This is a genomic window from Brotaphodocola sp. (genome assembly GCF_050873065.1).
In the GTDB taxonomy this organism is placed as follows: Bacteria; Bacillota; Clostridia; order Lachnospirales; family Lachnospiraceae; genus Brotaphodocola.
The window spans coordinates 1-57671 of sequence record NZ_JBNMIC010000007.1 but is presented as its reverse complement, the minus strand read 5'-3'; the positions used below and the strand labels follow the sequence as shown (position 1 = coordinate 57671).

The 57671-nt window shown below is 48.9% G+C and carries 42 protein-coding genes, 2 tRNA genes, 1 pseudogene and 1 riboswitch (1 of these 46 running past the window's edge); of the genes and pseudogenes, 14 read left to right on the top strand and 31 right to left on the bottom strand.

The genetic code is table 11. The features are described from left to right. Positions 1-1047: the 5' portion of a dihydroxy-acid dehydratase gene (gene ilvD / locus ACR0QE_RS03660; protein ID WP_432627008.1), read on the bottom strand. Its footprint begins 741 nt before the window's first position; only the first 1047 of its 1788 coding nucleotides appear in the window; the start codon lies at positions 1045-1047; its stop codon lies off the left edge, out of view. A 203-nt stretch (positions 1048-1250) separates the two neighbouring features. Next, positions 1251-1967: a FadR/GntR family transcriptional regulator gene (locus tag ACR0QE_RS03655; RefSeq protein WP_432627007.1), complete on the bottom strand. Its 717-nt coding sequence runs from the start codon at positions 1965-1967 to the stop codon at positions 1251-1253. 260 nt (positions 1968-2227) lie between these two features. Between ACR0QE_RS03655 and ACR0QE_RS03650 the strand changes: the two genes are divergently transcribed. Beyond that, positions 2228-3370: a DUF362 domain-containing protein gene (locus tag ACR0QE_RS03650; RefSeq protein ID WP_432627006.1), complete on the top strand. Its 1143-nt coding sequence runs from the start codon at positions 2228-2230 to the stop codon at positions 3368-3370. Positions 3371-3582: 212 nt separating this feature from the next. Here the strand turns inward: ACR0QE_RS03650 and ACR0QE_RS03645 are convergent, their stop codons facing one another. The 19 genes from ACR0QE_RS03645 to ACR0QE_RS03555 form a co-directional block, all read right to left on the bottom strand. Continuing rightward, on the bottom strand, positions 3583-4839 hold the full coding sequence (locus tag ACR0QE_RS03645; RefSeq protein ID WP_432627005.1) for an HlyC/CorC family transporter: 1257 nt from the start codon (positions 4837-4839) through the stop codon (positions 3583-3585). A 266-nt stretch (positions 4840-5105) separates the two neighbouring features. Further along, positions 5106-6011, bottom strand: coding sequence for a class B sortase (locus ACR0QE_RS03640; protein WP_432627004.1), 906 nt, complete (start codon positions 6009-6011; stop codon positions 5106-5108). A 19-nt stretch (positions 6012-6030) separates the two neighbouring features. Next, positions 6031-6936 carry a Spy0128 family protein gene (locus tag ACR0QE_RS03635; RefSeq protein WP_432627003.1) on the bottom strand — a complete coding sequence of 302 codons (906 nt, stop codon included), beginning with the start codon at positions 6934-6936 and terminating at the stop codon, positions 6031-6033. Between the two features lie 23 nt (positions 6937-6959). Then, positions 6960-7691, bottom strand: coding sequence for a class B sortase (gene srtB, locus ACR0QE_RS03630; protein ID WP_432627002.1), 732 nt, complete (start codon positions 7689-7691; stop codon positions 6960-6962). 262 nt (positions 7692-7953) lie between these two features. Continuing rightward, complete coding sequence (locus ACR0QE_RS03625) at positions 7954-8997, bottom strand: DUF7601 domain-containing protein (protein WP_432627001.1); 1044 nt, start codon at positions 8995-8997, stop codon at positions 7954-7956. A 172-nt stretch (positions 8998-9169) separates the two neighbouring features. Next, a complete protein-coding gene (lepB, locus tag ACR0QE_RS03620; RefSeq protein WP_432627000.1) occupies positions 9170-9676 on the bottom strand; it encodes a signal peptidase I in 507 nt (168 codons plus the stop codon). 67 nt (positions 9677-9743) lie between these two features. Beyond that, positions 9744-12851, bottom strand: a complete 3108-nt coding sequence (locus ACR0QE_RS03615) for a hypothetical protein (protein ID WP_432626999.1) — start codon at positions 12849-12851, stop codon at positions 9744-9746. A 187-nt stretch (positions 12852-13038) separates the two neighbouring features. Beyond that, the gene (locus ACR0QE_RS03610) at positions 13039-13875 is read right to left on the bottom strand and encodes a GTP pyrophosphokinase (protein ID WP_432626998.1); all 837 of its coding nucleotides are present in this window, start codon (positions 13873-13875) and stop codon (positions 13039-13041) included. Positions 13876-13899: 24 nt separating this feature from the next. Next, complete coding sequence (gene tyrS / locus ACR0QE_RS03605; protein ID WP_432626997.1) at positions 13900-15123, bottom strand: tyrosine--tRNA ligase; 1224 nt, start codon at positions 15121-15123, stop codon at positions 13900-13902. 504 nt (positions 15124-15627) lie between these two features. Further along, positions 15628-15795: a hypothetical protein gene (locus tag ACR0QE_RS03600; RefSeq protein WP_432626996.1), complete on the bottom strand. Its 168-nt coding sequence runs from the start codon at positions 15793-15795 to the stop codon at positions 15628-15630. Then, positions 15795-17303 (bottom strand): transglutaminase-like domain-containing protein, encoded by a 1509-nt coding sequence (locus tag ACR0QE_RS03595; protein ID WP_432626995.1) that lies wholly within the window; start codon positions 17301-17303, stop codon positions 15795-15797. The genes ACR0QE_RS03600 and ACR0QE_RS03595 overlap by 1 nt, the downstream gene beginning before the upstream one ends. Positions 17304-17351: 48 nt before the next feature. Beyond that, positions 17352-18314, bottom strand: coding sequence for an ROK family protein (locus tag ACR0QE_RS03590; protein ID WP_432626994.1), 963 nt, complete (start codon positions 18312-18314; stop codon positions 17352-17354). 201 nt (positions 18315-18515) lie between these two features. Then, positions 18516-19952: a 6-phospho-beta-glucosidase gene (locus tag ACR0QE_RS03585; protein WP_432626993.1), complete on the bottom strand. Its 1437-nt coding sequence runs from the start codon at positions 19950-19952 to the stop codon at positions 18516-18518. A 38-nt stretch (positions 19953-19990) separates the two neighbouring features. Next, positions 19991-21922 carry a beta-glucoside-specific PTS transporter subunit IIABC gene (locus ACR0QE_RS03580; protein WP_432626992.1) on the bottom strand — a complete coding sequence of 644 codons (1932 nt, stop codon included), beginning with the start codon at positions 21920-21922 and terminating at the stop codon, positions 19991-19993. Positions 21923-22102: 180 nt separating this feature from the next. Then, on the bottom strand, positions 22103-22990 hold the full coding sequence (locus ACR0QE_RS03575; RefSeq protein WP_432626991.1) for a MurR/RpiR family transcriptional regulator: 888 nt from the start codon (positions 22988-22990) through the stop codon (positions 22103-22105). Positions 22991-23209: 219 nt separating this feature from the next. Next, the gene (gene thiC / locus ACR0QE_RS03570; protein WP_432626990.1) at positions 23210-24568 is read right to left on the bottom strand and encodes a phosphomethylpyrimidine synthase ThiC; all 1359 of its coding nucleotides are present in this window, start codon (positions 24566-24568) and stop codon (positions 23210-23212) included. A gap of 159 nt (positions 24569-24727) precedes the next feature. Continuing rightward, positions 24728-24838: riboswitch (TPP riboswitch) on the bottom strand. A 133-nt stretch (positions 24839-24971) separates the two neighbouring features. After that, positions 24972-25493: a GNAT family N-acetyltransferase gene (locus ACR0QE_RS03565; protein ID WP_432626989.1), complete on the bottom strand. Its 522-nt coding sequence runs from the start codon at positions 25491-25493 to the stop codon at positions 24972-24974. Positions 25494-25603: 110 nt separating this feature from the next. Beyond that, positions 25604-26002, bottom strand: coding sequence for a TetR-like C-terminal domain-containing protein (locus ACR0QE_RS03560; protein WP_432626988.1), 399 nt, complete (start codon positions 26000-26002; stop codon positions 25604-25606). Between the two features lie 759 nt (positions 26003-26761). Beyond that, positions 26762-27139, bottom strand: coding sequence for a winged helix-turn-helix transcriptional regulator (locus ACR0QE_RS03555; RefSeq protein ID WP_432626987.1), 378 nt, complete (start codon positions 27137-27139; stop codon positions 26762-26764). 325 nt (positions 27140-27464) lie between these two features. Between ACR0QE_RS03555 and ACR0QE_RS03550 the strand changes: the two genes are divergently transcribed. Further along, on the top strand, positions 27465-27860 hold the full coding sequence (locus ACR0QE_RS03550) for a pyridoxamine 5'-phosphate oxidase family protein (protein WP_432626986.1): 396 nt from the start codon (positions 27465-27467) through the stop codon (positions 27858-27860). A gap of 436 nt (positions 27861-28296) precedes the next feature. Here ACR0QE_RS03550 and ACR0QE_RS03545 read toward each other — a convergent pair whose 3' ends face one another. Further along, positions 28297-35169 carry an FMN-binding protein gene (locus ACR0QE_RS03545; protein WP_432626985.1) on the bottom strand — a complete coding sequence of 2291 codons (6873 nt, stop codon included), beginning with the start codon at positions 35167-35169 and terminating at the stop codon, positions 28297-28299. Between the two features lie 361 nt (positions 35170-35530). On the opposite strand from ACR0QE_RS03545, the gene ACR0QE_RS03540 reads away from it, so the two are divergent. The 3 genes from ACR0QE_RS03540 to ACR0QE_RS03530 are packed head-to-tail and all read left to right on the top strand — an operon-like array spanning position 35531 to position 37574. Next, positions 35531-36637, top strand: a complete 1107-nt coding sequence (locus tag ACR0QE_RS03540) for an FAD:protein FMN transferase (RefSeq protein WP_432626984.1) — start codon at positions 35531-35533, stop codon at positions 36635-36637. Then, the gene (locus ACR0QE_RS03535; RefSeq protein WP_432626983.1) at positions 36634-37053 is read left to right on the top strand and encodes a NusG domain II-containing protein; all 420 of its coding nucleotides are present in this window, start codon (positions 36634-36636) and stop codon (positions 37051-37053) included. Before ACR0QE_RS03540 ends, ACR0QE_RS03535 begins: the two co-directional genes overlap by 4 nt. Then, a complete protein-coding gene (locus ACR0QE_RS03530) occupies positions 37050-37574 on the top strand; it encodes a Gx transporter family protein (RefSeq protein WP_432626982.1) in 525 nt (174 codons plus the stop codon). Before ACR0QE_RS03535 ends, ACR0QE_RS03530 begins: the two co-directional genes overlap by 4 nt. A 138-nt stretch (positions 37575-37712) precedes the next feature. Here ACR0QE_RS03530 and ACR0QE_RS03525 read toward each other — a convergent pair whose 3' ends face one another. Continuing rightward, complete coding sequence (locus ACR0QE_RS03525) at positions 37713-38132, bottom strand: C-GCAxxG-C-C family protein (protein ID WP_432626981.1); 420 nt, start codon at positions 38130-38132, stop codon at positions 37713-37715. A 218-nt stretch (positions 38133-38350) separates the two neighbouring features. On the opposite strand from ACR0QE_RS03525, the gene ACR0QE_RS03520 reads away from it, so the two are divergent. Both ACR0QE_RS03520 and ACR0QE_RS03515 read left to right on the top strand, forming a co-directional pair. After that, entirely contained in the window at positions 38351-39769 is a 1419-nt protein-coding gene (locus tag ACR0QE_RS03520) for an MATE family efflux transporter (protein WP_432626980.1), read from the top strand. Between the two features lie 179 nt (positions 39770-39948). Next, positions 39949-40977 carry a 3-deoxy-7-phosphoheptulonate synthase gene (locus tag ACR0QE_RS03515; RefSeq protein WP_432626979.1) on the top strand — a complete coding sequence of 343 codons (1029 nt, stop codon included), beginning with the start codon at positions 39949-39951 and terminating at the stop codon, positions 40975-40977. Positions 40978-41098: 121 nt separating this feature from the next. On the opposite strand, the gene aspA is transcribed toward ACR0QE_RS03515, so the two are convergent. Next, on the bottom strand, positions 41099-42520 hold the full coding sequence (aspA, locus tag ACR0QE_RS03510) for an aspartate ammonia-lyase (RefSeq protein ID WP_432627025.1): 1422 nt from the start codon (positions 42518-42520) through the stop codon (positions 41099-41101). Between the two features lie 330 nt (positions 42521-42850). Between aspA and ACR0QE_RS03505 the strand changes: the two genes are divergently transcribed. Beyond that, entirely contained in the window at positions 42851-43813 is a 963-nt protein-coding gene (locus ACR0QE_RS03505; protein ID WP_432626978.1) for a LysR family transcriptional regulator, read from the top strand. A 944-nt stretch (positions 43814-44757) separates the two neighbouring features. On the opposite strand, the gene ACR0QE_RS03500 is transcribed toward ACR0QE_RS03505, so the two are convergent. The 3 genes from ACR0QE_RS03500 to uxuA form a co-directional block, all read right to left on the bottom strand. Continuing rightward, the gene (locus tag ACR0QE_RS03500) at positions 44758-46368 is read right to left on the bottom strand and encodes a mannitol dehydrogenase family protein (protein WP_432626977.1); all 1611 of its coding nucleotides are present in this window, start codon (positions 46366-46368) and stop codon (positions 44758-44760) included. A 117-nt stretch (positions 46369-46485) separates the two neighbouring features. Then, on the bottom strand, positions 46486-47160 hold the full coding sequence (locus ACR0QE_RS03495; RefSeq protein ID WP_432626976.1) for a GntR family transcriptional regulator: 675 nt from the start codon (positions 47158-47160) through the stop codon (positions 46486-46488). 143 nt (positions 47161-47303) lie between these two features. Continuing rightward, the gene (gene uxuA, locus ACR0QE_RS03490) at positions 47304-48389 is read right to left on the bottom strand and encodes a mannonate dehydratase (protein ID WP_432626975.1); all 1086 of its coding nucleotides are present in this window, start codon (positions 48387-48389) and stop codon (positions 47304-47306) included. Positions 48390-48650: 261 nt separating this feature from the next. On the opposite strand from uxuA, the gene ACR0QE_RS03485 reads away from it, so the two are divergent. The 4 genes and pseudogenes from ACR0QE_RS03485 (at position 48651) to ACR0QE_RS03470 (ending at position 51959) form a co-directional block, all read left to right on the top strand. After that, entirely contained in the window at positions 48651-49232 is a 582-nt protein-coding gene (locus tag ACR0QE_RS03485; protein WP_432626974.1) for a YcxB family protein, read from the top strand. Positions 49233-49344: 112 nt separating this feature from the next. Next, positions 49345-50451 carry an ABC transporter substrate-binding protein gene (locus tag ACR0QE_RS03480; protein WP_432626973.1) on the top strand — a complete coding sequence of 369 codons (1107 nt, stop codon included), beginning with the start codon at positions 49345-49347 and terminating at the stop codon, positions 50449-50451. A gap of 86 nt (positions 50452-50537) precedes the next feature. Then, positions 50538-51257, top strand: a pseudogene (locus tag ACR0QE_RS03475) (ABC transporter permease); the annotation flags it as partial. A 15-nt stretch (positions 51258-51272) separates the two neighbouring features. Then, positions 51273-51959, top strand: a complete 687-nt coding sequence (locus ACR0QE_RS03470; RefSeq protein ID WP_432627024.1) for an ATP-binding cassette domain-containing protein — start codon at positions 51273-51275, stop codon at positions 51957-51959. Between the two features lie 7 nt (positions 51960-51966). Here ACR0QE_RS03470 and ACR0QE_RS03465 read toward each other — a convergent pair whose 3' ends face one another. The 3 genes from ACR0QE_RS03465 to ACR0QE_RS03455 all read right to left on the bottom strand — a co-directional run bounded on the left by ACR0QE_RS03465 (position 51967) and on the right by ACR0QE_RS03455 (position 56162). After that, complete coding sequence (locus ACR0QE_RS03465) at positions 51967-52923, bottom strand: LysR family transcriptional regulator (RefSeq protein WP_432626972.1); 957 nt, start codon at positions 52921-52923, stop codon at positions 51967-51969. 253 nt (positions 52924-53176) lie between these two features. Continuing rightward, the gene (locus ACR0QE_RS03460; RefSeq protein WP_432626971.1) at positions 53177-55459 is read right to left on the bottom strand and encodes a hydratase; all 2283 of its coding nucleotides are present in this window, start codon (positions 55457-55459) and stop codon (positions 53177-53179) included. A 73-nt stretch (positions 55460-55532) separates the two neighbouring features. Next, the gene (locus ACR0QE_RS03455) at positions 55533-56162 is read right to left on the bottom strand and encodes an RraA family protein (protein WP_432626970.1); all 630 of its coding nucleotides are present in this window, start codon (positions 56160-56162) and stop codon (positions 55533-55535) included. Positions 56163-56626: 464 nt separating this feature from the next. Between ACR0QE_RS03455 and ACR0QE_RS03450 the strand changes: the two genes are divergently transcribed. Both ACR0QE_RS03450 and ACR0QE_RS03445 read left to right on the top strand, forming a co-directional pair. Continuing rightward, positions 56627-56700 (top strand) — tRNA-Pro (locus ACR0QE_RS03450). A gap of 4 nt (positions 56701-56704) precedes the next feature. Further along, positions 56705-56776: transfer RNA gene (locus ACR0QE_RS03445), tRNA-Glu, on the top strand. Positions 56777-56897: 121 nt separating this feature from the next. Here the strand turns inward: ACR0QE_RS03445 and ACR0QE_RS03440 are convergent. Beyond that, entirely contained in the window at positions 56898-57584 is a 687-nt protein-coding gene (locus tag ACR0QE_RS03440) for an aminotransferase class I/II-fold pyridoxal phosphate-dependent enzyme (protein ID WP_432626969.1), read from the bottom strand. Between the last annotated feature and the right edge of the window lie 87 nt (positions 57585-57671).

Here is a 57671-nt window from a genome sequence, read left to right as displayed (position 1 = left end):
CATCACATCGAGATGAAGCATCCCGCGAATTTCCTCCATCACACGCGGAACTCCTCCCGCATAGTAAAAGTACTGCGCCGGCCAGTCGCCCGATGGACGGATATTCAAGAGATAATGCGCTCCCCGGTGCATACGGTCAAATGTGTCCGCATCGATCTCAATTCCAAATTCGTGTGCGATTGCCGGGATGTGCATCGTCGCATTTGTGGAACCCGAGATCGCCGCATGAACCATGATCGCATTCTCAAAGCTCTCTCTCGTCACAATGTCTTTCGCACGGATTCCCTTATCCACGAGATTCATCAGCTGCTTTCCCGCATCATACGCCGCCTGACGCAGTTCCGGGGCCGTCGCCGGCATCAGAGCTGTTCCGGGAAGCATCAATCCGAGCGCTTCCGCCATGACCTGCATCGTCGACGCCGTTCCCATAAAGGAGCAGGCTCCGCAGCTCGGGCAGGCATTTTCCTTGTAGTAATCGAGCTGTTCCTCTGGAATCTCCCCTCGCTTCTCCTGCGCATCAAACTTTCCGATCTGCTCAAGCGTCAGCAGTTCATTGATTGCACATCCCGGATCGTTCTCGACATACTTAGGCGTGATCTTGTGTGCCTCCATCACGCCTCCGGTCACAACAATCGCACTCATCTCCTTGAGCTTTCCGATTCCCATCAGCATCGCCGGCATGGACTTATCACAGCTTGCGATGAAGACACCACCGTCAAATCCGATCGAATTGCCGTGAATCTCGACCATATTTGCAATCATATCGCGGCTTGCCAGAGAATAATTGATTCCATCATGTCCCTGTGAGATACCGTCACAGATATCCGTTGAGAAATAGCGCGCTGCCTTTCCGCCCGCATCCTTGACGCCATTTACCGCCTGCTCCACAAACTGATTCAGATGTGCACTTCCCGGATGACTGTCTCCAAATGTGCTCTCAACGAGAATCTGCGGTTTGGAGAGATCCTCCTTCGTCCATCCCATTCCAATTTTCAGCGGATCATTTTCCGGTGCCAGCTTCCGAATTTTCTGACTGTAAAGTTCCATACGATTGTCCTCCATGCCTTTTATCGATCACTTTTAGCAATTCATCAGATGTTTTATGTTTTAATCGTAGCATATTGGACTTTATTTTTCAATACATCAGATGTATTTTTCTGCTATTTTGGCATTTTTCCTAAGCAAAATTTTTGCATCTTCACTCTGATTTATCTTACTTTGATTTATCTCACTCTGATTTATCAATCATCCTATGACTGTTTTTCCCGCATTCTCTGCTGGATCATTCTCCGGTTAAATGTCATGTGCATCACCATCGCGCTCCTTGCTCCGACCGGATCGTGCATCGCAATTGCCTCCGCAACTGCCTGATGCGTCAGAATCGTCTCCTCTTTCAGCTGCTGGTGCGTCACATCCACAAACATCAGCACCGCCGAATCGATGATCGGAACGAGCTGGCGAATCACACGGTTTCCGGAACACTCCGCAACACAGCGGTGAAATGCAATATCCTCCTCAATGTAATTCTCCCCGGCACGAATCTTCCTCTCCACGCTCTCGCAGATTTTTTGAAGCGCCTCAATCTGCTCCTTTGTCGCGTGAAGAGCTGCCTGTTCCGCAATCCCAGGTTCCAGGATCAGGCGGGCCTCCGCCAGATCAAGCGCCAGCGCCATCTTGTCTTTCTCCCCGCCAAGCCCCAATGGATCCTGATCTGCCGGAGTCGTGCTTGCCACATAGGTTCCCGATCCCTGGCGCACCGAGAGAATCCCCCGCGAGATCAGCAGTTTGACCGCCTCTCGCACCGTGCTTCTCCCGACCCCGAATTTTTTTGCAAGTTCAAATTCATTCGGTATCTTCTCTCCGATCGCAAACGGTTTCTCCAAAATATACTCATAAATCTGGTGCTGAACCTGCTCCGCCAGATGACTGTTCTTTGTCTTTGCTGTTTTTGATTTTATCGCGTCCATTTCTGTATTTCCTTCCACAAAATTCCTGCACGGTTTTAAAAATAATTTCTCCCTGTATCCAACAACAACTATATCATTATTTATCCGAAAAATCCACGAAAGCGCTTGACCTAAAGTATACTTTAAGTGTTATACTTTTATTGATAAAATTGGTAGAATAGGTTTATCATTACAAAAATTGCAGTTTTGGACACAGGAGTACACATTACTGCAAAAAAACAGAGTCAAAAGAGTTAAAAAAGGAAAGAGGGAATATTCACATGGCAAAATCAAAAGTTTATTTTACAGACTTTCATACGATTGCATTTGGAGACAGTCTTCCGACCAAATTAAAGAAACTGATCAAGAAGGCCGGTATCGGTGACATCGATATGAACGGCAAATTCGTTGCAATCAAGATGCATTTCGGTGAGCTCGGAAATATCAGCTACCTGCGCCCGAACTATGCAAAAGCTGTCGCTGACGTTGTAAAAGAGCTCGGCGGAAAACCATTCCTGACCGACTGCAATACCATGTACCCGGGCAGCCGAAAGAACGCTCTCGAGCATCTCGAGTGCGCATGGGAGAACGGCTTTACCCCGCTCACAGTCGGATGTCCGGTCATCATCGGTGACGGCTTAAAGGGAACCGATGACATTGAGGTTCCGGTTGTCGGCGGTGAGTACGTAAAATCCGCAAAGATCGGACGTGCCGTCATGGATGCCGATGTCTTCATCAGCCTGACCCATTTCAAGGGACATGAGATGACCGGTTTCGGCGGTGCAATCAAAAATATCGGTATGGGCTGCGGTTCCCGCGCCGGAAAGACCGAGCAGCATTGCAGCGGAAAACCGCACATCGACGAGTCCCTCTGCCGCGGATGTACCCGCTGCCAGAGAGAGTGCGCAAACGGCGGACTCGTATTCGACAAAGAGGCACGCAAGATGCATGTCAATCAGGAGAACTGTGTCGGCTGCGGCCGTTGTCTCGGCGCCTGCAACTTCGATGCCATCAGCTTTGACAACAACAATGCAAATGAACTCTTAAACTGCCGTATGGCAGAGTACACCAAGGCAGTTGTCGACGGCCGCCCGAACTTCCACATCTCCCTGATCGTGGATGTATCCCCGAACTGTGACTGCCATGGCGAGAACGATGTTCCGATCCTGCCGAACATCGGTATGTTTGCTTCTTTCGATCCGCTCGCGCTCGATCAGGCCTGTGTCGATGCCTGCATGAAAGCATCTCCAATGCCGGGAAGCCAGCTTGACCGCCATATGTCCGAGCCGCACTTCCACGATCACCACGATCCGTTCCGCAACTCCACTCCGGAATCTGAGTGGCGTTCCTGCCTTGAGCATGCAGAGAAGATCGGTCTTGGAAGCCGTGAGTATGAGCTGATCGACTGCCGTCAGGGTCATTAATCATTAACCAACACGGAAACCACGGAATCTCTCCGTAATCCGATTCGTATGATTCGTAAAAGAAAAGAAACGAAACATCTGCTACATACAGATATCACATACGAATTCTACAAACAAAAACAGCTGTGATTCAGCAGGGGAACATTTTCCCCACTGTCTCACAGCTGTTTTTCTATACCATATTTTGTCCGATTCGTACCACAGATAAAAATTTAGTCTTCCTCATCCGGCTTTTTCGGAAGGATCTCGATCTTCACCCGCTCCACACGTCTGCGATCCATCTCAAGCACGGTAACTTTTAAGTCTTCTTTCGTGATCACATCGCCCTTTTCCGGAATCTCACCGGACAGATCCATCACCCATCCGCTGACGGTCTGGGCCTCACTCTCCGTCTCCCGTCCGATCAGGTCCATGAACTTGTCAAGGTTGACGTCTCCGCGGACGATATACTCCCGGTCAGAAATCTTCTCGATCTCCTGAATCACCTCATCATGTTCATCCCAGATCTCTCCGACAAGCTCCTCAAGGATATCCTCAAGCGTCACAATTCCCGCTGTCCCGCCAAACTCATCCACAATCACCGCGATGTGCATCTTCTGCTGCTGAAGCTCTTTGAGCAGGGAACCGATTTTCTTACTCTCCGACACAAAGAGGGCCGGGCGGATGATGTCCGCAAGTTTTCCTCCCTTGTGGTAAACCCTTGAATAGAAATCCTTCTGGTAAATGATTCCGACAATGCAGTCAATATTTTCGCGGTAGACAGGGAGACGGGAGAACATCGTCTCCGCAAATACCTGATCAATCTCTGTCAGTTCCGCATCCTCCGGCACACCAATCACATCGACTCTCGGTGTTCCGATGTCCATGACATCGCGCTCCGTAAACTCAACCGCATTCCGGATCAGGCGTCCCTCCTGCTCATCAATTCCGCCGTCTTCTTTTGCCTCCTCCACGAAAGTCAGCAGCTCTTCCTCTGTGATTCCGTGGTCACTTTCCATCTGGAACAGCTTTGCCAGCAATTTTTTCCACTGTGCAAACAGGAAATTTAACGGCGTCAGAACCTTCGTCAGAATGTTCATAAACGGCGCTGAAAACATTGCAAACTGCTCCGGCATCTCCTTTGCAACGCTCTTCGGGGTTACTTCTCCGAACACCAGCACCACAACCGTCATAATCACGGTGGACACGCTCGCGCCGTTCTCCTCGCCGAGAATCCGCACACACATCAGGGTTGCCAGCGAGGTTCCCAGAATATTTACAATGTTGTTTCCGATCAGCATCGAGGACAGCATATTGTCAAAGTTGTCCTCTAACTCCATCACCAGTGCCGCTCTCTTGTTTCCCTTATCCGCCATATTTTTCACTCGAATTCGATTCAGCGAAGAAAACGCCGTCTCCGTCGCCGAAAAGTAGGCAGACATCACCAGGCAGATTATAATCACTGCCAACTGTACACCATTACTGCTCATCACTCTCTCCTTTAGTCCAGTCTCTGTTTCCATGCCGTCTGACACGCACAAAAGGCACAGCCTGATCTCCCCTTAGAGAACAGACTATGCCTCTTCTATCTCACAACACATCATAAACATATGGTTTTCATCACTGTCACTCTGGTTGTCGCTATCGTCCATCTGATACAGAATCCTTTCTGACTGTGCACGAATATTTTCTAATCGCGCATAAATCTACATGAAACAGATTTCATTATAAAAAAAATCTCATTTTCTGTCAATAGTTACTGTTCACTCGTTGCGCAAACAGCAGCAGATTTTGCCGCGACGACGAGGCGCCCGTCCTTTGCGTGGTAACTGCAGGTGGAAAGCAGCAAAATCTGCTCCCCAAACTCCGGCACAATCCCCGTGTCATAGCAGGCGCGCCGGCAAATCTCCCCGACAAATGCCTGAAACTCTCCTTGATCAAAATTTCCCGCATACCGGTAGTAGGGAAATCCATTTTTCAAATCAGCCGCATCCGTTTCCGTCGCGGATGCAAGTTCCGGGACAGTTGTCTGAAATACCGCAAAGACTTCATACTCTCTCTGCTCTTTTGGCATATAAATCTCAATCCATCTGTGCTGCTGCCAGTACTCCCGCTTCCGATAACGCCCAAGCGATCCGAACATTGCTCCGTTTCTCATGTTATGTCCGTAGATCAGCAGACAGTCGCTGTCCATGGTACACCCCTCTGCCAGAAAAAGACTCCCGCCCAACGACGTTTTCCCCCAGAAATCTTTTCTCAGATATTTCTGCGGATCTTGCGGATCATTCATGACCGGAAGATCAACCGCTGTCCCCGGAATCCAGATCCACCCCTCAAAATCCGAATTTTTCTCCGCAAGTCTCGCATAATCGCGGCTTTCGTGATCCGCCTTCTGCGCAGCAAGTTTCTGCCCTCTGATTTCTTCATTTGCCGCATTTTCCTCATTCTCTGCCTGATCCATTTTCTTTGTTATCCGGTCTTTATCCCCCGGAAAATCCTGCGTCTTTCGTGTAAGTTCTGCAAGCTGCGCAACCGTATCTGCCTCCCTGGCCGCCTGCATTCTCGTCTTTCCCCACTCTGCGGCAGAAATCAGACATATAACTGCACAGATTAAAATTCCAACCGTTCTCTTCGCATCTGCCCTCTTTGTATTTGCGCCCATTTCCGCCCATTCTCATCCATCATCGATTTCCCGTTATCTGCACGCGTCCGCTCCTTCGTCCACGTTTCCGTCTGCTTCTTCCCGCTAAATTCTCATTTTCATTCCCGTTTTCCCGCAGTGTGACTGACAGCGAATTCTTCACGATCAGCCCGATTCCCGCTGCCCCGGAAATTCCTGCAAGAATCGCCCAGAACCACTCATGTGTGAGATCTCCGGTCTTCGGAAGCCTCAACGGTCTTGGAAGAACCGGTCCCGGCTCTGGAAACAGAACATCCGGAAATGTCTGTGCCGGCTCACTTGCTGCCGTCTCAGATGTGCTGGTGGAACTGCCTCCCGATGAAGACGAGGAGCTGCCGCCTGACGAACCGCCACCGGAATGCCCGCCTCCTCCTGAAGAGCGCGAGTAACGGTTTGCAAACAGAATTGCCTCCGCTTTTGCCCCGGGCTTCGTCTGTCCGTCCTCTCCGTCTTTCTCCACGGAAAGTCCACTCTCAAACCCTCCATCTGTCCCATTAAAAATATGCACAGTCACCCGATAAACACTTCTGTCAAAAGTAAAATTTGACCGATCCTGCGTCGTCTGCGTGATCTGATACTCATAGTCCCCCGGCACTGAATATGCAAGCCGTTCAAACCAGGCCGCTTCCCCGGCATTCGCCGTCAGAACAAATCGATCGGCTCCCTCTGCGCGCTCCGGCATCGGCGCACCCTGCGTCTTCCTCGCAAGCTCGATCTGATAAGTCATTCCTGACGGCACATTTCCCGTTGTCTGCACCTGTACGGGAATGGATACCCAGATCGGTCCGGATGATGCAAATGCTGCTTTCGGAAGCGCCGCGATTCCGACAATCACCGCACAAAACGCAGCAATTCCAACTGCCATGACAGACCGGATCGACAGCCATTTTCTCTTTCTCTGATCCATGATTTCCCGCTCCTCCTTCCGTTTTATTCCAGCTTTCCAAACAGCACGACGCGTCCATCCGTCTGCGCGTCCATACAGGTTGACATTCCCACGATCTGATCCGATGCGCACACACCGATTTCCCGGTAAACGGACGCATTCTCCCGGAGTTTTTCAAGAAGGACCTCATTCTGAAATTCCGCTCCCGGATGGTAGACGAGAGGATCATAGGCATCCGTCTCCATACACGCAAACAGCACAAGGCGAAAACGCGTTCCCGGCAAAATCAGCGTTCCCTCCGAATGCTCTTCAAAGTACTCCGGATCAAGAAATTCCATCACATCTCCGAACATGCCCCCATTGTCCATGTGATGACCATAAATCAGGTTGTAGGGATCGGAAAAATCCGGGCTGTTCAGGCACGACAGAAAAATCGATCCCGTCAGCGCAAACTCTCCAAACACATTTGTGTTGATGTACTCCATATCATCCTCCCCCTGCACAACCGGATAATCGATATGAGTCCCCTCAATCGTCAGCCATGCCCGCGTGTCCGGATTCAGCTTTGCCAGTTCTTTTAGACTGTATGTCTCCTCTCCCCCGTCTGTGTCCGGCTTATACTGCAAAAGCCGTCCTTTTGAAAATGCTTCTCTGCCAAGCTGGAAGTTCTCCCAGAGCGACCAGCCGCCGAAAAAGAGCATCATCAAAATCAAAATTCCTGCCAGAACCCGAAGCATCCGGTTTCCCGCCCACGCCATACGGCCTGCCAGTTCCACTCTGGGATCCCTCCTTTCTCACCCAAGATTTTACAAGCTATGGGTTTACAAAATTCGTTTTGCACGCATACTACCAGCGACGTAAGGCGAGAAAGATCCTGCAAACCCGTGTGAAGCGTCAGTGCTTAGATCGTGTATTTTACGGTCTTATGCACTGCTACGCTCGCTCGGCGTATCAAGGAAGCGCCAGTGACGCTTCCGATGATTTACCCGGAGCGAGAGCGCGTTTGCAGGACTTTCTCTCGCCGTCGGAGCTTTTTATTTACTCCTCTCTCTTCTTGCGGAAGAAGACGCCGCCGAGTGCTCCTGCGGCTGCAAGCATCATCGCATACGGTCCGAATTCCATCGCAATACCGGTCGGTGAGCTGAGATTCTTCTCATTCGTGTAAACAACGGTGTCATCCCCTGTGTCTGTCTTACCTGTGGCAGTCAGCCCATCCGTCGTATCCGCACCGGAAATCGTCGTCTTGTAACCGTCTGATGCGTAATTTGACTCCACGATCGTGTAGACATCATTTGCGGAAAGTCCATAGACCTCAATCGACTCACCGTGCTTGAGGGATACCGTCACGGCATCTGCCCCACTTGTGAGCACGAGCGTGCTTCCATCCGCGAGCGTGTAGTTTGTCGCGTACTGCTCATTCTGCTGTCCATTCACCTGGATCGTGAACTCAAACTCCTTGTCGCGGTTACCCTGATTACCGGTTACCTCCTTTGTCAGTGTCAGTTTGTGCACACTGTCGTAATCATTTCTGAAGACCAGATCATCTGACTTGTTCTCTCCGTTGTCCTTCGTCGCTTTCACCGCAGATACGATATAGCCGGTGTAGTCACTATTGTTCTCCACATAAACATAGACATCATAAACACTTTCATCGTAAGTGATTCCCTCATACCGGTCTGCCAGAGCGTCCGGAATCACCTCTTTCACCTGATAATGGTAAACACCCGGAGCCGTAAACTTCGTCGCATCCACCAGAATCGCTCCGGTCTTGCTGTACTCCGCAAGCACGCCTTCATTTCCCGGTGTAAAGTCAAAGGAATTATTCGGGTCTAACGTCAGACCTCCGCTGACGCCGGCATAGACAACCGTATCCTTGAAGGTTCCTGCCTCCCCCTCGGTAAGCTCAAACGAGAACGAGGTCGCCGGTGAGTACGTCTTTCCGTCTGTTGGAACCTTCTTAATCAAATTTACAGACTCAATCGGTGTCACCTCTGCAAATGCCGGAAGCGCTCCGATCGAAGACAGCGCCACTGCCGTCATCGTTACTACCACTGTCTTCTTTCCCATTCTTCTTCGTCTCATAGATAATCCTCTCTTTCCAACACATTTTCGGTTTCTGCCTGCACATCCGACATCCATATTCGGAAACCATTTTATGTACTTTTCAGAAACCGTTTATATCATCGCATTAAAAAACGCGATCATACCACCACCGCCGGTTACACCTTATCCATTTCCACCACATCTGTATTTCTCAAAAGCCGGTTCTTCTGAGCAGAATCAACACTTTTCCAAGAATTTCGCTCTTTTCCACCGGACCAAAATACCGGCTGTCCTCTGCACCGATTCGGAAATCTCCAAGCACAAAATACTGACCTTCTCCGAGTGTTACGGGGTAATCGAGACGATCTCCATCTCGGAGTGTATTGTAAAAAATATCCGTCTCCACAATCAGATTTCCATTTACTTTGAGACATGCGTCCTCCGTGACCTCCACCTGGTCTCCACTCTTTGCCACAATTCTTCCTACATAACGCTTCCCATCCTTTCTGAGTACAACCACATCCTGAGTCCGCAATTGCTTTTCCAGACGATAGTAGAGCAGAAGATCCCCGGCACTGATCCGCGGCGCCATCGCATTATCGCGCACGCGGGATACCCCAAATACCACACCGAACAATACAATCAGAGTCAGTGCCATCACTGTCAGATTTCGAAGAAACATCATAATTTCGTCTCTGTTCTCCGCCGTTTTCTCCATCTTTTCTTTTTCCCTTTTCATTTACGGTTCCATCTTTCTCTGAACTTTTCACGTCTTTTATTTTCTTTTATTTTCTTCTCTTCCCGGCTCCCGCCGAAAAACCTCCTTCACTCCAGATCCAGACCGTGCCAAATATCAGCACAAACACAGCGAGCAAACCGGATATGTTCTGTCCCGGAAGTCCTGTCGGAGACGTAATCTCCCGGTTATTTGTAAATCTCACCAGGATATCTCCCGCCCCGCTTCCGATCACAAACCGGATCGTCTTTCCAGAATCCATGACCTGCGTATCTGAGACTTTTCCGGTCACAGCCGGCGTCGTCTCATATCCATTTGCACCGCCCATCTCTGTGATTGTCACGACATCTCCCTCGCGAAGTTCTGTGAGCACACGGGATTTCGTCTCATCCGAGGAAGCGTGATCCTTATCCTGAAGCGGAAATTCAAGCTGTCTGACCGGACTTCCCGCTCTCGACACTTCCGCGCGGAAGAGGAACTGTTCTCTCCTTCCGCCCATATTTCCGGTCACCTGCTTCTCCACCGTGACCTGAGCCGAATAGATCACATAGGTGTTGCCAAATTCCGCAACCGTCTCACTCTGGTCAGAAACCTTTACCGTGGTGCTTGTTCCGCTCGCTCCATTCACCGTGCTTGCCGGGCCCTGATATTTTTCCGAAAGCAGATTTGCAACCGTCTCCGGCACGCTCTCCGAGACCTCATATGCTCCGGTATCCACATTCTGGAACGTTCTCGTCGCAGAATAACTTCCATCATCATTTGAGACAAAACCGGAAAGCTCTGTGGTGAGAATTTCCTCGCTTCCCGCCTTCTTTGCAGTCAGCGTCACCCGATAGTTCTTTGCATCCTCCGCATCGAGACCGGACACTGTCTTTTTGAGTGTCAAATGTCCGCGATCCGGTTCTGCCGGCGGAAGCTCTGTACTGAACCATACGTTATCGATCAGATTTCCCTGGGTTGCTCCACCCACAGCACTCACTGCGACGAAGAAGAACCTCGTCAGATACTGGCTTTCCGGAACCTGATACTCACCGGAATACGTTTTCCACTCCCCCGGTCCATCCGTGATATCTGCACTTGCAAGACCGTCTGCAACCTGGAAATATTCCGGATGCTCGCTCCAAAGCGTCTCCATCGCACTCTGGCTCGTGATATTCGAGGCAATTGCCTCCGGCGCCGACATGATTACGACGCGCATCGTGTCAGATCCCTCTCTGCCGACGTGGGAGAGCTGCCAGTGAAGCGTGGAACCCGGAACCGTCAGGACATCCTGATACAGAGATCCATATGCCTCACAGTTTAGCTCGGCAGCCCGCTTCCCCTCGACATACTTTTCAAAATGATAAGCCCCATACGGATTGTCCCCCGTGATCTCAATCTTCCTGTCGGAACCTGTTGTCCTCCAGACAAGCCCGCTCGTGCCATTAGAAAGCTGTACAAACAAGGAATCTCTATACGTGGTCCACTGCGATTCATTTATCGTGGGTTTCTCAAACCCACCGTTCTGAAGCTGCATATAGTAGGGTTCCGTGTAGGACGCCGACACTTTTTTGTTGTTTTCTCCTCCTTCAAGCCACGCCTCCACCCGGTATGTATACTGCTTGTTCCGATAATCGCTGTCCTGTGCCCGCCTTGTGTAAAGATCAAGTGCGACATTGAGCCGCCCGTTATCTGAGACGTTGTAGGAATCTCCGCTGACCTTGATGCGCTCCACTGCCTCCCAGTCTCCGTCCGCGGTCTGGCGATACCACTGCAGGAAGAGTCTTCCGGATCCCGTCTGGGTCAGCTCTGCGCCATTGATGAGCGGAATCAGCGTTCCGCTGTTTGCGATGTCATCCCGGATTGAGATCGACCGGATCGATGTGATCTCCGTCCGGAACGTCACGGTGTAAGTCGAAAAACTGTCCGTCTTAAACTCAAGCGGTTCACCCTCTGTGTTCATCCGGCGCACCTCAAGATTTTCACCGTTTTCAAACAGATGCTGAATCTCGAGCGATCCGGCATCTGCATCCTCCGGAAGCGCCCCATCCTTGAGTTCTATATGTACTTCCACCACTCCATCCGGCTCGACCTCTTCTCTCTGCTCATTGAGAAATCCGATGTCAAACGCCATCATTCCGTCATACGCAATCTTCTGCTGATCGAGAGCCTCCTTCGCCCTCCGGTATTCCTTTGCATCCTGTCCATCATCTGCATTTTTGCCAAGTTCTGCAACTTCGAGGCTCACCGGCTCCGGAAAGGTCTCCGGCTCTGCCCATGCACGCACAAATGCGAGATCTGTCTCCGCCTCATAAAAAACCGCATCGGAATCCGAGGCGAGATCACGCATCTGATCAAGTTCGAGAGCTTCCGCCGTCGTCACAAATCCTCTTCCTGCCCTGCGGTCTGCAAGAATCATCTCCAGCCACTGACCGCTCAGAGTCTGACGCTCCGCATTTGAAGACGTCGCAAGCGCATCCGAGGCACTCGCCTCATCCGCATTTGAGGCTGTCGCATCCCGATACACAGCTTCCATCGCCTCAAATTCATCGGAATCTGAATTCGTTGCACTGCCAGATGCATCCGATCCCGTCGATACTTCCTCATCCTCTGCCCTCTTCACCCAGCTCTTCGGGCCGATTGCCGACACTCCCGTCGAATAGGTTCCGAGATTCAGCTGAACGCGCTGCGTCACCTCCGTCTGATTGGTGAAGAGAAACATCAAAGTCTCATCTCCCTGAAACTCATAAATCTCTTCCGGGCGATCTGCAGCCTCTTTTCCTTCCTCAAGGTTTCCTTCCAGATCATTCTCAAGGTTGATCTGATCTCCGAGCCGGACAAATACCTGAAGTCGGACTTTCTCTTTCTTGTTTTTCTTCGTAAAGTCCTCCGGAAGCACAACTTCGTACAGATTTTCTTCCTCCTCATCCTCTCCCCAGAGAATGTTTCGATACTCTGCGGCATATGCCCCTCTCCACTTCCGGTCATCCGGATTCAGGGACCTCTGAGACTTTACGGTTTTCTGAACGCATGCGTAGAGCTGTTTGGGATCAAGTTCCAATTCCGTCACACCGCCATTTCCCGCCGATGCCGCTGCTGCCAGATGAAACAGTCCGCTTCCAAGCGCAAGCGTCACACACAAAAGCACTGCACAGAATTTTTTTACATGTATCTTCATCGCCTTCCCCCCTTTCTTTCCGGCGCGTGCCGAATCTGCCTGTTTCTCTCCGGGACACGCTCTAATGGAATGATATGAGGATGGCAAAAAAAATATGAAAAAAAGAATACCGTTTCCGGACACAATCCGTAAACAGTATTCTTTCTTTTTCGCTGCTTTTCGATCTTTTCTGCAAAGATTCTCGCATTTATTCGTTTTTTTGATCTTCTTTTTCTTTTTTGGAGGCCTTCTCCGGTTTTTCCTCTTTCTCAGCCGATATCATTTTCATATCCTTAATTCGACGGAAATAAGAACTCATCTCATCTGCCATTCCTGCCAGACGATTCAGCAGAGTCGAAAAATCAGTCAGCATCTCGTCGTCCTGAAAATACGGGTAAACGATGTCGTGATCGATCTCACTCCATCCCTCCTCGAAAAGCGTTCTTCCCTGAATCTCCACATAATATCCCTTATATTTGATGATATAGTGAAGCGAACGGTAAATGCCGTCCGACTTGATGTCAATCAGACGCTTGTCGTAGATTCTTGTGTCGCCCGTTCTGCGGTAAACTTTCGGGCGCTCCGCGATGTAGTAGTGATCCGGATTCTCATCAAAATCCATCAGACGGTCTTCCACATAGCACTCCGGATTATTCTCAAACACGGACGTGATATAGTTGTGGAAGCGGATCCAGTCCTCCCGGTAGAGGAAGAACACGCGGATTCCAATCAGGTCCGTCATGTACTTCCAGTAGTTTGTCCGGTCGATGTACTGATACGGATCGGGAGTCATCTGCTTCTTGCGGATGATCTTCTCAATCAGATGTCCGGGCTGTTTCGTGCGGTAGCGGTAAGAGTGAATGCCTGCACGCTCAATGTCGTACAGGTAATCATTCACAAATTCCTTTCCGATCCGCTTTAACTGTCCCTCAAGCTGACAGTAGTGATCGTAGATCGCATTCAGCTCATCCCACTTCATGCCGGTCCGTTTCAGTTCTTCCTTCTCGATGTGATACTCTTTTAAAAACTTTTTCTTTTTGATCATCTTTATCGGATTTCCAGAGCGGGATTACAGAGTAACCTTCATAAAGTTCTTCTTGCCGCGCTTTACAACCATTCCGTCACCGCCGAAATCATCCTTTGTGAAGGATGCCTTGATGTCCTTCACCTGAGTTCCGTTGACAGACACACCGCCCTGCTCAACATTTCTGCGGGCCTCAGAGCGGGAAGATGCCAGACCGGACTTCTGAAGAACAGCGAGCAGATCGATTGCTCCATCCGTGAAATCTTCCTCTTTCAGCTGGTAGGACGGCATGTTCTCAAGGCTTCCCTGACCGGAGAACAGAGCTTTTGCAGCGGTCTGAGCCTTTGTTGCCTCTTCCTCGCCATGAACAAGCTTTGTCAGCTCGAATGCAAGGATCTCCTTTGCGGTATTCAACTGGCTGCCTTCCCACTTGTCCATCTCGTCGATCTGCTCAAGCGGCAGGAAGGTCAGCATGCGCAGGCACTTTAATACGTCTGCATCGTCGACATTTCTCCAGTACTGGTAGAAATCGAACGGAGTTGTCTTCTCCGGATCCAGCCATACTGCGCCGGACTGGGTCTTACCCATCTTCTTGCCCTCAGAATTTAAGAGCAGGGTGATCGTCATCGCATGTGCATCCTTGCCCAGCTTACGGCGGATCAGCTCGGTACCGCCAAGCATGTTGCTCCACTGGTCATCTCCGCCGAACTGCATGTTACAGCCGTAGCGCTGGAACAGCTCATAGAAGTCGTAGCTCTGCATGATCATGTAGTTGAACTCAAGGAAGCTCAGTCCCTTCTCCATACGCTGCTTGTAGCACTCTGCGCGGAGCATGTTGTTTACAGAGAAGCAGGCACCTACATCGCGAAGCAGCTCAATGTAGTTCAGCTTTAACAGCCAGTCTGCATTGTTTACCATCATTGCCTTGCCCTCACCGAAATCGATGAAACGGCTCATCTGCTTTTTGAAGCACTCGCAGTTGTGCTGGATTGTCTCAACCGTCATCATCTGACGCATATCGGTACGGCCGGACGGATCTCCTACCATTGCAGTACCGCCTCCGATCAGAGCGATCGGCTTATTTCCTGCCATCTGAAGACGCTTCATCAGGCACAGTGCCATAAAGTGGCCGACATGAAGGCTGTCTGCGGTCGGGTCAAATCCGATATAGAACGTTGCCTTTCCCTCATTGACCATCTTGCGGATCTCTTCTTCATTTGTCACCTGCGCGATCAGACCGCGGGCAACCAGCTCGTCATAACAATTCATCGCTGTATTCTCCTTTTTCTTTCTTTTTGTTTTTGTCTTTCTTTTTTTGTTTCTCGTCTGTGTTTCTTATTTGTTTTCTGATCTCTCCATTTGGGAAAAATCTTTATTTTCTGCGCTCGCGTGTATCTGAAAGAAAACAGGTTTCAAACACACGTCTGTTTCGTGAGAACCGAGAAGTCCGGATGTTTTTTCGTATATAAAAGAGTGTGCATCCTTGCGGAGCATTTTTTATATTAAAAAAGCCCCGTCCTCTCAATGGTTCTGCCATCAAAAGGACGAGGCGCATGCTCGTGTTACCACCTTCTGTTCACAGACAGCTTGCACTGCCTGCCTCACTGAGCGTCATATTCCATCCCATCTGTGCATCTTACAGGGGTTCTATAACGTTCCGACATGATAACGGTCGCCGACTCCGTCACAGCCTACTGATGTTCCGCCTGTCTGCGGTCATGGTTCGGTGTGAAGCTCAAGGATGTATTCCCATGCCGTCTCTTTGCGCGCCTCTCATCTCCCGGCTGCTTTCTGTGCAAGTATCCCGGCGGTACTTCTTCCTCTCATTGCCTGACTGATCTTCACTTTTCTGATCCCAGGTTCCATCCCGTCTTTCTCCGTCGGGATCTCTGCGATCACGCTTGAATTATAGCCTTTTCCCTCATCATTTGTCAAGCCCATTAGAGAAGGCAGATCTCAATTATCTCATGTTTCGTGTCAAAATCAGATCCCTCGAGAAGTCCCTGATCCTCATACTCTGCCTCTCCCATCTGATTGTCATAGGGATCCTGTCTCAGATATTTTTTCGGGAAGTAAAAATCTTTCTGATACTCGGATGCCGCCGGAATCCGGTATGGATCAAGATTTCCGAAGTAAAACTCCCAGCGCTCGAGATCCCCCGCTCTCCATGCAGCCCCTCCAAATGAAGCATCCGCATATAACCAGCCATAAGACTCGATGTAAAACTGTGCCCAGTCATGGCAGCCGATGTTCTTCGGACATGCATAAAGACCGGACTGCCATCTCGCAGGCACACCGGCGATCCGGCAGAGTGTGATAAAGAGGAGTGCCTGAAGTCCGCAGTCTCCCTTGAGGTTTGTCGCAGTAAATGTCGCCTGCTGCTCGATCGTAAAGTAAGAGCGGACATAGGAATACATCACATGGGTGGTGATATAATCATAGATTTTCTTTGCTTTCCGGACCGGATTTGTCTCCTCGCCCACAATCTCCTGTGCAAGAGCTCTCAAGTACGGGGTAAAACGGATATGCGGGAGCTGCTCCCCGAGATACGCTCTCGCATCCTTATTTTGATCTGTCTCCGGCTCTCTGTCTGCCCCGCCCAAATCCAATTTCTTGGCAGCTTCCTTCCAGTCCCAGTACTGCATCTCATTTTCCAGCTCATACTCCACCTCAAATGTCTGCCCGCTCTGATAATCTTTCTCAAAGCAGATCGTTCTCTGGAGCGCATCTGCCGGGGCAGGTTTTCCGCACTCCGGACTGCATCCGAGATACCGGAATTTTTTTACCTGCGCATACTCAATCGGAAGCGGAAGCTGTACCTGGATTCGAACTCCCTCACGTCTTGCCGACGGGCGAACCGATGCTCTGCTCTTGACATGAATTCTGCTTCTTAAGCTGCCCTTTTCTTTCATCTGATGCATCACATCATCAAGCATATTGAGCTGTGCGCGGCGGTCCCAGAGCGTCTCCTCGTTGAGCAGGCGGAAAGCGAGATCCTTGCGGGTTTTGATCAGATTCTCAACAAAATTATCTTTGAGTTTTATTTCTCCTTCTATGCAGATCCACTCAAATGCACCTTCCGCCAGAAGGTCATCCAGTTCCTCATTCTCGAAATCCGCAAATGTTTCTTTCAGCTTGTCAAGTGCCCCTTGCCAGCTGTATGGATACTGTTGTGGCAGGCGCGCAAGAATCTCCCGCTCAAGAAGCAGTCTCTCCCTAAGAAGTTTTGGAAGCTCTCTTTCAAGACGCTTCTCAATCACCCTCTTTGCGAGTTTCAAATGTCCCACTGCCTTGAGTCTCGCGATATCCTCCGGAAGTTCCACCGTCAGCGCATCAAGGTTCTCTACACTCCCGCCCGCTTCCAGATAAATCTCCGGCTGTTCTTTCTGCATCATCGTCTTCTCATCTCTGTCTGTCTCGCCCGTTTTTAAAGTCTCTCTCTCCGTCATTTTCCTCTCGTCTCCTGTCTCTCGTTTTGATCTTTGTACTTTATGTTTTTATAAACGGTAAAGCTCCGCTGCCCCGATAATTCCGGCGGCATTTCCGAGTTCTGCCGTCACAAGGCGCGCATTTTTCTCCGAACTTCTCGAATAAATCATCGGCTCCACTCTCTTTCTCAATGGGAGCAGCAGATCCTCCCCGGCTCCGCTAAGTCCCCCTCCGATGCAGACCACCTCCGGCTGGATGATATTGATGATATTGGCAATCCCCTCCGCCAGATCATCGAGATAGCGGTTCAGCACAGCACCCGCCAGTACATCCTTCTCCCTGACCGCCTCAAAAATCATCTTTCCGTTGATCGTCTCCGGCTTTCCTGCACACAGCTGATTAAGGAGAGAATCCGGACTTTTCTCTGACTTTACCGCACGCTTCGCCGCGCGAACCAGTGCCAGGGCCGATGCATACGCTTCCAGACACCCCCGCCTTCCGCAGGTACATCTGCGCCCATTCTTCCGGATCACCATATGCCCGAGCTCTCCGGCGGCGCTGTTTATCCCATTCAAAATCTTTCCGTCGAGAATGATTCCCCCTCCGACTCCTGTTCCGAGTGTCACTGCCACCATCGAGGTACTGCCTCTCCCGCTTCCGGTCAGATACTCCGCCCAGGCCGCGGCTTTCGCATCATTCTCCGCATAAACCGGGCACGGAAACCGCTCCCTCAGCATGCGCACAAAAGGAACATCATCAAACCCGAAATTATTTGCATATTCCACGCTCTCCCGCTCCTGATTGACTGTTCCTGGAATCCCGATTCCCACGCTCCCAAGATCTGTCATGCTCAAATTTCGGCTCTCCAACAGCTTAAACGCCAATCGAAAAATCTCATCTGCCAGATCCTCCGGCTCTCGCGGAAGCCCTGTCGGCACCTGCATGTCCGCCTCGATCTGAAGATTTTCATTGACAATCCCGGCTGCAATCTTCGTTCCCCCAAGATCAATTCCCATCCGTCTTTGTCCCATAAGTCATCCATCTCCTGCCTGTCTACGCCGTCTCTGTTTTCTTTGTTGTCTCTCTTGTCGTTGTCCATCCATTTATCATATTATCATACCATTTTTTATCGGACTTGTCATAAGATTCTTATCAGACAAACGGGTCTTTGATATACACAGAAAATGGCGGCAGATCCATTTTTCTCTGGACCTGCCGCCATTGTTTTTTATTTATTTCAAACACTCCCCATTTGTTTCGATTACATGCCGATACCACTCAAAGGATTTCTTCGGAGTCCGCTTTAAGGTTCCGTTTCCGGCGTTATCGCGATCCACATAAACCATGCCATAACGCTTTTTCATCTCGCCTGTGGAGGCACTCACCAAATCAATACAGCCCCAGACACAATAACCGATCAGATCCACGCCGTCCTCTTCCACAGCCTTCATCATTTCTTTCAGATGAGCCTCCAGATAGGCAATCCGGTAATCATCCTGAATGCTTCCGTCTTCCTCAATCCGGTCCATTGCACCCAGACCATTCTCCACAATAAACAGTGGTTTCTGATAACGGTCGTAGAGATCATTCATTGTGATGCGCAGTCCTAACGGGTCGATCTGCCAGCCCCACTCGCTCACCTTAAGATACGGGTTCCGCAGAGATTTCATTACATTACCGGAAATGGAATTTGCCGCAATCACCTCCGGATCCGCACTGGTAAGGCGGGAGGTATAATAACTGAATGCGATGTAATCCACCGTATTCTCCCGAAGGATTTCCTCATCCCCCGGCTCCATGGTGATATGGATGTTCTCCTGCTCAAACTGCTTCATCACATAAGCCGGATATTCGCCGCGCGCCTGCACATCCACAAAGAAATAATTTCCGCGATCCCTCTTCTTCGCTGCCCAGACATCCTCCGGATTACAGGTATTCGGATAAAAGCTTCCCGCTGCCAGCATACAGCCAACTTTGTTTTCCGGATCAATCTCGTGGGCAAGCTTCGTCGCCATGGCGGAAGCCACCAGTTCGTGATGCGCTGCCTGATACTTCACCTGATTCCGGTTCTCTCCCTCCCGGAAACGAATTCCCGCTCCCATAAACGGAAGATGCATCAGCATATTGATCTCGTTGAACGTCATCCAGTAGTGAACTCTCCCCTTAAAATGTTCAAACAGGACTCTGCTGTACTTCACATAGGCATCAATCAGCTTTCTGCTTCTCCATGAGCCATAGGTTTCCTCAAGATACAGCGGCACATCAAAATGGCAGATTGTAACCACCGGCTCGATCTGATTCGCCAACAATTCATTAATCAGGTCATCGTAAAACTTCAGTCCTTCCTGATTCGGCTCTGCCTCTTCTCCTGTCGGAAAAATACGGGACCAGGCAATGGAAAAGCGATAGCACTTAAATCCCATCTCTGCCATATACCGGATATCCTCCTTCCAGTGATGGTACATATCGGTGGCCCCATGGGATGGATAAAAAGAATCCTCCGGCAGGGTGTGATAATCCATGATGCCCTCCATCACGGCCCGTCTGTTTTCTCCCCATGGAATCACATCTACCGTTCCCAGTCCCTTTCCGCCTTCCAGATAACCGCCTTCACACTGGTTTGCTGCGGTCGCGCCGCCCCACAAAAATTCTTTTGGTAATCCATGCATCGTTGTCTCTCCTCTTCCTGTCCGCCGGCCACTCTTGATTACTTCTGTATCTGGATAACCGGCTCTCCTGCTTTTACGTGTTTCCCTGTTTCGCCTGTCACGCTGCGGTAAACCGCGGTGTTGCTTACAATCACCGGAGTCACAATGTCATACCCGGCTTCTTTCACTTTGTCAAATTCTACCTGGATCAGCGGAGTGCCAACAGACACACGGTCTCCTGCCTTTGCCAGAGCCTTGAAGTACTGTCCACCCAGCTTTACCGTGTCCAGACCAATGTGAATTAACACCTCTTCCCCGCTGTCTGCCTGAAGTCCGACCGCGTGAAGCGTATCAAAAATAGATACGATCGTTCCACTCACCGGAGATACGATGACGTCTTCATCCGGAATCACGGCAACACCATTTCCAAGGATTCCCTGAGAGAATACATCATCCTTCACTTCACTCAGCGGAATCACTTTACCAGAAACCGGAGAACAAACCATATCACAGTCAGAAGCCGGCTGTGCACAATCTTCTTTTGAAACAGAGGTTTCTGCCTTCACCGTGCCCTTGTTTTCCGCTGCAACACGATCCTGCTCTTTTCCTTTTCCATCATCCTCCAGAGCTTCCTTTGGGTCCTTGTAAAGAATAAAGCAAATCACAAAGGCAACCACAAAGGCGATTGCCGCGCCAATGCTGGCAAACAACAGATCTCTGAGACTGTCTCCGCCAATATAACTCGGCAGAGTCAGAAGTCCCGGTGATCCGCCAGAGTAGTTCTTTACATGCATCAGTCCGACAAACAGACCACCTGCAGCACCGCCTGCCATCGCGGAGTAGAGCGGTGTCCGGTAAGGTACATTAATACCATACAGCGCCGGCTCTGTAATTCCGCAGACCGCTGTGATACCGGCAGACATCGCAAGCTGCTTTATCTCAGACACTTTCGATTTGAAAGCTACTGCAAGGGTTGCACCACCCTGAGCCACATTGGACGCCAGGTTATTCGGATAAACCATACTGTCGTAACCCATGGTCATGCGGTTGTTGATGCCTACCGGAACAATCGCATAGTGTGTTCCAGTCATAACGAGGAGCGGGAAAACTGCACCCAGAATCATGGAAACCAGCCATCCATAGTTCTCCATTGCCCGCAGGAAAGCCGCGATGTAGTTACTGATGATGTAGCCGATCGGTCCCAGCACGGAAAGCGTTACAACACCACTCACCAGAATCGTAATCAACGGCTTGGAAAAAAATTTGATCGCCTTCGGAGAAATCCGGTCTGCAACCGGTTCTACCAAGGACATAAACCACACTGCCAGAATGATCGGAATTACCGATGACGAATAACCGGCATTGTAGATAGGAATCATAAACAGGCGAATCGCCTCTCCGGATTCTTTGGATGCAGCCACCATGTTGACAAAATTCGGATGCAGCAAAATGCCTCCCAGCATCATGGCAAGATACGGGTTGCACTTAAATTTCTTCGCTGCCGAGCTTGCCAAAAGAATCGGCAGGAAGTAAAAGGTTGCATCCCCCATAAAATTTAGAATCTGATAGCTCTGGTCACTCGAAGCAACCAGTTTAAACGCCACAAGCAGTGACAATACAGCTTTCAGCATACCTGCTGCTGTCAATGCCGGCAAAATCGGTGTGAAAATTCCCGACAGAGTATCGATCGCCGCCGCAACTTTCGTTTTTTTCTCTTTCTGCTCCACCTTCTCACGACTGTCCTTCAAATCGCATAATTCATTCAGCGGTGCAAATACATTCGCCACATCACTTCCAATAATAACCTGATACTGACCGCCGCTCTTTGCCACCCCAACTACACCTTTTGTCTTTTTCAGAGCATCGGTCTGCGCCTTGCTTTCATCTTTCAGGTTGAAACGAAGCCTGGTCGCGCAATGTACAAGACCAGAGACATTTTCTTTTCCGCCCACAAGCTCTAAGATCTGTTCTGCAAGTCTTTTGTAATCCATGTGTAACCTCCTCCTTCTTGTTCTTTCTGTCTGCAACTCTACCATTGATCCACCGAAAAGTCAGCATCTGAAAAAGCAAAAGGACCATCGGTTCAAAATTGCCGTTCCAGCCGGTCAAAATTTTGAACCAATGGTCCAATTCTCCATGATTTTGGGTCATTCCTGATCATTTTTTCTCTTTCAGGAGTTTTTCTCTTTGTTATAAATCAGATTCCAATAGTCAACCGTAGTCCGCAGCGACTCCTGATTCACCATTTTCAAAGCTGCCTCCACATGATCTCCATAATTCTTGGAAAGACACATGCCAAACAGCACATCCAGCACATAGGTACTCGCCGTATAAGAAGTCATGACTTTAAGACTCAGAAGTGAGTCTCTCGATGGAATCTCTATGATCTCATCACAGTATTCCCGAATATCCGCATTGTGTCGCCCCACAATACCGATCACACTCGTTTTCGTTGTTTTTTTCAGATACCGGGCGATATCGATCATCGCACGATTTGCCCCGGTAAAGCTCATTACAAAAGCTACCCGCTTCTGATCCTGTCGTTCTGTCAGATAGTGGGCGTTCACGCTCTCCTTGGCGCGGCACTCCATGCCAAGCGTAGAAAATTTGAACGCCGCTGACTGTGCCAGTGTGTACGTGATTCCGTTTCCATAGAAATCGATCTGGTCTGCCCGCATCATCCTGTTAAAAATCCGCTTTACCGCATTTTTATCCATACACATCCGGGTATCGCTGATCGCTTTGTCATACAGTGCCGGAATCACATTCAGAATATCCTGATAAGTGCTTTTTTCGTTGATCGGTTCATTCTGAAGCAACTGATTGATCCGGATGTTTTGCACACTCTCTGAAACGATCTGGAATTTCAGTTCCTGATATCCGGCAAGCCCAAGTTTCTTACTCAAACGGATTACCGTCGCCTTGCTGGTGTAAGACGCCCTCGCCAGCTCTTCCGCAGACATTGGCAGAATCTCTTCCGTGTGTTCCAAGATATAGCGGGCCACAGCCTGCTCCTGATTGGTAAATCCCTTCATCTCTGTAAGTTGTTCAAAAACCATACCTCTTCCCATCGCTTTCTCTGCATGCGGCAGAAGTCCGATGCCTCCACAAACAAGCATTTTTCTTTATTATACTATAAATGAACAGGTTCGTGAAGTTATGGTTATTATGGTTGTAGTTATGGTTACGATTATGGTTACAGTCATGCTTTCCTGTTAATTTAGCGGCATTGTCGCGAACTACCCCGACTTAAAACAATAATTTTCTTATTGTGTTTATCATTCATCAAAAATGGTAACAATCTCTCCGTCCATGATGCGGTTCATGTTTTTGACTGCACAGAAATTTCCGCACATCGAGCAGGTATCTTCCTTCTCCGGTTTTGCAGATGCCCGGTATGCTCTCGCCTTCTCCGGGTCGATTGCAAGCCTGAACATCTCTTCCCAGTCAAGCTTCTTTCTCGCTGCTCCCATCGCGCGATCCCAGTCTTTTGCACCCTTTACGCCCTTTGCGATATCTGCCGCATGAGCTGCAATCTTGGAAGCGATGATTCCCTCCTTCACATCATTGACATCCGGAAGGCGAAGATGCTCCGCCGGAGTGACATAGCACAGGAATGCTGCTCCAGATGCCGCAGCGATTGCGCCTCCGATTGCAGCCGTGATGTGGTCATAACCCGGGGCAATATCGGTGACAAGCGGTCCAAGGACATAGAACGGAGCGCCCTTGCAGACTGTCTGCTGAATCTTCATGTTTGCAGCGATCTGGTCAAGCGGCATATGACCCGGTCCCTCTACCATAACCTGTACGTCTTTCTCCCATGCGCGGCGGGTCAGCTCTCCGAGCGTCACAAGCTCCTCAATCTGGGAAATGTCGGTTGCATCCTCAAGACATCCCGGACGGCAGGCATCGCCAAGACTGATTGTCACATCATACTCCCGGCAGATTTCCAGAACACGGTCATAATACTGGTAGAACGGGTTCTCCTCTCCGGTCATCATCATCCATGCAAAGATGATGGATCCTCCTCTGGATACAATGTTCATCAGACGCTTGTTATCCTTGAAGCGCTTTGCCGTGCTCTTGTTGATGCCGACATGGATCGTCATAAAGTCCACGCCATCTTTTGCGTGCATCTCAACAATCTTCAGCCACTCCTCAGCTGTGATATCCTTGAGTGCCTTGTGATAATAAACAACTGCATCGTAAATCGGCACGGTTCCGATCATTGCAGGACACTCTGCCGTCAGTTTGCGGCGAAATGCCTGCGTATCTCCGTAAGAGCTTAAATCCATGATGGACTCTGCTCCCATCTTGACTGCATCATTTACTTTCTCTAACTCCATGTCAATATCCTTCCAGTCACGGGAAGTTCCAAGATTGACATTGATCTTTGTCTTCAGCATCGAACCGATTCCATTCGGATCAATGGAAGTGTGCAGGCGGTTGCACGGAATGATCGCCTTGCCCTCCGCAACCAGAACACGCAATTCCTCTGCACTCATCCGTTCTTTCTCTGCTACAACCTTCATCTCCGGGGTGATGATTCCTTTTCTTGCCGCATCCATCTGCGTTGTGTACTCTCTCATTTCTTCTCCTCCTCCGACATAGCACGTAAAAATATATAGATCGTACATAAAACACAAATCGTTATAATTTGAAGATAAATTGCAACCATCTACCCTTGCAGAGCATCTTTATTTCACAGAACACGATTTTCTCTGAAACAAAAAACGCCATCCTGCGCGGGAACGAGATGTTCTTCACAGGATGACGTCTGAAAATTCTATTCAATCATCGGTTTTCGCATTCGATCCCTACGTTGGCATTACCCAAATCAGGTTATCAAGGTCGAAGTTCGATTACTTCCTCTCAGCCTGCTTCCACAAGCTCCCTCTGTTTGCTTTTTATCCAAAATTATCTGATTTTTTCAGTGTGTTCTGTCTTAGTGTATCACTGTCCAATCATTCTGTCCAGTTTTTTTCGCTGCTGTTCATACATTCGCACAAACTGCCCCCTTTCTCTGTACCGTAACATTTTTTACTTTGTTTTCTGGTATCCTCTCCACGGATTCCGGTTTTTCTGAAAATCCTCCCTCGAATCGCCCTCTTCCAGTTTCAGTTTTCCGCAGTAAACAAATCCAAGTTTTGTGAGCAGGTTCTGCATCGGCTGATTGTCATCATGCGTGTCAATCTTCAGATTCCCACACTGTTCAAATGCCCAGTTCAGGCAGAACGAGGCTGCCCCGTGCGTCCCTTGTGCTGACGCAATTCGGTGAACCACCCCATAAGGTCTGTCATTGAGCCACTCTCCGGATTCAAGCTGGCGATAAGCCGGTTCATCTTCCTCCTTCGCAAAGTAAAAGACTGCTTCCATCTTATCTCCATCCATGCAGACATAACATTTTTTCTGATCAATGGTCATCTCTATCAGATCTCTCGGCGGGTAGACACTCTCCCACTGCGTCGGATTCCCGTGCTCTGCCATAAACTTCTGCGCATACGCATAGATTCCCATAATTTCTTCTAACTGTTCCGGCTGTGCGAGTTTAATTTCTCTCATTTTATCTTTCCTTTACTCTCCTGCTTTTTTGCTTTTTTTTGCTTCTCTGTTTTTCTGTTTTTTCTGTTTCTCTGATTCTCTGTTTTTTCTTGTCCTTTATTCTTTTACTTTTACTTTCTGATTTTTTCCACGATTTCATACATTTCTTCCGGTGTCTCCCGGCATCCATTATAGAGCCACATCCTGATCAGCTGAATCATTCCGGCTCTGAAAAATTCAGTGCGATATTCTTCCACCAGAATCTCCGAATCTTCCTCTGTCTGCCGCTCTCCAGATTCTTCTCCATCCCGTCCATACGAAAGAATCCTGCAACGATTATCATACCCCAGTTTAAAATACATCTTGTAAAAAATCTGATTTTCTTTTATGTGGCGGAACAGCTTAAGATAATTTTCCACCCCGAAATCCCTGCGGTAAAACTCCGACAGCGCCTTCTCCAATTTATTGCGGACGGAATCTGCAAGATCATAAACATCTGCATAACTTGCATAAAAAGTAGCCCGGTTCAATCCTGCCTGTTTACATATATCTGTAACATGAACCTGGTTTAATTCTTTTGTTTTAAGAAGCTCAATAAATGCTCTTTCCATGCATTCCATGGAACCTTTTTTTCTTTTATTATTTGGTTTATTCATAAGTTTTTACAAGATTTCCTCCTATTATTTAAACATCTGTTGGTTTAATCGCGTTTTATCCCAACATATGTTGGTTTATTGTTTTGTTTATTTAAACATGTGTTGTGTTTTTCGTTTTTTATCTCAACATGTGTTGGTTTAATTCCTGATTATCACGACATATGTTTAGATAATCTTTTTTATTATTTAAACATATGTTGGTTTAATTCTCTTCATTAAGTCAACATATGTTGGTTTAATCTTATTAACACAACAAGTGTTGTCTTAATTGCAGTGTTTTTATTATACTTCACTCTCATTAAATCAACAAGTGTTTATTTAATAGCAAAAAAGCAGGATGAAATCCTGCCAAAATGCTCCTTATACAACCTGTTAACAGCATTTATCATGCAGGATTTCATCCTGTTTTTAACTTGCTTTTTTCTTTTCTATAACTTACTTTTTAGGTTCCTTTATCCTGCCTCATTGATGGTTTACATTCTCTCTCAAGGACAGTTTGATGATGTTTTTCACTTGATTTTTTGTATTTTTATACATTTATGCATTTCCATATGCATCATCATTATGCATGTATAATCCCATATTTTTGAATCACGTTCTGACTTTCCGACCGTTTTACCGCCATAGGTCTTATCAAGCATGATAATCGCACTTTTCACACTGAGAGAGAACATGATCGTTCTCATCTCTGTAAAAAATTCCAGACCACTTGCAGATGCTCTGAAGAATCGGCACAACAGATTTGCCTTTCTCCGTGAGCCTGTATTCCACCCTCGGCGGAATCTCGTCATAAGAAGTCCGGTCTATCACTCCGTCCCGAATCAGTTCTTTCAGCGTCGAGGCGAGCACCGCATCTGTAATGTTCGTCATCTCTCTGCGGATTCCGCTGTACCGCAGCACTTCTTTCTCATTGAGCACACAGATGATTCTGGGTTTCCACTTTCCGCCAAAAATTTCCAGACCGTATTCCAGTGGACAGCGAATATCTTTCTCCATTTTTTTCTGATACATCATTTCCACTTCCTTTCCCTGATTTGTTTCAAAAATCCAATGCTTAAAAAAATTATAGAGGGATATCTCGTTTCTTACAAGTAACTATGAAAATTAATAGTATCTCACAAATTTCCTAATATCTTGAGGGCTGAGAGTCTGTTTTCTATAATAGGGACAGACGCCCGGAATCGTTTACTCCCTTGCGAGTACCCCACTAAACAACCCAACACGGTTCCGGCTGCGTCGCTCCTGTTTTCCAGAGACAGAAGCCGCAATGAAGCCGTTCGTTTATAATATAAAGTTTATAAATAAGAAAAACATAAATAAATGGAGGAATCAGACTATGTTAAATGAGAATGTAAAGAAAGTGCTGAACGAAAATATGTGGGATCTGGCTACCTGCCAGAACAATGAGCCGAACGTTGTCCCGGTTGCATTCAAGAGCATCAGCGATGATGGAAAACTGACCATCGGCGATGTATTTCTGGATACTACCTTAAAGAATCTGGAGGCAAACGGCGGAAAGATCGCAATTTCTGTCTACGATGCAAAGAACCTTGAAGGCTATCAGATCAAGGGAACTGCTGAGTATGTGACAGAGGGCGTGATCGTTGACACCTACAAAGCAATGGTCGAGAAGATGTTCAGCGGCGCTGCAACCGCAAAGGGTGCTCTGATCATCACCCCTGAGAAAGTCATCGTTACGACCCCGGGCGCTGATAACAAAAAGGAGCTGTAAGGGATAATTCCTAGTTTTTTGTTATAAATTTCTGCTGTTTTACTTAAAAAAATCAACCAACTATGCAATCCAAAAAAACAGAGATCTCATGGATCCATCCCGTTCAATCGGGGAATCTTCCATGAAATCTCTGTTTTTTTACTGCAATCTTACTGCAAAATAGTTCAAGTCGACGCTCGCGGAGACTTGGCGCGTGATTCTGGTCAGCTCTGCTGACATCTTCCACTCAGAATCACTGCGCATCCACTCTGAGTTATATGGGGCTCCTCCGGCAAGCAAAGCGCTGCAAACCCGCTCTCGCTCCGGGTTCATCGCAGCGGTGCATAAGGCTGTAAACTACACAGCCTAAGCACCGGCGATTCACACGGGTTTGCACCTGCTTTCTCGCCTTCGTCGCCCTACTACTCGCTTTACTACTTCTTTACGACGGAAAAACTCATTCAATCAGCTCAGACTCTTCAACTGCCTTCTCGGCATCGTTCTCAGCCTCTGCCTCGGTGTTCTCTGTATCATCTTCTGCATCCGTTACGTCAGCTTCAGAGTTCTCATCCTGCTTTTCTTCAGACTCAGCATCTTCAGAATCGCTGTCTTTAGAATCTTCCTCAGACTTCTCAGCTTCGTCTGCCTGATCGTCATCTGAAGAATCCTTCTTTTCCTCATCTTCAGTGTCATCCGTGATCTCGTCTGTTGCCTCATCAGAATCAATAATCTCATCATCGCTGGTGATTTCATTGTCATCAGAAGCTATCTCATCCTTCTTGGAATCCTCCTCAGCATCCTCATCCATTGCGGTCTTGTCGTCCTCTGTGATTTCCTCTGCCTGATCTGTCTCAGTCTCAGCCTTCTTCTCAATCTCATCCGCTGCCGGAATCTCCTCCGTAATCTCGTCCTTATCAGCCGTGATCACATTCTCAAATCCGATAAATCGCTCTGCATCGCTCTCAGAAAGTTCTGCATCGCTCAGATCAAGCGTTCCCCAGGTATCTTCACTGTTGTACTGAATTGCCTGATAAGTTCCGCCCCATGCAGTAAGCTGAACGGCACCCTCAATCGTCAGATTCAGATCTCCGGTAACTTCTGCACTGCTCTCTCTTCCAATAAAGGAATCCAGTCTTGCGCCCTCATCGCCATTGATCGTCACATCGATATCTCCGTCAAGTTTGCTTCCGGACTCTGCACCGACAATCTTCACAACTGCATTTCCATCAACAGAAATCGTTACATTTCCAGTCAATTCTGCATTTCTTGCACATCCATAGATTTCAAACTGTCCAGAAGAAATCGAAATCTCCGGATTTGCCTCCACATTGCCCTTCTTAGAGCCTGCATAGAGTTTCGTGTAGCTGAATCTCCAGCTATCCTGTTCAACGCCCTCACCTGCGGTAAAGTCATAACCATTCAGGTAAGTATCTGCACGCCAGTCCACATTAGAAAGTGTCAGGTTTCCATTGAGTTCCAGTGCTTTGTTCGATTCTACCTTATAGCACTCTCCATCCGCAGAAGCAATCGTAAACTCTGCATCCGGCATTGTCACAGTTCCATCAAGAGAGATATCCTTATTAAGGACAATCGTATCTCCATCCTGAACGGCTGCCAGTGCCTTTGTAAAACTTGAGTAACCGGTATCACCGATCATTACGGTATTATCATCTGCCTTCTCTTTGTAAGAGATCGAAATCTGCTTGGTATCCAGCCAGTTCTCACCGCCATCTCTTGTCACAGCAATCTGAACATAAACGGTACCACCCTTTTCCTTCGTAAATTCCGGTGTAAACGCATCCTCATATAAGGTCCAGGTATCAACACTCGGATTTTCTGAAGTGAAGGAATCCGTTACATAATAGTAGATTTCTGCATCTTTGATTCCACAGCTGAGTGTTACCTCCGGTGCCTCGTCGAATTCATAGGTTCCGTAATAACTTCCATAAATCTTCTTCTCCGGAGTCATGGAAACTTCTACTTCTGCACTCAGTGCATTCTCAAGAGCAGACTCCACTGCATCGAGAACCTTCTGCTGCATGTCCGCATCATAACCTGCAAGAGGCTTGATCTGTGTGCTCTGCTTGTAATAAATCTCCGCAATCAGCTCTGAAAGGAAGTTTGCATACTCTTTCTCGGAATCCTCATCCAGTTCAATACCGGAAATGATCGGTCTGCTTCCGTAACCATTTGTCACAGTTACTGTTGCCTCGAGATCGTCGGCACTTCCCGTGTAAGTTCCAGACTTGTAAAGAACTTCCGGAACCTCATCGGTAAATACGCACCATACAGAAACAATCTTACTGCGATTTCCATTCTCATCAAATGCAGCAAGTTTTACTTTTACCTTTCCGGCTTTTCCGTTCTGTGCATAGATGGTTGCCATTCCATAGGAAGTTGTCTCATCATCCTGAGTCGGATCAGAGCCGTCTGTCGTATAGTAAACAGTTGTATTTTCTGCTTTCTCAATTCTAAGAGCCACACCATTGCTGGTCTGCGCTACAAGAGATCCCCAGTATGCACTTACTTCCGGTGCCACAACAGTTTCATCGCTTTCATCAACCGGCTCAGAGCGCAGTGCATCAATCACCGCATACTTCGCAGCATCTGAAGATACAGTTGCTCCTGTGATCGCATCTACTCTCAGATCTGAGGTGCTGTTCGGAACAGTCTTTGCATTCAGCATCTCTGCCAGATCCTTGCCTGCAAACTTCTCAGAAATGCCTTCTTCGTGCTTTGAGAAGAGGTACGGACCCCAGAACGCCTCATCGCGGATATCCTTTGTCTCGGTTCCATTGTCTTCCACTTTGACAATCTTTCCGTCAGAAACAGTTACTTTCAGCTTTGCTGTGTACGGTTTGCCAGATGGAGTGTTGACCGTAGAGCTTCCCTGATATACTTTCAGACCACTCTTTATATCCGGAATTTCCACAAACTGGATCTCGGTTTCTGTAACATTGGAAGCGACACCGTTCTTGACTGCAACCGCTTTTACCGTGATCGTCTGGTCTGCATTTGTCTTAGGAGTTACTACAATCACGCCATCCTCTGCAGTCAGAACACTGCTTCCATTTGCGGACGGATCACTGCCATCAATTGTGTACTTCACAACAGTGCCATCTTCTGCCACAACTGCGAGTTCTGCTGTATCTGTTCCTGCATAGAGGAATTTCGTGCGGGAATCCACCGCTGTCAGCTTCGGTGCTTCCGGTTTTGCTTCTCCGGCATCCGGAAGTGCATTTTTCACAGCCTTCTTAATTGCATTTGCAGAATAAGTTGCTCCGGATTTTGCATCCACCTCATCCACCGTGTTTTTGGTCTTGCCGATGAAACGAGATAACACTTTATCCAATGCGATCTGCCAGAAGCTCTGATTGCTGCCCGGATTCGTTCCGTTATCTTCTACCTTCTCAATCACACCGCTCTCTGCATCATAAGTAACTTTTATCTTAGCTTCATAGTTGAAGGTTTCTACCATTGCAGATCCTTCTGCGACGGTTCCCTCCGGCTTCGGTGCCTCGCCTGCGGTCATCTCGAATGTCAGGTTCTTCTCATATCCGGTTGCCTCAACCTCGATCTCATACTTCTCGCCGTTCACAAAGATTGCTTCATCGCCATTCTTTGCATCCGTCTTGATCAGACCGGTATTCGGGTCGATGATGCTCACAGCGCCTCGTCCGCTTGCCTGATATTTCGTTCCATTTACCGTCACAGAAACGATCGAGGACAGGTAAGCCTTGAACTCGTCTTCGGCTGCATCCTCAGCTGCTGCAAGAGACCAAACGCCATCTTTATCTGCCTTTGCCATTGCCGGAACGCTCTCAGATGTCAGAACAAAACTTGCAGTCAGTTCTGCATACTTTCCACCCTTGTCCTTTGCCGTCAGCGTGTACGTTCCCGCAATCGCCTTTCCGCTCCAGACAATCTCACTGTTCTCAACTTTGAATCCCTCTGCGGTATTTCCGTTCGGATCGGTGATCATGTACTCTGCCTCGTAATCCTCCGGGACTGCATCCAGTCCGGTGATTTCTGCCTTTCCAGCTCCGACAGCTGCACCAGAAACGCCAAACTCTGCATGAGCGAATTTGAACGGCACATAGACCTCATCGTCGAGCGTGATCTCCAGAATACCATCGCTTGTGTAGTAGGTCATTCCGGTGATTGTCTTGCCCATCATCGACTTGTAGTGCTCCGGCGCAAGTGTATTTCCATGAGTCGTCGTCACAATACCTGCGGACCATGCAAGATTCGTTCTCAGCCAGATGTTCTCAAGGTGACGCAGACCGTAATCCTCGCCCTCCTCCGTGTGAAGAACAACTCCGTAAACCGTTGTGTCGTTGCTGATTGCAGACGGAAGTCCGGTAAAGCTCAGCTGATAATCTCCATAATTGCTCTCGGTAGAAAGTTTTGCAATTGCACCTGTGCTTATAACTCTTACTCCCTGAACCTCACCGAAGGAAAGCGTGCCATTCTCGCCAGCCACCAGCTCCTTGTAGTAATCCGGAGTCTCAGAGAGAACATAATAGGAGTAGTCTGCACTCTCAAACAGTGCATCTTTGCCCTTATACTCCGTCGTGTTCGTCTGTCCGCGGTTCGTCACCGTGATGCTCACAGAATCGCTGTCCGTGATCTGCTTAAACTTGCTCAGATCCATGTCCTTCGCAACCTTGACCGGGAAGATCACACCATCGATCTTTGTTCCATCTGAATTTGTGTGATAAGAGCCTCCTACAAGGCTTCCCGTTCTCGTTTTCGTCTTTGTCGCAGAAGAAACACTATCTACCGGGATCTCATTTCCCTCAATCTCAGCCGCATAGAACTCCTCATACGGAATATTCATCAGTACATACTGGTACTCGTCAGAGACATCGCTCTTCTTGAGTGCATTCTTGACTGCCTGCTTGATCGCATTCGAGGAAACGGTTGCCCCGGTGATCGCATCGATTCCATCGATCTCATCGACGGTCTTTCCCGTAAATCTCTCAAAGATCTTTGTCGCATTGTTCCAGTAAGAATTGTTAAATCTGCCAGGAACCGTTCCGTTATCCTTGATTGAGAGGATTTTTCCATCTGCATCCGTGGTGACAAGAACCTTTGCCTGATAGCTTCCGTCTACATAGTCGCCTTCCTCGTTCTCCTCGACAGTTGCTTCACCGGCTTTTGCGGTTATCGTCGGCTTCTTCTCCTCTGCGGTCACAGTTCCGACTACATTTTTCTTGTATCCAGTTGCCGTGATCTCAAGCTGATACGTCTCTCCCGTGGTAAAGATTGCCTCATTGTTTGATTTTGCGGTAAAGTCGATCTCTCCGGTCATCGTATCGATGATCTTCACCGTTCCGCGTCCGCTTGCTGAGTAATTCTTCTCACCAACCTTTACACTCGTGATTGCAGATAAATAAGCACGGAACTCCTCATCGGAAACATCATCCGTCTTTGTGAGTTTCCAGCCGTCCTCGGTCAGCGTAAATGCTGCTGGAACCGCCTCCGTCTCAAGCACAAAGTTTCCGGTCAGTGGCGCATACTTGCCGGACTTGTCGGTCACTGTCAGCGTGTAGCTTCCTGCATTCAGCTTTCCTTCCCAGGTCAGCTTTCCACTCTCTGCATCGTAAGAAACTTCAACGCTCTCGCCGAGGGAATTCTTTACTACATACTCGGCATCAAAATCTGCCGGAAGTTCTGCTCCGCTGACAGCAATTCCTGTCTCACCTGCATCGACAGCACCATTTTCAATCGTCAGGCCAGATGCCAGTTTCACCGGAACATACACGCCTTCAGCAAACGGGATCTCCACGATTCCTGCACTTGTGTAATAGGTCATTCCCGTCAGTTTCTTGCCCATCATCGACTGGTAATGCTCAAATGAGAGCGGGCTTCCATGAGATGCGGTCGTAAATCCGACAGACCACGCAAGACTTGTCTGTCTCCAGATGTTTTCAAGATGGCGCAGACCATAATCCTCGCCCTCCTCCGTGTGGAGAACGACACCATAAATCGTATCTGCACTCATATCCGGCATACCCTCAAAGCTCAGCTGATAATCGCCGTAATTGCTCGTCGTGGAAAGTTTTGCCAAAACGCTGTCAGCATTTTTCTCCGTACCCTCAGTCTTTCCAAAACTCAGTTTTCCATCTGCATCGATAGAAACTTCCTTGTAGTAGGACGGCGTCTCCGCGAGAACGTAGTAGGAGTAATCTATACTCTCAAACAGTGCTTCCCTGCCCTTGTACTCGGTTGTCACATCCTGTCCACGGTTGTTCACCGTGATTGTCAGAGAATCGTTGTCTGTAATCTGCTTAAACTTGCTAAGATCTGCATCCTTCTTGATCTTAACCGGGAAAGTCACACCGCTGATATCCGTTCCGTCGCTGCTTACATGGTAAGAACCTGCGACAAGGCTTCCGTTTCTCGTCTTCACTTTCGTCGCAGAAGTAACTGCATCAACGCCCTCAGAATTTCCCTCAACCTCTGCCTCATAGAACTCCTCATACGGAATGTTCATCAGCAGGTACTGGTACTCCTCCTGCTCCGGGGTATCCGGCTGATCTGGTTTATCCGGAGTGTCCGGCTTGTCCGGTGTATCTGGTTTGTCCGGTGTACTCGGCTTGTCCGGCGTACTTGGGTTATCATTTGACCCGTTATTGCCATTGTTGGATCCATTACCAGAACTGTTTCCTCCGGAGGAACTTCCGCCGGAACTGCTGCCGCCGCCGGAATGACTTCCGCCACTTGAACTGCTGCTAGAGCTGCTGCCGGCTGAGGCACTTGTCTTCGTGCTGAATCCGAGACCCGGACGATAAACTGCCTGATCTTCCTGTGTCCACTGGCCATCTGCATTTGTCGGATAATCATCCGGTGTGCGCCGTCCTGCATACATGGCTCCCTGAATGCCCGGCTGCTCGGAAGACTCTGCGGAGAAATAGTAGCAGTATCCGTCCACCCACTGCCATCCGGTCACCATATGACCTTCTGTCGCGCTTCCTGTTCCGTTCTCAAAGAAATACCAGGTATTTTGCGGGGACTTATACCATCCGGTATGCATCCGTCCCTCGATTCCCTCCTGCGCGGTCTCAAAATAGTACCAGAAGCCATCGATCTTCTGCCATCCGGTCACCATTCTTCCGTCTGCCGGACTCAGATAATACCATCCACTCTCCGTCTTTACCCAACCGGTATATGCCTGATGATCAGAATTGTAGAACTTCCATCCGCCATCCTCATTTGCCCAGCTTCCCGTAACAGATGTCGCCGCATATCCCGGAAATCCGGTCTGCACCGCAACCGCTGCCGAAAGCATCACAAATGCTGCCTGCTTTTTCAGTGCCTTTTTCATGTTGCCCTCCTTTGTATCTTCACAGCGTCCAAAACCTACTAAATCTCTGCCGCTTTTTCCCTGTGAAAAATCAGTTAGTTGTTACTAACTTTTTATGGTTTTTATGTTAGCAATAGCAAACCTTTTTTGTCAACTTCTTCACGCCGGGCTTATTGGTCTATTTTTCTCATTGACTTTTTTTCCTGTTTTCTTTTCGCTTTTTCCTCCTCTTTTTTGCAAATCCGGGGCATTTTCCGATGCTTGACAACCCTGTTAGCCAATGTTAATATGATCCTATTGTCGGCATCTGGCCGACCTTTTTCCGTATTATTAATTACACTATTATTACTTACACTATATTGGAGAAATCGAGGATAATTTTGTGAAAACCATAAAAAAGACACTTACTGCGGCTTTGCTGTGCACTGCACTGCTCTCATCGGGCTGTGCGGGAAATGCAGGAAATTCCCAGGGACCTGATTCTACGGAGTCCGGACAGTCTGCCTCTGAGAACACGAATGGCAAACCTTCCGCTCCTGACCCAAAGGAAAACGAGAGCGAGAGCAGTGAACTCTATGCGATGGACACGGTGATGTCCCTGACCGCTTACGGCTCCCATGCCCGCGAAGCGCTCGACGCCGCAGGCGCTGAGATCCAGCGTCTCGACAAACTGTTTTCGATCTCGAGCGAGACCGGAGATATTTACCGGGTAAACAGAGATGGACAGGGGGATCTCTCTGAGGATACGAGAAGCCTGCTTGCCAGCGCTCTCGAATATGGGAAGGAGACCAACGGCATTTTTGACTGCACAATCGAACCGGTCATGGAGGCCTGGGGATTCACGACCCAGAATTACCGGGTTCCGTCGGACGCTGAGCTGACTGAACTTCTCTCCCACGTCGACGCCTCAACCGTAACCTTGTCCGGCAGCCATGTGACGCTTCCGGAAGACGTCAAACTTGATCTTGGCGGCATCGCAAAGGGCTTCACCTCCGCGCGCGTTATGGAAGTCTTCCGGGAGCACGGTGTGACTTCCGGCATCATCTCCCTCGGCGGAAATGTCCAGACACTTGGGACTAAACCGGACGGGAAACAGTGGCGTGTCGGCATTCAGGATCCCAAGGATTTGAACTCGATGTTCGCCGTCGTCGAAGTATCTGACGAGGCAGTCATCACTTCCGGCGCCTACCAGCGTTACTTTGAAGAAAACGGAGTCCACTATCATCACATCATCGATCCAAGAACCGGCTATCCTGCTGAGAGCGGACTCACTTCTGTGACAATCATCAGTCCAGACGGCACACTCGCAGACGCGCTCTCAACCTCCCTCTTCATCATGGGACCGGATGATGCCTCCGCCTTCTGGCAGAACCACAGAGATCAGTTTGAAGCCATTATGATGACAGACAGCGGAGAAGTTCTTGTGACTTCCGGACTCGCAGACCGCTGCAAAGTCACAAACGGCGGAAAGGTCCGGGTGATTTCTTGAGAAAGAAGACAAACCTCCTGATCACACTTGCTCTCGCTGTGCTCTGCATCGGACTTCTCGGCATGTGGATGATCCTGCGTCAGAGAGGAAGCCAGCAGAATATCGCAGAAATCGTTTATCAGGGCGAACTGATCCGCACGATTGATCTCTCTTCCATCAAGGACACCGAGACGTTCACCGTCGGAGAGCCGGGCGCACAGAACACGATTCAGATTTCCCCGGATGGCATCGGCGTGATCGAGGCAGACTGCCGCGATCAGATCTGCGTCAAACAGGGGATCCGCTCCCACGGGCCGGAACCGATCGTCTGTCTTCCGCACAAATTGAGCATCCGTTTCAAGGATTCCGCAGATTCTTCAAACGGATCAGAGGGGACCGGTGATGAAAACGCGCTGGATGCGGTGACTGGCCGATGAGCGGGCGCAGCTCGGCAACGATTCGTCTGACCCAGCTTGCGCTCCTGACCACCGTTGCCCTCATCATCTTTGTGATCGAGGCAAATATCCCGCCCCTCACCTCCGTTCCCGGAGTGAAAATGGGACTTGCCAACATCGTGACCCTCTCTGTCTTTTACCTGTACGGACGAAAGGATGCCCTGATGGTCCTGCTCGCCCGCGTCGTACTCGGAGCCCTCGCAAGCGGGCAGATTATGACCCTGCCGTACAGCCTCAGCGGAGGTCTTCTCTGCTTTCTCGTCTGCGCCCTTCTCTTTCCGCTGTTTCCGTTAAAACGGCTCTGGCTTCTGAGCGTGATCGGAGCCATCTTTCACAACATCGGTCAGATCGGCGCAGCAATTGCCATCACCGGAACCCCGGAGATCCTCTGGTATCTTCCGGTTCTGATGGTATCCGGCATCATCAGCGGATTTTTCACAGGTCACTGCGCGCAGTACCTCCTCACACATATGAAAAAGCTGGGACGAGGCGGGCGTATCTAAACGCTCGCTTCTCCCAGCTTTTCTTATCCTTATACTACTTATGCTTATTAGTCAACATGCTTTTATCATTCAGCAAAAATGGGGGGTCACATATATTTATACAGCATTTTTCGGCAGGATATTACCGCGCTTTGTATTTTATTTCTCCTCATCTGCAAACAGCACGCTCTCCACAATGCGAGCTGCATCACGAATGCAATCCGGGCAGGCGCGCAGAACTTTTCCGGTCTCCACGCCTTTAAGTTCCCGGCACTGCGTTGCTCCGTTCTGATTCTTAAACTCCTCCACGATCTGGCGGGACAGCTTGTAGGAAGCTCCCTTGCTGTTTGGCTTCTCCAGATTTCCGGTACTGTTCTTCATTCCGGCAAGCACACAGGCACCCGTGACCGCACCACAGGTTCCTTCCATACCACCCATTCCAAGTCCAAGCGCCTCCGTCATCTTGAACATCGTCTCCTCATCTACCCCTACCAGATCACAGTAGGTACATGCAACTGCCTGCGCACAGTTATATCCCTTGTCATGACGACCAATTGTCTCTTCAACCCGTGTTTTCATTGTTCTCGTCTCCTTTGTCTGAATCTGTTTTCATCTGCTTCCCAAAACTACTTTCAGGAAGCGGCTCCTTGTCTCAGTATAGCGCAACTTTCACCAAATGCCAAGTCTCTTCGCCCAGCCGCCCCCTTTGCCTGCTTTTTCTTTTGTGATATAATGAAAAAACACCCAAATGTACCGAAGTACCGACCTAACGAAAAGAGAAAGGAGATCTGAAACATATGCAAACTTCAAAAAAACTTTCACTCAATAAAAACTCTTCGGATGCCTCCTCAACATGCAAAACAACCAATCAAATCACCGAGGGCGTCATCTGGGAACAGCTTCTTCTCTTCTTTTTTCCGATTCTGATGGGAACCTTTTTCCAGCAGCTCTACAACACCGCCGACGCAATGATTGTCGGCCGCTTTGTCGGAAAAGAAGCCCTGTCCGCCGTCAGCGGGTCTGCCGGTATGCTGACCCAGATGATCGTCGGCTTCTTCGTCGGTCTGTCCGCCGGATGTGGCGTCATCATCTCCCAGTATTACGGCGCAAAACGTCCTGAGATGGTTGGATATGCTGTCCACACCTCCGTCGCATTTGCAATGATCTCCGGAGCCGGCATCATGGTTGTCGGGATTATCCTCGCACCGTGGATGCTCGGCGCAATGAGCACCCCGGAGGACATCATGGATCTCTCGATTTTATATCTGAGAATCTACTTTCTCGGTATGATTCCAAACCTGCTCTACAACACCGGTTCCTCGATCCTGCGTGCAGTCGGAGACTCCCGAAGGCCACTGTACTTTCTGATTGTCAGCTGTATGACAAACATCGTGCTCGACCTGCTCTTCGTCGTCGTTCTCCGGCTCGGGGTCCGCGGAGCCGGCATCGCAACAGTCTGCTCCCAGATTCTCAGCGCCCTCCTCGTCCTCGCATGCCTCTGCCGAAGTTCGGACATGTACCGCGTCCATCTCTCACAGATCGGCATTGATACGCGGATGCTTAAGCGGATGATCCGCATTGGTCTCCCCGCCGGTCTCCAGTCGGTGATGTACGGTCTGTCAAATGTCATCATTCAGGCGGGCATCAATTCTCTCGGCACAAACACCGTCGCTGCCTGGGCCGCTTACGGAAAGATTGACTCGATCTTCTGGATGATCATCAATTCCTTCGGAATCGCAATCACAACCTTTGTCGGTCAGAATTACGGCGCGGGAAAGCGCGAGCGCATTCATCGCGGAGTGCGCGTCTGCATGGGAATGACGATTGTGTCCTCACTTTTCGTCTCCGCGCTTGTATATTTCTTCGGAATTTACGCCTACGATCTCTTCACAACAGATCGGGATGTCATCGAGATCGGCATTCGTATGATGCACTACCTCTCCCCGCTCTACACGACCTACGTCGCAATCGAGATTTTCTCCGGTGCCCTGCGCGGAGTCGGCGACAGTTTTATTCCTATGGTTCTGTGTGCATTTGGAGTCTGCGTCCTGCGTGTATTCTGGATTATTGCGATTGTCCCGCTCCACCGCAATATCTACACAATCATGTTCAGCTATCCGCTGACCTGGGTGTGCACCACGATTCTGTTTTTGATTTATTATCTGGTGTTCAGTCCTCTCGGAATCAGAGAGAAACGGAAAGCAGGCATTTCTTAGAATACTTAGAATATCTGGAATACCTGATTTTCAAATGTGTGCTTGTGCACAGGAACGAAAAATTTGCGAAAATTGTCGGCTTTTTGCGCTTTTCGTTGCATTTTCAATTTGTGCATATTATAATGAAACACAAGCGCGACATTTTTCGCGAAAATGTATCGGAAGACGAGGAGAAAATTATGGCATTCGAATTCATTAACAAACTGCCGACTCCGGCAGAAATCAAAGAGCAGTTCCCGCTGCCGGCGTCCTGCGTTGCCATCAAAGCACAGCGCGATGAGGAAGTAAAAAATATCATTGCAGGAAAAAGCGACAAGTTTCTTGTCATCATCGGACCGTGTTCCGCTGACAACGAGGAGTCCGTACTCGATTACACCAGCCGTCTTGTAAAGGTTCAGGAAGCAACCAAGGACAAACTGCTGATCGTTCCGCGTGTCTACACCAACAAGCCGAGAACCACCGGCGAGGGTTACAAGGGCATGCTCCATCAGCCGGATCCGGAGAAGCGCCCGAGCATGGCTGACGGCCTTCACGCAATCCGTCACCTGCACATGCGCGTCCTGAAAGAGACCGGATTCTCCACCGCTGATGAGATGCTTTACCCGGACAACGTCTCCTACCTTGACGATATCATGTCCTACATCGCTGTCGGCGCACGTTCCGTTGAGAACCAGCAGCACCGTCTCGTTTCCAGCGGCTGCCATGTTCCGGTAGGAATGAAGAACCCGACCAGCGGAGACCTCTCCGTTATGCTCAACTCCGTTCAGGCAGCTCAGCACGGTCATGAGTTCATCATGCGCGACTGGGAGGTAAAGACCGACGGAAATCCGTGGACTCACACCATCCTGCGCGGTGCTGTCAACAAACATGGTCAGTGCCTGCCGAACTACCACTATGAGGATCTGGTTCTTCTGCACAAGCTCTACATGGAGCGCAACCTGCAGAATCCGGCATGCATCGTGGACGCCAACCACTCCAACTCCAACAAACAGTACAAGGAGCAGATCAGAATCGTCAAAGAGGTTATGCACAGCCGTCGTCACTCCGAGGATCTGGCAAACTTCGTAAAGGGCGTCATGATCGAGAGCTACATTGAACCGGGCAATCAGAAGATCGGCGAGCATTGCTACGGCAAGTCCATCACCGACCCGTGCTTAGGCTGGGAGGATTCCGAGCGTCTGCTGTACGAGATTGCAGAGAGCGTATAAATCCTTGCAAGCGTCGACTTGAACTTACTTTTATCATCAATAACAAAAAATGGTCAGGAGCGGATGGATTTCCGGCTTCTGACCATTTTTATATTCAGGCTTATCTACATTTCCTTTCGTTTTATGATTTCAACTGCTCTAACGGATCTTTTCCGGAAATTCCCGGCTCAGTCATCGTAAACGGATCGAGCACAGTCTTTAACTGTTCCTCATTCATCAGACCCTTCTCGAGAATCAGCTTTTTGACCGACTGGTTTGTCCTTAAAGCCTCTTTTGCAATATTTGCTGCTGTCTCATATCCCACATACGGGCAGATTGCAGTGATGATTCCGATGCTGTTCTCCACCATCTCCTTGCAGTGTTCCTTATTTGCCGTGATTCCCACAATGCAGTTGTCCACAAGCGTTCTGACTGCGGATGTCAAAGTCTCAATCGACTGGAACAGGTTGTAGAAAATGATCGGCTCAAATGCGTTCAGCTCCAGCTGGCCTGCCTCCGCCGCCATCGTGATCGTCATATCATTTCCGATGATGTTAAATGCCACCTGATTCACAACCTCCGGAATCACCGGATTGATCTTTCCCGGCATGATCGATGAGCCATTCTGTCTCGCCGGCAGATTGATCTCCCCGAAACCGGTTCGCGGGCCGGACGACATCAGGCGCAGATCGTTACACATCTTTGAGAGGTTGACCGCACAGTTTTTGACAATTCCGGATACAGATGCATAACTGTCAAGATTCTGGGTCGCATCAATCATGTCGTAGGACTGCACGAGATCTTCCCCGGTCAGCGCCGACATATTTTTTACGACACGGCGATAATACTGCACGTCTGCATTGAGTCCGGTTCCGATCGCCGTACCGCCAAGGTTCAGGCAGCGAATCTCCTCCTTCGCATTCTCAAACCGTCTGATATCCCTCTTGATTGCAGATGCATATGCGTGGAATTCCTGACCGAGACGAATCGGAACCGCATCCTGAAGCTGGGTTCTTCCCATCTTGATGACCGAGTCAAATTCCTTTGATTTCGCGGTCAGTGCCTCGTCAAGGCGTTTGAGCTGTTCCTGCGCATTCGTGATCAGCTTGAGTGCCGCCATCTTTCCGCAGGACGGAAAAACATCGTTCGTCGACTGGCCGAAGTTGACATGGTCGTTCGGGTTGACGATCGAGTAATCTCCTTTCTTTCCGCCGAGAATCTCTATCGCTCTGTTTGCAATAACCTCATTCGCATTCATATTCAGGGAAGTTCCCGCACCTCCCTGGATCGGATCCACAATAAACTGGTCATGCAGTTTTCCCGCAATGATCTCATCACACGCCTGGACAATCGCATTTGCGCGCTTCTTGTCGAGCTCTCCGACCTCAAAGTTTGTGATCGCCGCCGCCTTCTTGATCTGCGCCACGCTGTTGATCAGCTCCGGGTGCATTTTGAGTCCCGTGATCGAAAAGTTTTCGTGCGCGCGGAGCGTCTGCACACCGTAGTACGCATCCTCCGGAACCTCCTTCTCTCCAATCGAATCATGTTCCAGTCTATATCTCATCTGCTCGTCTTTCATCTTCAGTCTCTCCCTTATCTCTCGTCTTGTCTGTCTTCTTAGATTTCCCTTTAAATTTTCTTTTTAATTTTCTTTTAAATTTCTTCTTTTAATTTCTTCTCAAATTTCTTTTCCGTCTTTTCTCTATCTTTTTTCTATCGATTTGACCAGAGACTCCCATTTTATCTCTGCCCTTGACATCAGTATAAAATCTGCTTACAATATTTTCAAATACTTATAATAGGATAATTTATATAGACATTTATCTATAATATATTTGTCTATAATACATTCATCTACAAAAGATTTGTACATCATGGATATTGGGAGATTTTTATGACTTTTCTTGGAATGCGATACGTTTACGAAGTATATAAAGAAATGAATTTTTCAAAAGCGGCACGAAACCTTTACATCAGCCAGCCCTCACTGAGCGCCGCTGTCAAAAAAGAAGAAAAACAGATCGGATTTCCGATTTTTGACCGAAGCTGCAATCCGATCCAGCTGACCGAACTCGGCCGGGAATACATCCGCGCCGCTGAGACCATCATGGACGTAGAAAACGGCTTTCAAAATTATGTCAATGACATGCAGGAATTAAAGAGCGGCACAATCTCCATCGGAGGAACCAATCTCTTTGCCTCCTACGTGCTTCCACCTCTCCTCTCCCGCTTCACGGAAAAATATCCGGCAATCCACATCGATCTTGTCGAGGATTCCACCGCAGAGCTGACGGAAAAACTCTATGCCGGAACGCTCGACCTGCTGATCGACAACCAGGCGCTTGACTCCTCCGTGTACGGCAGTGAATTCTTCTGTGAGGAGCACCTGCTTCTCGCCGTTCCCGCACGTTTCCCCCAGAATGAGCAGGTCCGCAATTACGCACTGACCGCCGCGGATATCCGGGAAGACCGACACTTGAGTTCCCGGATTCCCCCGGTTCCGCTCCACATTTTCGAGGATGCCCCGTTTCTTCTTCTGAAGAGCGGAAATGACACCCGCACCCGCGCCGAGAAAATCTGCTTAAACAACGGACATTTTATCCCCAAAATCAAACTCGAGGCAGAGCAGCAGATCACGGCCTACAATCTCTCCCGATACGGGATGGGAATCTCTTTCTGCGGCGATGTCCTGATCCGCCATGTGCCAGAAGAGGAGTCTCTTCTCTTCTACAAACTCGACAACCAGGACGCTTCCCGTGATGTTCACTTTTATTACCGGAGAAACCGCTACCAGTCCATTGCCGTGCGGGAATTCCTGAAAATCGTCCCACAGACAGACCGGAAATCAAATCCATGATAGAGAATGGGAAGACATCAGCAAGCTGATCAGAATCATCCCGCACCAATCCAATGCTTATCCTATAATCAAATTTGCTATATAACTATATCTATCATAGACAAATGGCTATATCATGCTCCTGTATGAACTATATAAGATCATAAAAAGTCTTGTTTTTATAAATAAAATCAAGATTTTCTCAAATGACTAGCAAGTTTTATAAAAAATGGAAAACAGAGAAGGTTGCAAAGTTTATCAATAATTATCACAATGAATTGGACGAATTTCGTACATTAGACCCTTGATTTTGTTATAATGATATTCTATAATAAAGATGGAAACACACAGACAAAAACCGTTAGACGGTTGGACAATATATTCGTTTACCAGTGAAAAAGCTAACAAAAGTAACCGCTACTTGCCATGGCGGTTATTTTTGTGCAAAAATTTATCGATGCAACGAACAATATATTCAGCAATAACACTGCTTATTGCCAGTTGCATAATTCCGAGAATAAACTCTTGTACATCTGTCACGCACGACACCTCCTTTGTGAAAAATATTTCCACAGCACCGGAGTGCAAGGATGTCTATATTAATTGGACATTACTATCCAAGCGTGACCAACCGCCTAACCCGTCTCATTATGTTCAGTCAGAATGAGGAGTTTTGCCTGTGCCCCTTTATTTTATAAAAACAGCCATATTTTGTCAATATAAGGCACTTTTCAGATCGAGTATGCTATAATATTTTTCATGAGAGTACCTCCATCTGCTGTTTTTTAGATTCTAATCTCGTTACTTCTTTATATTCCACTATCAAATTTTTTCTTGTAGAATACAACAAAAAAGTCGGGATAAAATCCACACAATAGATTTTATCCCGACTTTTTTAACATAAAAACGGAAACTCAAAGAGCTGTTTCACTCATTCTATAATTCTACTCAAAACTCTGCACGCTTTATGCAAGATACTTCTTCAGGGTTGCGCGAACTGCACCGGTTCCTGCAATCTCTTCCTTGAACATCTCTTCTACCTTGTCACCGATTCCTGCCTCATACAGATCGATTCCAAAGATATTTGCGTTGGAAAGGATTCCCTTCAGCTGTCCGGTGTAAGTCTCCGGCTTTCCTACCTCAATGCCTGCCAGCTCTGCGGTCAGCTCTGCTGCCATCGGATCTGCGGACAGTTCAAACTTCTGTCCATCATCCTGAACACCGAGCAGATAACGGCACCAGCCTGCGATTGCTAACGGAATTGCAGTCAGCTTCTTTGCATCGCCGTACTTTGCAACATAAGACTTGATTGTCTCACCGTAACGGATGCCCACCTTCTGGGAGGTATCGGTTGCGATACGCTGCGGCGTATCCGGCATGAACGGGTTCGGGATACGGATGTTGATAACTTCATCTACGAAATCCTTCGGGGAAAGGATGCCCGGGTCGGTCACAACCGGCATACCCTCAACCGGTCCGATTTCGTGAACGAGGCGGTTGAGCTCTGCATCCTTCATCTCATCTGCAATCAGGGTATAGCCGAGCACGCAGCCGTACACTGCCAGAGCAGTGTGAAGCGGGTTCAGACAGGTTGTTACCTTCATGCGCTCCACCTTGTTTACGGTGTCACGGTCAGTCATGTAAACGCCAGCCTTCTCGAGTGCCGGGCGGCCGTTCGGGAACTTATCCTCAATGACAAGGTACTGCGGTCCCTCTGCATTTACGAACGGAGCGATATAGGTGCGCTTGGAGGTGATCACCGGATCCATGTCCTCGATTCCTGCCTGCTTGAGTTCCTCACATACAGACTCTGCCGGACGCGGGGTGATCTTGTCGATCATGCTCCACGGGAATGCAACCTGCTTCTCATCGGACAGGTACTCCACAAATCCTGCATCGACAAAGCCCTTCTTCTCCCACTCTTTTGCCATCGTCAGAATGGAGTTCATCAGCTTCTCGCCGTTGTGAGAGCAGTTATCCATCGATACGACTGCCAGCGGATATTTTCCTGCCTTGTAGCGCTCAAACAGAAGTGCACAGACAACTGCCATTGCAGCACCCGGCTTCTGCGGACCATTGTCAATATCAGCCTGAATGAACGGGAAATACTGACCATCTGCATTCTTCAGCGCATATCCCTTCTCGGTGATCGTGAAGGAAATCATCTGAAGAACCGGATTTACAAAAATCTCTTTCAGGCGGTTCCACTCAGCCTCGTCAGCAGACTGTGCCTTGATAGCCTCGGTCAGAGAGCCGATTACCTGCTTGTCGGTAGAACCGTCAGCCTTCAGCGTTACAGCCAGTACCAGATTGTCATACGGACGATAAATCTTATCGATCACATCGAAATCAAAGGTCTCCACACAGGTGATTCCCTTGTTCATCTCTCCCTCAGAGATCAGCTTGTCAGCCAGTCCGCCGATAAAGATACGGAAAATATTTCCTGCTCCGAAGTGCACCCATACCGGTGCCTTCTTCGTCTCTTCTGCAACAGCGGTTACATCATAAGACGGAAGCACAACGCCTGCTGCTTCCCAGTTTGCTCTGTCTTTTAATCCTTCCAGTGTCAGTTTCATTTTTTCTATTTCTCCTTTAACAGAATTTCTTCAAGCGCCCACTATCATCGTTCTGAAATCCTGTCTGAAATCTCACCTAAAGTTCCACTTGATTTGCTTGAAAATTCACTTGAAAACTCACTTAAAAAACTGCGGATACTTTGCCCGCACTTCCGTTTCATCGACCTGATAGCGGCTCAAATGTTTTTCCATCCATTTTTTCGCCTCTTCCGGATGATTCTCACGGATCTCATTCAGAATCTGGCGATGATCCTCAATCCAGTGCTGTTCCTTCACGGAAGATACCGCCATGCTGCGCACACGGTCAAAATGAACCGTCATGCTCTGCATCATCTCATATGCCTGCATCCGCCCGGCAATCTGAAACAGGAGGCGGTGAAACGCATTGTCAAGTTCGAGAAGTTTCTCCGCGCCGTTGTGCTGCTGGTAGAAATCCTGAAGATCCATATTTTCCTGCAGATCTTTCAAATCATCGGCAGTCGCTTTCTCACAGACAAGCGGAACAACCGCCGTCTCCAGCACACTTCGGATAAACTGCGCCTCCTCGACTAAATTGTAATCAATCAGCGCCACTTTGCTTCCCCGCTGCGGATAAATCTCCACAATCTTGACTTTTGCCAGCTCCAAAAGCGCCTCCCGAACCGGAGTCCGGGAGAGATTCATTTCCGCTGCCAGTTCACGGTCACTGATCACAGCCCCGGGCTCCAGCTCCAGACTGATGATACCATCCCGAATGACGCGCATCGCATAATCTCTTCCGTTTTCCCTCGGATGGCGGTCTGCAATCTTCATGTTGAAATCCTCCCTTTCCCGGCAGCGGTCTGCTTTCGTTTTTCTTTTGAATGTTTGAATGTTTCTTTTGAACTCTTATTTTGAACTTATATTTTTTGTTCTCAATTTTTTGTTCTCAATCTTTTATTCTCAGTTTCCCGTTCTTATTTCTCGTTCTTGCTCATCTTGTCGATTGCTTCCCAGAGACCATTCAGATAAGTTGCTCCGAGTGCACGGTCGTACAGGCCATATCCCGGACGGCCAACCTCATCCCAGATCATTCTTCCGTGGTCCGGACGAATGTAGGTATCCGGGCAGGTGTCGTAGATTGCCTTCATGATTGCGAACATATCCAGATCGCCGTCGGAAGACAGATGGCTTGCCTCACGGAACTTGTGGTAGCCAAGGTATTTTACGTTGCGGACATGCATTGCATTGATGCGGTTCTTCTCACCGAAGTGACGGATGATTGCCGGAATATCGTTATCCGGGTTGGATCCTAAGGAACCGGTACACAGGCACAGTCCGTTTGCCGGAGACTCGTGAAGAGCACAGATCTTGTCATAATCCTCCTGGCTGTGTGCGATACGCGGAAGTCCAAAGATCGGCCATGCCGGATCATCCGGATGACAAGCCATCTTCACGCCAACTTCCTCACATACCGGAATGATTGCATCCAGGAAGTACTTGTAGTTTGCACGCAGATCGTCCGGAGTGATGTTCTCGTACTGCTTCAAGGTCTTCTCAAGCTCAGCCAGACGCTCCGGCTCCCAGCCCGGAAGGGTAAATCCGTTGCAGTCCTCTGCGGTCTTCTTTACCAGATCAAGCGGAGTCATCTCTCCAAGCTCTTTCTCATCGAAGTACAGGCTGTTAGATCCGTCCTCCGGGATCACACGAGCCAGATCGGTACGAAGCCAGTCAAATACCGGCATGAAGTTGTATACGATAACCTTTACGCCATACTTTGCCAGATTGCGGATCGTGGTGATGTAGTTTTCAATGTACTTGTCGCGGGTCGGCAGTCCCATCTTGATGTCCTCATGGACATTCACACTCTCGATAACCTCACACTCAAGACCAGCCTCGTGAACATGCTCGATGTACGGCTTGATCTCTTCCTCAGTCCAAACCTCTCCTGCTGCCTTGTAGTCTAACAGTCCCATCAGACCGCTCATTCCCGGGATCTGTCTGATCTGCTTTAAAGAGATCGGGTCATTGCCTTCTCCATACCAGCGAAATGTCATTTTCATAGTTTTGTTCCTCCTTATGGTTTTTATTTTGTTATTAAGTATCGTTGTTTTGTTCGTTTGTATGTGTTTCCTGTTGTGATAGGCTCATTATACTATTATTTTCGTTTTTGGTCAACTAATATATTAGTATTTATTTTGTATTTTTGACGAATATTTTTTTATTCTCATTGTTGTTTTCTACACTTTGCGGTATGATTGGAAAGAATCGGAAACAATGAAGAACGAAAACTGAAAAAACTAAAAAAGAAAGGACTTTTTATTATGAGCAAAAACAATTCTTCTCCCGCTATTTCCGGGGAAACAACCATCACCATTCCCTGCCGGGTCGGCCCCACGATGTTTCGCGATTTCGCCATGTTCGATACTCTGATCCGCCAGAAACGGCTTCGCTCGCCGATCCTCTTTTTCTGTATCATGGGATTTTTCGCGCTGATCTGCTATATTTTCCGCGCGCATGCCGATCAGGCTGTCCTCATGGGAAATGTCCTTCTCGGCGTTGGCGTTGTCATTCCCGCGGGATATCTGCTCAACTTTTATCTCTCCGTGCGGGCACAGGCGAAAAAATTAAAACTGGATCCACCCCGCCTCGTCTACACCCTGAATTTTACAGATGCACCTGACGGCGTCACCGTGACCTCCCCGAATAAATCTGAGGGCACACTCCGCTTAAACTGGAACAATCTCTTCGGCGCATGGCGCGTCAAAAATGCCATCTATTTTTACGCTTCCGAGCGCCAGGCATTTCTGCTTCCGGATGGCCAGGCGAGTGTATCCGCCGACGTTCTCTGGGATTTTCTTAGAGAAAAACTTCCGGCAGAAAAACTTCACGACCGGAGACATTAATGATTTTTTCTCATGTTTTTTCTTGTGTTTTTCCGTCTTGTATTCTGTACACAAATTTTAAATGGTGCTATAATGGGCGCAGGCATTTGTTTTTACAAGGAGGAGAACTATTATGAAAAAATACGCACCATTTCTTTTCGCACTGGCAGCTACTTCCATCCTCGCCGGATGTTCCGGTCAGAAGACCGCAGAGACAACTGCTGCTCCTGAAACTTCAGAAACCGCCACAGAGGCTTCTTCCGAATCCGCTGAGTCCGCAGAGTCCACTTCTGAATCTGCATCTGAGCAGTCTGCTGCACAGAGCGGCAGCGCAGGAGATCTCGTCCGTGTCGGCTCTTTAAAAGGTCCGACCTCCATGGGACTTGTTCATCTGATGAGTGAAAATGAAAATGGAGAAGCTGGCGGCAATTACGAATTCACGATGGTCACCGCCACTGATGAACTTCTCGGAAAAGTGGCATCCGGAGATGTCGATATTGCCCTGATCCCGGCAAATACGGCAAGTGTCCTCTACAATAAGACAAAAGGCGGCGTTTCCGTCATCGACATCAACACCCTCGGCGTTCTCGATGTTGTCTCTTCCGACGATTCCATCCAGTCAATCGCTGATCTCAAGGGCAAGACGATCTACATGACCGGAAAGGGAACGACACCGGACTATGTATTCCATTATCTTTTAAGCGCAAACGGCCTGAGCGACAGCGATGTCACTCTGGAATTCAAGTCTGAGCCGACCGAGGTTGCCGCTGTTCTGAAAGAAAATGCAGATGCAATCGGCGTTCTTCCTCAGCCGTTTGTCACCGCTGCATGCATGCAGAACGACGCATTGAAGATCGTTCTCGATCTGACGGAGCAGTGGCAGAACGTTCAGGGCGATAACGGAAGCCAGCTCGTAACCGGTGTCACCGTTGTCCGCACTCCGTTCCTTAAAGAACATCAGGAAGAGGTGGAGACGTTCTTAAACGATCACCGCGCTTCTGCTTCCTTCGCAAACGAAAATCCGGATGAAACTGCGGATCTGATCGTGGCAGCAGGCATCATCGAGAAAGCCCCTGTCGCACAGAAGGCCCTTCCGTTCTGCAACATCACCTGCCTCACCGGCGAGGAGATGAAGAGCGCACTGAGCGGCTATCTCAAGGTTCTCTATGACCAGGATCCGACTTCCGTCGGCGAAGCACTTCCGGCAGATGATTTCTACTATCTGTCTGAGCAGAACTAACGGCGAAGCACTTCTCGATCCGTTACAGGAAGAACATTCTTTCTGACAAAAAATCTCAAATAAAAAAGAAAAAAGGAGCGGTTTTCATGCGTCACCGGTTATCTCTGAGAACTCTGGCGATTGTGTTCGCGTGGCTTGCCGTCTGGCAGGCAGCGTCCATGATTGTCGCAAACGATATTCTTCTTGCGGGGCCGGCGGATGTGATCCGCTCCCTTTTTATGCAAATTTTTACCCACGACTTCTGGAGGTCGATCTATACTTCCTTCCTGCGGATCATGTGCGGATTTCTCCTCGCCTTTTTGGGCGGAATTCTGACCGGAAGTCTTTCATTTCGCTTTCCTCTTCTGAGAGAACTCCTCAATCCTCCGCTCCTCCTGATGAAGTCGGTGCCGGTCGCCTCCTTCGTGATTCTTGCACTGATCTGGGCGGGATCCGAAAATCTCTCTGTCCTGATCTCCTTTTTCGTCGTGTTTCCGATCCTCTATGTCAATACTCTCTCAGGACTCGCGGACGTGGATCCGAAACTGCTTGAGATGGCGGAGATCTTTCACGTCTCCCTGCCGGGCCGCATCCGTTTTCTCTATCTTCCGGCGCTTTTCCCCTATCTCGCAAGCGGGTGCCGGATTGCACTCGGGATGAGCTGGAAATCCGGCATCGCAGCCGAAGTTATCGGGGTTCCCTCCCACACAGTCGGAGAACACCTCTACCTGTCGAAAATCTATCTGGCGACCTCAGATCTCTTCGCGTGGACGCTCACGATTCTTCTGATCAGCCTCCTGACCGAACAGTTTTTCCTGAAAATCCTCGATCTCGCCAGAGTGATGAACCGGCGCCCTTTTGTACTTCCGCCACACGATCTGCATAAGCACGAAATGCAAAGCGGCTCATCTGCCCTGAAGCCATTTTCCTTAAAGATTCAGAATCTCTGCAAATCTTTTGGAGATCAGACAATTCTCTCGAATCTCTCACTGGATCTGCCATCGGGAAAAATTTTCTGCCTCATGGCTCCGTCCGGAAGCGGAAAAACGACACTCTTCCGGATTCTCCTCGGCCTTGAATCTGCTGACAGCGGAAACGTAAATGTAAATTTTCAGACGAAAACACAGGCACCACCTTCCAGTGCTCTTCCATGCTTCTCCGCCGTCTTTCAGGAAGACCGGCTGTGTGAGGAATTCTGCGCGCTTGACAATGTGATGCTCGTCTCGCACGGCACCTTTTCCCGTCAGGACGCGTATACGGCGCTCTGTGCCCTTCTTCCGGCTGAAGCCATTACTCGTCCCGTCTCGACACTCAGCGGCGGTCAGAAACGGCGTGTGGCGCTCTGTCGGGCCCTCCTCGCCCCCTCGTCGATTCTTCTGATGGATGAACCTTTTACCGGGCTCGACGAGGAAACCAGAGGGGAGGTCATCCGTTTTCTGAAACCTCTCGTCTCAAAAAAAGTGCTTCTGATCTCCACCCATCAGGCAGAAGATGCAGAAGCACTCGGTGCAGCTGTGATCCACTTATAAGTAATTTCTAATTGCTGTTATGAGATTCCCCATCCGCCGCGGCGCGATCCTGTCCCCGGCCGAAGACCTGCTTCATCAGATCAATCATATGGCGCTCTGCCTGATCCAGATAGAGTTCCTCCTTGTAGACGGCGTTGACATTCCAGCTTCCGGGCTTTGGAACACGCAGACAGCACGCCTGGGAGAGTCCATTTGAGAGGACTTCGACCGCACGTCTCGGTGCAATTGCAACGCCAAGCCCGACTGCCGCAAGCTGTACCGCCGACAGGCAGCTCGACACTTCCATCGCGATATGCGGAGAGATCTCGTGCTGTTTCATCAGCTCATCCGTCTTTTTTCTGAGCGCATGTCCCCTCTTTAACAGAATAAACGGCAGTTGTGCCATCGCCTGCGGGCATGCCTCATTCCCATCCTCCCCGGCACGCATCTCATCGGTGATCAGATCCTTCGACGTCACAAAGAAAAGTTCTTCCTGATAAATCAGTTCCGTCCTGAGTCCCGACGGGAGTTCACTTCCGTCCCGGGGAAGAATCATAAACGAGATCTCATCTCTCACAAGCGCCTGAATCAGCTCATCTGATTTCTCCTCCATCACTCGAAGCTCCACTTTCGGATACTCTTTCCGGTACTCGCTGACTACTTTCGGAAGCATATATCCGGCGCGCTCCGTCGGCATTCCGAAACTGATCATTCCCTTCTGACCGGAACTGATGTCCATCAGCTCCCGCCTCATATTGTCATTCATCATCAAAATTTTTCTCGCCGTATCGACAAATTTCTCCCCCGCATACGTGAGCGTCAACGGATAATTCTTGCGCTCAAACAACTTGACCCCCACATCTTTTTCCACCTTGGAAATGATATAGCTGAGGGAAGGCTGTGAAATATACAGTTTTCTGGCCGCCGCAGTGATGCTCTTCAAATCTGCCACAGTAACGACATAAACCATCTCCCGAAAATCCATAAAAATGCCCCCGTCTTCTTCTGTTTGATCCCGTTCTTATCTTATCCTGTATCCTGAAAAAACGGTACACGAACGATACTTTCGTCCCTTTAGTATACCGTTTTTCCAAAAGCAGTGCAAGCATCTGGGAATTTCAGCATGAATTGCGAGGGCATTTTGGGGGTATTTATATCTGTTGATATTGTTTATGTCTGCTTATTTTTTGTTCTTTACATTTTGTGTGCAATCAGCAAATTTGCAACGGTTTCCAGATTTAACCTTTATAATAATTAATCAGGCATCCTGCCGACAGAATCTTTCTCTCATCCTCCGTCAGGCTGTCTAACGTGCAGGCGAGATGCTCTCCCTTTCCATTCTCGGCAAGCTGTGCGGCATCTTTTCCATTTCCAAGCACCTCGATCGCAAAATTCTTCTCTCCGGATTCCAGCTTTTTCTGAATGTTCTCCACAAAGATCCAGATTCCGTTCGGAAGATCCAGATGTTCCTGTGTGCGAAGCGGCAGCAGACCCCAGTTGATCAGGTTGGAGCGGTATCTCTTTGTCGCATACTCATTTGCAAGGTTTGCAAATCCGCCGAGAACCTTCTGACAGCTTGCCGCCTGCTCTCTCGAAGAACCATCGCCGATCTGGTCACTGACCATGATGCTTCCGATCGTGATTTGGTCCGCCGTGCAGTTTTCCCGCTTCATCAGTGCAGACAGAATCTCATCACAATCACTCTCCCCGGTGATCTTTCCTGCATGATCAGCTGCACTTCTTCTCTTCTCATCGAGCGAGCGGACTGCCTTTGCCCGTCCCACATAGTCTTTATCGCGGCTGATCATCGTGTACTCCGAAATCTTTGCCGGATTTGAGCGGAAGGATGACGGCTCTCCAGACGGAATCAGCTCATCCGTCGTCACAGATCCCTTGTATGAGCCTGCAACGCACAGCAGCAGATGATCGGTCAGCGGGAACATCTCCGGCCAGTCTGCAATGTTCGGTCCCATCACAAGCTCCTCATCCGGATTTCCTTTTCCGAAATTGTCAAAGACCTGATTCTTGTAAATCTGCGGGTCAAAATGAGGTTTCAGATGGCGATACTCGACATCGAGATCGGTCGCTGCCGTCAGGCGTCCTCCATTTCTCACCGTCGCTGCAATCGAGCGCGCATCCATCAGGCAGGCCGCTGCCATCTGTCCCTGTCCCGGTTTGGAGCCCTCCCGGTTCGGATAGTTTCTCGTCATATGGCGGATGCTGATCTCATTGTCCGCCGGCACATCTGTCACGCCAAAGCACGGACCGCAGATCGCCGGGCGGAGAGTCACGCCACAGACTGCAAGCTCACCCGCAATTCCCTGATCCATCAAATCTGCCATCACCGGAAGGCTTGCCGGATTGACTCCAAGATTCAGCTTCTCTCCGGAGATTCCGTAACCCTTCAGGATGTCTGCAACTGCGACGATATTTTCAAACAGACCGCCGCAGCATCCGGAGATCAGCGCCTGATCCGGATAGAATTCTCCGTCGCGCATATGAGACATGATCGAAAACGGCTTTCCGTTCTCTCCCTTGATCTCCTGTCCCTTCTTCTCCACTTCTCTAAGCATTTCTTCCATGTGCTCCTTGAACTCGCGGATCGGAACGGCATGGCTTGGGTGGAACGGGAGGGCAATCATACACTCGGTTTTTGACAGATCAACCTCAATCAGGCCGTCATAGTAGGCTCCTGCCTCCGGCTTAAGCGGTCGGTACTCTTCTTCGCGCCCGTGATCCTTAAGATATTCCTGCGTCTTCTCATCCGTACACCAGATGCTTGAGAGCGCGGCACTCTCCGTCGTCATGACATCGATTCCCATCCGGTATTCCATGCTGAGGTTTGCGATTCCATCACCGACAAACTCCAGAATCTTGTTCTTATTGAAATTGTTTGCAAATGTCGCTGCGATCAGCTCTAATGCCACATCCTGCGGTCCCACACCGTCTCTCGGCGCGCCGGTTAGCTTGACTGCAATCACCGGCGGGCAGGCGATGTCATACGTTCTGCCGAGCAGCTGTTTTGCAACCTCACCGCCGCCCTCGCCGATTCCCATCGTTCCGACAGCACCGTAACGTGTATGACTGTCAGATCCGAGAATCATCTTTCCACAGCCTGCCATCATCTCTCTCATGTACTGGTGAAGCACTGCGCGGTACGGAGGCACAAAGATTCCACCGTACTTCTTTACATTTCCGAGTCCAAAAACATGATCGTCCTGATTGATCGTACCGCCGACTGCGCAGAGCGTATTGTGGCAGTTTGAAAGAACGTAAGGAACCGGAAATTTCTTGATTCCGCTTGCACGCGCCGTCTGCAGGATATTGACATAGTTGTTGTCCGGGGACACCAGTGCATCAAATTTCAGCTTCAACTGATCCATATTTCCGCTGTGGTTATGTGCCTCGAGAATACGGTAAGCCATCGTCTTCTTTCTTCCCTCTGCACGCTCCTCTTCTCCCGCCGGTGTCACTTCATAATTTTCTGATAAACATACCCCATGATTCGTCAGTTTTGCCATTTCTGTCTTCTCCCTCTTCTGCCTTTCTGAAATCAAGTTCCTTCAAGTTTCGTTTTTATTAAATTTTGAAATTCTAATCTTCCGGATTTCTGAGTTTGACTTTCGGATTCACAACTCCGGTCTGTCTCATCTCCTGAATCACTTTCTCCTGAAGAATCCGCTTCTTCATCGCCCGCTCCATCACTGCTTCCGCCTCATCCGGCCGAAGCACGCAGACACCGTTCACATCCCCGATAATCAGATCACCCGGATTCACGCAAACGCCTCCGCAGCTGACCGGCACATTAATCGCACCCGCGCCGCTCTTTGCCGCCGTCCCGCAGGTCAGCCCCTTCGCATAGATCGGAAATCCAGCGCGCTCACAGTCCTCCAGATCACGGAAGGCTCCGTCAATCACGACACCCTCTGCGCCCATCATGTCGGCACAGATGCTTCGGTGATCGCCCCAGTATGAACAGTCACAGTTTCCCTTTCCTGCAACCACGAGCACAGAACCCGGTTCGAGCTTGAGAATCGCATCAGCGACGATCGCGCCCTCTCCGCTCGGCACATCGACAGTCACAGCCGGTCCCACAATCTTCTTTCTTCCGATTCTCTGCTTGATCTGATAATCCATCGAATGATATAAGCCAGCTCCGTCACACAGCTCCGGCGTCGTAAACTCTCTCAAATGTCTGACCAGTTCTTCTATCTTCTTTTCCATCTGCTGAATCTCTCCCTCTGCCCTCTGACTAATCTGTTTTAACTTCCATGTATTTTTTATGATTCTATTTTATCAACAGGAAATGCATTTTCCAAATACATAAAGCTGTATATCCCTTATATGCAATTTTCGATAGTTTTGTCTTTCGCCTTGTAGTCCGCACAATGATTTTATGATGACTTTATGATGATTTTGATTTTTTCCAACCTTTTTTGAAAACGATTTGAGCTGATTTTAAAAATTTTTTGGGGAGATTTTTTGAAGATTTCCAGAGATTTTCGCGTTTTTAAGCCGAAAAAGCCTCGAAGAACCTGCGAAAAGCAACGGTTTTTCAAGGTTTTTCGGGAATTTTGAAATTTTTTTAATTTTTTTTATTTTTTTGCTTGACGAAAGGCGAAATCCGTGATAGTATATAGGAGTTCGATTCGAGAGCACAAAACAAAAGCTCAGAAACGAAGAGAAATCGAGGCGTGGCTCAGTTTGGTAGAGCGCTGCGTTCGGGACGCAGAGGTCGCAAGTTCAAATCTTGTCGCCTCGACTTCGGCCTCATGGTCAAGCGGTTAAGACGACGCCCTCTCACGGCGTAAACTCGGGTTCGATTCCCGATGAGGTCATCAAAGTGAGAAAAGCTGGTACAGAGTTCTGTATCAGCTTTTTTGTTATGATATTTTATGTTGGCTATCTTGATTGTCCATTCTTTGCGCTTCTACTCTCCTCTCTGCCAATTCCTTCCCATTACTTACTGTTCACACGTTGCGCAGACAGTAACGCCGTCTCGACTCTACTAAAAGCTTCCTCTAAGTAGGCTCTGGGGCAGGCAAAGTTCACTCGAATAAAACCGGGAGCAGAAAAAGAATCTCCGTCATTAAATTTCACACCGGCTTCTTTCACAAAAAACTTGGCCGGATCATCTAATCCAGTGCTTCTGGCATCGATCCATCCCAGATACGTTCCCTCACTGTGGCAGATGGAAAGCCCCGGAATCCGGCTGATCCGTTCATCCAGCCACTTTTTATTTTCCCGCAGATATTCTAATAATTCCAGTCTCCACTCCTCGCATTCAGTAAACGCCGTCTCGAATGCAATGAAAGAAAGCGTATCAAATGGTGCATGCATCGTAGCTGCCACCTTTTCATATCTATGCCTTAACTCTGCATTCGGGATAATGGCAAATGCCAGCGGAAGGCCGGGAATGTTGTAAGTCTTACTTGCGGAATGATGAAGGATCACCCGCTGTCTGGCTGTTTCATTCAATGTAATCGCAGGAATATGTTCCCCTTCCAAAATCAGATCACTGTGTATCTCATCTGCAACCACCACAATGTCATGTCGGTCAGCAAAATCAAACAGTTCCTCAAGTTCCGCCCTGCTGACACTCCAACGGCTAAAGCTCGTTGGGTTCTCATATACATGAACTTCCAAATATACTCGAAAGTATATAAGACTGATTCGTTTCTATGAGACTTTCATTATCAATCATTCTAATGAACGAATTAACGATAACATACG

What these genes read in the sequence shown, in the direction of transcription:
- lepB (WP_432627000.1), bottom strand. Translation starts at nt 9,676, where the DNA reads ATGGAGAAAACGGCGGAGAACAGAGACGAAATTATGATGTTTCTTCGA.
- ACR0QE_RS03555 (WP_432626987.1), bottom strand. Translation starts at nt 27,139, where the DNA reads ATGTATCAGAAAAAAATGGAGAAAGATATTCGCTGTCCACTGGAATAC.
- aspA (WP_432627025.1), bottom strand. Translation starts at nt 42,520, where the DNA reads ATGAGATATAGACTGGAACATGATTCGATTGGAGAGAAGGAGGTTCCG.
- ACR0QE_RS03460 (WP_432626971.1), bottom strand. Translation starts at nt 55,459, where the DNA reads ATGGCAAAACTGACGAATCATGGGGTATGTTTATCAGAAAATTATGAA.
- thiC (WP_432626990.1), bottom strand. Translation starts at nt 24,568, where the DNA reads ATGTACGATCTATATATTTTTACGTGCTATGTCGGAGGAGGAGAAGAA.
- ACR0QE_RS03635 (WP_432627003.1), bottom strand. Translation starts at nt 6,936, where the DNA reads ATGGATCAGAGAAAGAGAAAATGGCTGTCGATCCGGTCTGTCATGGCA.
- ACR0QE_RS03590 (WP_432626994.1), bottom strand. Translation starts at nt 18,314, where the DNA reads ATGGGACAAAGACGGATGGGAATTGATCTTGGGGGAACGAAGATTGCA.
- ACR0QE_RS03455 (WP_432626970.1), bottom strand. Translation starts at nt 56,162, where the DNA reads ATGGAAAAGAAGATAGAAGAACTGGTCAGACATTTGAGAGAGTTTACG.
- ACR0QE_RS03585 (WP_432626993.1), bottom strand. Translation starts at nt 19,952, where the DNA reads ATGCATGGATTACCAAAAGAATTTTTGTGGGGCGGCGCGACCGCAGCA.
- ACR0QE_RS03530 (WP_432626982.1), top strand. Translation starts at nt 37,050, where the DNA reads ATGAGCGGGCGCAGCTCGGCAACGATTCGTCTGACCCAGCTTGCGCTC.
- ACR0QE_RS03615 (WP_432626999.1), bottom strand. Translation starts at nt 12,851, where the DNA reads ATGAAGATACATGTAAAAAAATTCTGTGCAGTGCTTTTGTGTGTGACG.
- ACR0QE_RS03500 (WP_432626977.1), bottom strand. Translation starts at nt 46,368, where the DNA reads ATGAAACTGACACTGGAAGGATTAAAAGACAGAGCAAACTGGGAAGCA.
- ACR0QE_RS03545 (WP_432626985.1), bottom strand. Translation starts at nt 35,169, where the DNA reads ATGAAAAAGGCACTGAAAAAGCAGGCAGCATTTGTGATGCTTTCGGCA.
- ACR0QE_RS03655 (WP_432627007.1), bottom strand. Translation starts at nt 1,967, where the DNA reads ATGGACGCGATAAAATCAAAAACAGCAAAGACAAAGAACAGTCATCTG.
- ACR0QE_RS03645 (WP_432627005.1), bottom strand. Translation starts at nt 4,839, where the DNA reads ATGAGCAGTAATGGTGTACAGTTGGCAGTGATTATAATCTGCCTGGTG.
- ACR0QE_RS03525 (WP_432626981.1), bottom strand. Translation starts at nt 38,132, where the DNA reads ATGAAAACACGGGTTGAAGAGACAATTGGTCGTCATGACAAGGGATAT.
- ACR0QE_RS03495 (WP_432626976.1), bottom strand. Translation starts at nt 47,160, where the DNA reads ATGAAGATTGCAGACCGCCATCCGAGGGAAAACGGAAGAGATTATGCG.
- ACR0QE_RS03575 (WP_432626991.1), bottom strand. Translation starts at nt 22,990, where the DNA reads ATGGTTTTTGAACAACTTACAGAGATGAAGGGATTTACCAATCAGGAG.
- ACR0QE_RS03505 (WP_432626978.1), top strand. Translation starts at nt 42,851, where the DNA reads ATGACTTTTCTTGGAATGCGATACGTTTACGAAGTATATAAAGAAATG.
- ACR0QE_RS03580 (WP_432626992.1), bottom strand. Translation starts at nt 21,922, where the DNA reads ATGGATTACAAAAGACTTGCAGAACAGATCTTAGAGCTTGTGGGCGGA.
- ACR0QE_RS03600 (WP_432626996.1), bottom strand. Translation starts at nt 15,795, where the DNA reads ATGGGCTTGACAAATGATGAGGGAAAAGGCTATAATTCAAGCGTGATC.
- ACR0QE_RS03640 (WP_432627004.1), bottom strand. Translation starts at nt 6,011, where the DNA reads ATGGGCGCAAATACAAAGAGGGCAGATGCGAAGAGAACGGTTGGAATT.
- ACR0QE_RS03595 (WP_432626995.1), bottom strand. Translation starts at nt 17,303, where the DNA reads ATGACGGAGAGAGAGACTTTAAAAACGGGCGAGACAGACAGAGATGAG.
- ACR0QE_RS03470 (WP_432627024.1), top strand. Translation starts at nt 51,273, where the DNA reads ATGAACCGGCGCCCTTTTGTACTTCCGCCACACGATCTGCATAAGCAC.
- ACR0QE_RS03485 (WP_432626974.1), top strand. Translation starts at nt 48,651, where the DNA reads ATGAGCAAAAACAATTCTTCTCCCGCTATTTCCGGGGAAACAACCATC.
- ACR0QE_RS03550 (WP_432626986.1), top strand. Translation starts at nt 27,465, where the DNA reads ATGTTAAATGAGAATGTAAAGAAAGTGCTGAACGAAAATATGTGGGAT.
- uxuA (WP_432626975.1), bottom strand. Translation starts at nt 48,389, where the DNA reads ATGAAAATGACATTTCGCTGGTATGGAGAAGGCAATGACCCGATCTCT.
- ACR0QE_RS03625 (WP_432627001.1), bottom strand. Translation starts at nt 8,997, where the DNA reads ATGAGACGAAGAAGAATGGGAAAGAAGACAGTGGTAGTAACGATGACG.
- ACR0QE_RS03650 (WP_432627006.1), top strand. Translation starts at nt 2,228, where the DNA reads ATGGCAAAATCAAAAGTTTATTTTACAGACTTTCATACGATTGCATTT.
- ACR0QE_RS03465 (WP_432626972.1), bottom strand. Translation starts at nt 52,923, where the DNA reads ATGGATTTTCGGGAGATGGTTTATGTCGTTACTGTGGCAGATTTGAAG.
- ACR0QE_RS03520 (WP_432626980.1), top strand. Translation starts at nt 38,351, where the DNA reads ATGCAAACTTCAAAAAAACTTTCACTCAATAAAAACTCTTCGGATGCC.
- tyrS (WP_432626997.1), bottom strand. Translation starts at nt 15,123, where the DNA reads ATGAATTGTTATGACGAGCTGGTTGCCCGCGGTCTGATCGCGCAGGTG.
- ACR0QE_RS03480 (WP_432626973.1), top strand. Translation starts at nt 49,345, where the DNA reads ATGAAAAAATACGCACCATTTCTTTTCGCACTGGCAGCTACTTCCATC.
- ACR0QE_RS03565 (WP_432626989.1), bottom strand. Translation starts at nt 25,493, where the DNA reads ATGAGAGAAATTAAACTCGCACAGCCGGAACAGTTAGAAGAAATTATG.
- ACR0QE_RS03610 (WP_432626998.1), bottom strand. Translation starts at nt 13,875, where the DNA reads ATGATCAAAAAGAAAAAGTTTTTAAAAGAGTATCACATCGAGAAGGAA.
- ACR0QE_RS03515 (WP_432626979.1), top strand. Translation starts at nt 39,949, where the DNA reads ATGGCATTCGAATTCATTAACAAACTGCCGACTCCGGCAGAAATCAAA.